This is a genomic window from Rhodosalinus sp. 5P4 (assembly GCF_041365695.1).
Classification (GTDB): Bacteria; Pseudomonadota; Alphaproteobacteria; order Rhodobacterales; family Rhodobacteraceae; genus Rhodosalinus.
The window spans coordinates 162,913-208,435 of record NZ_JBGFSJ010000006.1; the positions used below are offsets into that span (position 1 = coordinate 162,913).

Annotated in this window: 47 protein-coding genes, 2 tRNA genes and 2 pseudogenes; 33 read left to right on the forward strand and 18 right to left on the reverse strand. The window is 68.7% G+C overall.

The features are described 5' to 3' along the window. Positions 1 to 52 precede the first annotated feature (52 nt). The 5 genes from AB6A69_RS13125 to rsfS form a co-directional block, all read right to left on the reverse strand. Positions 53 to 1,393 carry a S41 family peptidase gene (locus AB6A69_RS13125; protein WP_371055252.1) on the reverse strand — a complete coding sequence of 447 codons (1,341 nt, stop codon included), beginning with the start codon at positions 1,391 to 1,393 and terminating at the stop codon, positions 53 to 55. 4 nt (positions 1,394 to 1,397) lie between these two features. Then, a complete protein-coding gene (locus AB6A69_RS13130) occupies positions 1,398 to 2,528 on the reverse strand; it encodes a murein hydrolase activator EnvC (RefSeq protein ID WP_371061103.1) in 1,131 nt (376 codons plus the stop codon). Further along, positions 2,525 to 4,048, reverse strand: a complete 1,524-nt coding sequence (gene gpmI / locus AB6A69_RS13135) for a 2,3-bisphosphoglycerate-independent phosphoglycerate mutase (RefSeq protein ID WP_371061104.1) — start codon at positions 4,046 to 4,048, stop codon at positions 2,525 to 2,527. Before gpmI ends, AB6A69_RS13130 begins: the two co-directional genes overlap by 4 nt. A gap of 105 nt (positions 4,049 to 4,153) precedes the next feature. Further along, positions 4,154 to 4,624 (reverse strand): 23S rRNA (pseudouridine(1915)-N(3))-methyltransferase RlmH, encoded by a 471-nt coding sequence (gene rlmH, locus AB6A69_RS13140; protein WP_371061105.1) that lies wholly within the window; start codon positions 4,622 to 4,624, stop codon positions 4,154 to 4,156. Between the two features lie 4 nt (positions 4,625 to 4,628). After that, complete coding sequence (rsfS, locus tag AB6A69_RS13145; protein ID WP_371055256.1) at positions 4,629 to 4,994, reverse strand: ribosome silencing factor; 366 nt, start codon at positions 4,992 to 4,994, stop codon at positions 4,629 to 4,631. Between the two features lie 410 nt (positions 4,995 to 5,404). Here rsfS and leuC point away from each other — a divergent pair, with 410 nt between their 5' ends. From leuC to AB6A69_RS13165, 4 genes are all read left to right on the forward strand, one after another. Then, positions 5,405 to 6,808 (forward strand): 3-isopropylmalate dehydratase large subunit, encoded by a 1,404-nt coding sequence (gene leuC, locus AB6A69_RS13150; protein WP_371061106.1) that lies wholly within the window; start codon positions 5,405 to 5,407, stop codon positions 6,806 to 6,808. Between the two features lie 167 nt (positions 6,809 to 6,975). Next, entirely contained in the window at positions 6,976 to 7,515 is a 540-nt protein-coding gene (locus tag AB6A69_RS13155; RefSeq protein WP_371038141.1) for a class I SAM-dependent methyltransferase, read from the forward strand. A 225-nt stretch (positions 7,516 to 7,740) separates the two neighbouring features. Further along, on the forward strand, positions 7,741 to 8,346 hold the full coding sequence (leuD, locus tag AB6A69_RS13160) for a 3-isopropylmalate dehydratase small subunit (protein WP_371038140.1): 606 nt from the start codon (positions 7,741 to 7,743) through the stop codon (positions 8,344 to 8,346). Between the two features lie 290 nt (positions 8,347 to 8,636). After that, on the forward strand, positions 8,637 to 9,458 hold the full coding sequence (locus AB6A69_RS13165) for a hypothetical protein (RefSeq protein WP_371061107.1): 822 nt from the start codon (positions 8,637 to 8,639) through the stop codon (positions 9,456 to 9,458). Here the strand turns inward: AB6A69_RS13165 and AB6A69_RS13170 are convergent. Continuing rightward, a complete protein-coding gene (locus AB6A69_RS13170) occupies positions 9,434 to 9,640 on the reverse strand; it encodes a hypothetical protein (protein ID WP_371061108.1) in 207 nt (68 codons plus the stop codon). The genes AB6A69_RS13165 and AB6A69_RS13170 overlap by 25 nt on opposite strands. On the opposite strand from AB6A69_RS13170, the gene AB6A69_RS13175 reads away from it, so the two are divergent. From AB6A69_RS13175 to AB6A69_RS13185, 3 genes are all read left to right on the forward strand, one after another. After that, positions 9,629 to 10,549 carry an endonuclease/exonuclease/phosphatase family protein gene (locus tag AB6A69_RS13175; protein WP_371061109.1) on the forward strand — a complete coding sequence of 307 codons (921 nt, stop codon included), beginning with the start codon at positions 9,629 to 9,631 and terminating at the stop codon, positions 10,547 to 10,549. The genes AB6A69_RS13170 and AB6A69_RS13175 overlap by 12 nt on opposite strands. A 35-nt stretch (positions 10,550 to 10,584) precedes the next feature. Then, positions 10,585 to 11,691: a 3-isopropylmalate dehydrogenase gene (leuB, locus tag AB6A69_RS13180; RefSeq protein ID WP_371061110.1), complete on the forward strand. Its 1,107-nt coding sequence runs from the start codon at positions 10,585 to 10,587 to the stop codon at positions 11,689 to 11,691. Positions 11,692 to 11,746: 55 nt separating this feature from the next. After that, positions 11,747 to 11,823: transfer RNA gene (locus AB6A69_RS13185), tRNA-Pro, on the forward strand. 288 nt (positions 11,824 to 12,111) lie between these two features. Here the strand turns inward: AB6A69_RS13185 and AB6A69_RS13190 are convergent. Together AB6A69_RS13190 and AB6A69_RS13195 are read right to left on the reverse strand one after the other, a co-directional pair. Next, entirely contained in the window at positions 12,112 to 12,333 is a 222-nt protein-coding gene (locus AB6A69_RS13190) for a DUF1127 domain-containing protein (RefSeq protein ID WP_371061111.1), read from the reverse strand. Positions 12,334 to 12,458: 125 nt separating this feature from the next. Then, positions 12,459 to 12,851 carry a hypothetical protein gene (locus AB6A69_RS13195; RefSeq protein ID WP_371061112.1) on the reverse strand — a complete coding sequence of 131 codons (393 nt, stop codon included), beginning with the start codon at positions 12,849 to 12,851 and terminating at the stop codon, positions 12,459 to 12,461. Positions 12,852 to 13,214: 363 nt separating this feature from the next. Between AB6A69_RS13195 and AB6A69_RS13200 the strand changes: the two genes are divergently transcribed. Further along, positions 13,215 to 14,537: an NAD(P)-dependent oxidoreductase gene (locus AB6A69_RS13200; RefSeq protein ID WP_371061113.1), complete on the forward strand. Its 1,323-nt coding sequence runs from the start codon at positions 13,215 to 13,217 to the stop codon at positions 14,535 to 14,537. Between the two features lie 34 nt (positions 14,538 to 14,571). Beyond that, entirely contained in the window at positions 14,572 to 15,864 is a 1,293-nt protein-coding gene (gene preA / locus AB6A69_RS13205) for an NAD-dependent dihydropyrimidine dehydrogenase subunit PreA (protein ID WP_371061114.1), read from the forward strand. An 88-nt stretch (positions 15,865 to 15,952) separates the two neighbouring features. On the opposite strand, the gene AB6A69_RS13210 is transcribed toward preA, so the two are convergent. Beyond that, a complete protein-coding gene (locus AB6A69_RS13210; RefSeq protein WP_371038132.1) occupies positions 15,953 to 16,195 on the reverse strand; it encodes a hypothetical protein in 243 nt (80 codons plus the stop codon). Between the two features lie 36 nt (positions 16,196 to 16,231). Further along, positions 16,232 to 16,855, reverse strand: a complete 624-nt coding sequence (locus AB6A69_RS13215) for a TetR family transcriptional regulator C-terminal domain-containing protein (RefSeq protein ID WP_371038131.1) — start codon at positions 16,853 to 16,855, stop codon at positions 16,232 to 16,234. Positions 16,856 to 17,051: 196 nt separating this feature from the next. Between AB6A69_RS13215 and AB6A69_RS13220 the strand changes: the two genes are divergently transcribed. The 12 genes from AB6A69_RS13220 (at position 17,052) to AB6A69_RS13275 (ending at position 28,655) form a co-directional block, all read left to right on the forward strand. Next, positions 17,052 to 18,302, forward strand: coding sequence for a Zn-dependent hydrolase (locus tag AB6A69_RS13220; protein ID WP_371061115.1), 1,251 nt, complete (start codon positions 17,052 to 17,054; stop codon positions 18,300 to 18,302). 4 nt (positions 18,303 to 18,306) lie between these two features. Further along, complete coding sequence (locus tag AB6A69_RS13225; RefSeq protein WP_371055268.1) at positions 18,307 to 18,621, forward strand: hypothetical protein; 315 nt, start codon at positions 18,307 to 18,309, stop codon at positions 18,619 to 18,621. A gap of 31 nt (positions 18,622 to 18,652) precedes the next feature. After that, on the forward strand, positions 18,653 to 20,104 hold the full coding sequence (hydA, locus tag AB6A69_RS13230; RefSeq protein WP_371061116.1) for a dihydropyrimidinase: 1,452 nt from the start codon (positions 18,653 to 18,655) through the stop codon (positions 20,102 to 20,104). A 44-nt stretch (positions 20,105 to 20,148) separates the two neighbouring features. Further along, positions 20,149 to 20,943, forward strand: coding sequence for an ABC transporter ATP-binding protein (locus AB6A69_RS13235; protein ID WP_371055270.1), 795 nt, complete (start codon positions 20,149 to 20,151; stop codon positions 20,941 to 20,943). A 9-nt stretch (positions 20,944 to 20,952) separates the two neighbouring features. Beyond that, positions 20,953 to 21,894, forward strand: a complete 942-nt coding sequence (locus AB6A69_RS13240) for an ABC transporter permease (RefSeq protein WP_371061117.1) — start codon at positions 20,953 to 20,955, stop codon at positions 21,892 to 21,894. Next, a complete protein-coding gene (locus AB6A69_RS13245) occupies positions 21,891 to 22,739 on the forward strand; it encodes an ABC transporter permease (protein WP_371061118.1) in 849 nt (282 codons plus the stop codon). The genes AB6A69_RS13240 and AB6A69_RS13245 overlap by 4 nt, the downstream gene beginning before the upstream one ends. A 67-nt stretch (positions 22,740 to 22,806) precedes the next feature. Then, entirely contained in the window at positions 22,807 to 23,799 is a 993-nt protein-coding gene (locus tag AB6A69_RS13250) for an ABC transporter substrate-binding protein (protein ID WP_371061119.1), read from the forward strand. Positions 23,800 to 23,952: 153 nt separating this feature from the next. Next, the gene (phnC, locus tag AB6A69_RS13255) at positions 23,953 to 24,777 is read left to right on the forward strand and encodes a phosphonate ABC transporter ATP-binding protein (protein WP_371061120.1); all 825 of its coding nucleotides are present in this window, start codon (positions 23,953 to 23,955) and stop codon (positions 24,775 to 24,777) included. Between the two features lie 64 nt (positions 24,778 to 24,841). Continuing rightward, complete coding sequence (gene phnD, locus AB6A69_RS13260; protein WP_371038122.1) at positions 24,842 to 25,741, forward strand: phosphonate ABC transporter substrate-binding protein; 900 nt, start codon at positions 24,842 to 24,844, stop codon at positions 25,739 to 25,741. 64 nt (positions 25,742 to 25,805) lie between these two features. Next, the gene (phnE, locus tag AB6A69_RS13265) at positions 25,806 to 26,669 is read left to right on the forward strand and encodes a phosphonate ABC transporter, permease protein PhnE (RefSeq protein ID WP_371038121.1); all 864 of its coding nucleotides are present in this window, start codon (positions 25,806 to 25,808) and stop codon (positions 26,667 to 26,669) included. Between the two features lie 2 nt (positions 26,670 to 26,671). Then, the gene (gene phnE / locus AB6A69_RS13270; RefSeq protein WP_371061121.1) at positions 26,672 to 28,021 is read left to right on the forward strand and encodes a phosphonate ABC transporter, permease protein PhnE; all 1,350 of its coding nucleotides are present in this window, start codon (positions 26,672 to 26,674) and stop codon (positions 28,019 to 28,021) included. Positions 28,022 to 28,040: 19 nt separating this feature from the next. Continuing rightward, positions 28,041 to 28,655 (forward strand): chloramphenicol acetyltransferase, encoded by a 615-nt coding sequence (locus tag AB6A69_RS13275; protein ID WP_371061122.1) that lies wholly within the window; start codon positions 28,041 to 28,043, stop codon positions 28,653 to 28,655. Between the two features lie 184 nt (positions 28,656 to 28,839). On the opposite strand, the gene AB6A69_RS13280 is transcribed toward AB6A69_RS13275, so the two are convergent. Continuing rightward, positions 28,840 to 30,021: an alpha-D-ribose 1-methylphosphonate 5-triphosphate diphosphatase gene (locus AB6A69_RS13280; RefSeq protein WP_371061123.1), complete on the reverse strand. Its 1,182-nt coding sequence runs from the start codon at positions 30,019 to 30,021 to the stop codon at positions 28,840 to 28,842. A gap of 113 nt (positions 30,022 to 30,134) precedes the next feature. Next, positions 30,135 to 30,845: a phosphonate metabolism transcriptional regulator PhnF gene (gene phnF / locus AB6A69_RS13285; protein ID WP_371055277.1), complete on the reverse strand. Its 711-nt coding sequence runs from the start codon at positions 30,843 to 30,845 to the stop codon at positions 30,135 to 30,137. A 107-nt stretch (positions 30,846 to 30,952) separates the two neighbouring features. Here phnF and phnG point away from each other — a divergent pair, with 107 nt between their 5' ends. Genes phnG through AB6A69_RS13300 form a run of 3 tightly spaced genes read left to right on the forward strand, consistent with a single transcriptional unit; the run spans position 30,953 to position 33,110 of the window. Then, on the forward strand, positions 30,953 to 31,426 hold the full coding sequence (gene phnG, locus AB6A69_RS13290; RefSeq protein ID WP_371061124.1) for a phosphonate C-P lyase system protein PhnG: 474 nt from the start codon (positions 30,953 to 30,955) through the stop codon (positions 31,424 to 31,426). Continuing rightward, positions 31,426 to 32,001: a phosphonate C-P lyase system protein PhnH gene (gene phnH / locus AB6A69_RS13295; RefSeq protein ID WP_371061125.1), complete on the forward strand. Its 576-nt coding sequence runs from the start codon at positions 31,426 to 31,428 to the stop codon at positions 31,999 to 32,001. The genes phnG and phnH overlap by 1 nt, the downstream gene beginning before the upstream one ends. After that, positions 32,001 to 33,110 (forward strand): carbon-phosphorus lyase complex subunit PhnI, encoded by a 1,110-nt coding sequence (locus AB6A69_RS13300; protein ID WP_371061126.1) that lies wholly within the window; start codon positions 32,001 to 32,003, stop codon positions 33,108 to 33,110. Before phnH ends, AB6A69_RS13300 begins: the two co-directional genes overlap by 1 nt. A 2-nt stretch (positions 33,111 to 33,112) precedes the next feature. Here AB6A69_RS13300 and AB6A69_RS13305 read toward each other — a convergent pair whose 3' ends face one another. Beyond that, positions 33,113 to 33,256, reverse strand: coding sequence for a hypothetical protein (locus AB6A69_RS13305; protein WP_371061127.1), 144 nt, complete (start codon positions 33,254 to 33,256; stop codon positions 33,113 to 33,115). Between the two features lie 101 nt (positions 33,257 to 33,357). Between AB6A69_RS13305 and AB6A69_RS13310 the strand changes: the two genes are divergently transcribed. Genes AB6A69_RS13310 through phnN form a run of 4 tightly spaced genes read left to right on the forward strand, consistent with a single transcriptional unit; the run spans position 33,358 to position 36,290 of the window. Then, on the forward strand, positions 33,358 to 34,206 hold the full coding sequence (locus AB6A69_RS13310) for an alpha-D-ribose 1-methylphosphonate 5-phosphate C-P-lyase PhnJ (RefSeq protein WP_371061128.1): 849 nt from the start codon (positions 33,358 to 33,360) through the stop codon (positions 34,204 to 34,206). Next, positions 34,203 to 35,036, forward strand: a complete 834-nt coding sequence (gene phnK, locus AB6A69_RS13315) for a phosphonate C-P lyase system protein PhnK (RefSeq protein ID WP_371061129.1) — start codon at positions 34,203 to 34,205, stop codon at positions 35,034 to 35,036. Before AB6A69_RS13310 ends, phnK begins: the two co-directional genes overlap by 4 nt. Positions 35,037 to 35,061: 25 nt before the next feature. After that, entirely contained in the window at positions 35,062 to 35,751 is a 690-nt protein-coding gene (gene phnL, locus AB6A69_RS13320) for a phosphonate C-P lyase system protein PhnL (protein ID WP_371061130.1), read from the forward strand. Next, a complete protein-coding gene (gene phnN, locus AB6A69_RS13325) occupies positions 35,748 to 36,290 on the forward strand; it encodes a phosphonate metabolism protein/1,5-bisphosphokinase (PRPP-forming) PhnN (RefSeq protein WP_371061131.1) in 543 nt (180 codons plus the stop codon). Before phnL ends, phnN begins: the two co-directional genes overlap by 4 nt. Here the strand turns inward: phnN and AB6A69_RS13330 are convergent. Beyond that, a complete protein-coding gene (locus tag AB6A69_RS13330) occupies positions 36,272 to 36,955 on the reverse strand; it encodes a DUF1045 domain-containing protein (RefSeq protein WP_371061132.1) in 684 nt (227 codons plus the stop codon). The genes phnN and AB6A69_RS13330 overlap by 19 nt on opposite strands. A gap of 35 nt (positions 36,956 to 36,990) precedes the next feature. Here AB6A69_RS13330 and AB6A69_RS13335 point away from each other — a divergent pair, with 35 nt between their 5' ends. Beyond that, a complete protein-coding gene (locus AB6A69_RS13335) occupies positions 36,991 to 38,133 on the forward strand; it encodes an alpha-D-ribose 1-methylphosphonate 5-triphosphate diphosphatase (protein WP_371061133.1) in 1,143 nt (380 codons plus the stop codon). Between the two features lie 9 nt (positions 38,134 to 38,142). Here the strand turns inward: AB6A69_RS13335 and AB6A69_RS13340 are convergent, their stop codons facing one another. Then, complete coding sequence (locus tag AB6A69_RS13340; RefSeq protein ID WP_371061134.1) at positions 38,143 to 39,366, reverse strand: histidine kinase; 1,224 nt, start codon at positions 39,364 to 39,366, stop codon at positions 38,143 to 38,145. Between the two features lie 91 nt (positions 39,367 to 39,457). Then, positions 39,458 to 40,474 carry a LacI family DNA-binding transcriptional regulator gene (locus AB6A69_RS13345; protein WP_371061135.1) on the reverse strand — a complete coding sequence of 339 codons (1,017 nt, stop codon included), beginning with the start codon at positions 40,472 to 40,474 and terminating at the stop codon, positions 39,458 to 39,460. Between the two features lie 121 nt (positions 40,475 to 40,595). Between AB6A69_RS13345 and AB6A69_RS13350 the strand changes: the two genes are divergently transcribed. Continuing rightward, positions 40,596 to 40,672: transfer RNA gene (locus tag AB6A69_RS13350), tRNA-Arg, on the forward strand. A 316-nt stretch (positions 40,673 to 40,988) separates the two neighbouring features. Here AB6A69_RS13350 and AB6A69_RS13355 read toward each other — a convergent pair. Continuing rightward, entirely contained in the window at positions 40,989 to 41,189 is a 201-nt protein-coding gene (locus AB6A69_RS13355; RefSeq protein WP_371061136.1) for an SEL1-like repeat protein, read from the reverse strand. 158 nt (positions 41,190 to 41,347) lie between these two features. Here AB6A69_RS13355 and AB6A69_RS13360 point away from each other — a divergent pair, with 158 nt between their 5' ends. Next, entirely contained in the window at positions 41,348 to 42,037 is a 690-nt protein-coding gene (locus AB6A69_RS13360; protein WP_371061137.1) for a hypothetical protein, read from the forward strand. 103 nt (positions 42,038 to 42,140) lie between these two features. Here the strand turns inward: AB6A69_RS13360 and AB6A69_RS13365 are convergent. After that, a pseudogene (locus tag AB6A69_RS13365) lies at positions 42,141 to 43,262 on the reverse strand (IS630 family transposase). Between the two features lie 7 nt (positions 43,263 to 43,269). On the opposite strand from AB6A69_RS13365, the pseudogene AB6A69_RS13370 reads away from it, so the two are divergent. Together AB6A69_RS13370 and AB6A69_RS13375 are read left to right on the forward strand one after the other, a co-directional pair. Then, positions 43,270 to 43,590 (forward strand): annotated as a pseudogene (locus tag AB6A69_RS13370) (transposase); the annotation flags it as partial. 551 nt (positions 43,591 to 44,141) lie between these two features. Beyond that, positions 44,142 to 45,377 (forward strand): hypothetical protein, encoded by a 1,236-nt coding sequence (locus tag AB6A69_RS13375; RefSeq protein ID WP_371061138.1) that lies wholly within the window; start codon positions 44,142 to 44,144, stop codon positions 45,375 to 45,377. The last annotated feature ends 146 nt before the right edge of the window (positions 45,378 to 45,523 follow it).

A 45,523-nucleotide genomic window follows, 5' to 3' on the forward strand; every position in this document is an offset into this window, starting at 1 on the left:
CCCCCCCCCCCCCCCCCCCCCCCCCCCCCCCCCCCCCGCCCGGATGCCGGGTTCAGGGCTGATCCGGCCCGAGCGCCTCCATGCCCTTCAGGATGTCGATCGCATAGGCGAGCTGGTAGTCCTCTTCACGCAGCCGCGCCGCGGTCTCGGCCTTGGAACGCTCTTCCTCGATCTGCCGGATTTCGTCCTCCGACAGGGAGTCGTTGTCGAGCCGGCCGCGCAGGTCCGCCTCCGAGCGCGGCGGGCGTGCCCCGTCCTCTGCGTCCTCCTCGGTTTCGGCCCTGCGCCGCGGTTGTTCCACCACGATGTCGGGGGAGACGCCAAGCGCCTGGATCGAGCGGCCCGACGGGGTGTAATAGCGCGCCGTCGTCAGGCGCATGGCCCCGTCGCCGCGCAGCGGCATCACCGTCTGCACCGAGCCCTTGCCGAAGCTCCGCGTGCCCACGACCACCGCGCGGCGATGATCCTGAAGCGCCCCGGCCACGATCTCCGACGCCGAGGCCGAGCCGCCGTTGATCAGGACGACGATGGGCTTGCCCTCTGCCAGGTCGCCGGGCGTGGCGTTGTAGCGATCGCCATCGGTCAGGACGCGCCCGCGGGTCGAGACGATCTCGCCCTTCTCGAGGAACGCGTCCGAGACCCGGATCGCCTGGGTCAGCAGCCCACCGGGATTGTTCCGCAGGTCGAGCACGATGCCGTTGACGCCCTCCATGCCGCCCGCGGCCTCGATCTGCTCGGCCAGCCCTTCCTTCAGGTTGTCGTAGGTCTGGTCGTTGAAGGTCGTGACGCGCAGCACGACCGTTTCGCCCTCGAGCCGGGTGCGCACGGCCGTCAGCGTGATCGTGTCCCGGATGATCGAGACGTCGAAGGGTTCGCCCTCGCCATCCCGCACGACGGTGATGATGATCTCGGAGCCCACCGGCCCGCGCATCAGGTCCACCGCCTCGTCGAGGGTGAGGCCGAGAACCGACTCCCCGTCCACATGGGTGATGAAATCGCCCGCCTCGATTCCGGCCGCGTCCGCCGGCGTGCCGTCGATCGGCGAGACGACCTTCACGAAGCCGTCCTCCTGCGTGACCTCGATCCCGAGCCCGCCGAACTCTCCCCGGGTCTGGACGCGCATGTCCGCCGCGTCCTCGGGCGAAAGATAACTCGAATGCGGATCGAGCGATGTCAGCATGCCGTTGATCGCCGCCTCGATCAGCTCTCCCTCGTCCACTTCCTCGACATACTGCGCGCGGATGCGCTCGAAGATGTCGCCGAAGAGGTCGAGCTGCTCGTAGACGCTGGTCGATCTCTCGCTTTCCTGCGCCAGCAACGGGCCGGCGACCTGCGTCGTCGCGACGATCCCGGCCGCTATGCCGCCCAGCGCGGCGATCACGAATTTCTTCATCTGCTCAGTCCTTCTCGCTGCGGAACCACGCAAGCGGATCCTCGGGCTCCCCGCCCGCTCTGACTTCCATATAGAGCGTCTCGCTCCGGTCTCTTCCAGCCCCATCACCCGACTGTGACACGATCGCCCCGACCTGCGGGTCCTCTCCGCCCATGAGGCCCACCGGGCTTCCCTCTGGCAGCACCTCTCCGACCTCCCCGAAGACGACGTCGAGACCCGCCAGGACGAAGAGTACTCCGGCTTGCGGTTCGAGCATGGAGACCAGACCGTAATCCAGCAAGGGGCCACGGTAACGGAGCGTCGCCGCCGCGGGCGTCGTGACGAGCGCGCGCGGACGCGTCGCCACCACGATGCCGGGCCGCACGATCCCGGCGGCGTCGGCCTCGCCCGCGCGGCGGATGACGGTGCCCTGCACCGGTAGCGGCAGGTCACCCTTGCGCTGCACGACCGGCGGCAGGCGCACGGGCGTCTCGTCCTGCACGATCCCCGAGAGCCCGCTCGCGAAGCCTTCGAGCGTTTCGGTCGCGGCGATCAGGATCTGCATGCCGACCGGGTCGGCCGTGAAGCGGCGCGGCAGATCCTCGCGTTCGGCCACCGCCTGGCTGAGCGCGGTGCGCGCCGTCTGCACGCCGAGAAGGCCCTCCTCCACCCGCCGCGCGGCGCCCTGCTGAAGCGCGCGGAGCGTCGCCACCTCCGTCAGGGTTGCGGACAACGCCTCCGCCCGCCGCTGCAGCGCGGGCGTCACGTCGGCCACGAGCATCCCCGCGCGGGCCGTCCCCAGGGGGCCCGACGGGTGCAGGGTAAGAAGCGGCGCCGGCGCGGCGCTCATCGACTGGAGCGCCCCGAGCAGCCGCGCCACCTCGGCCTCGCGCGCCTCGAGTTCGAGGGTGAGCTGGCGTTCGCGTATCGACACGACGCGCAGCCCCTCGCGCATCGCGGCGAGCCCGGATTCGAAGCCGCGCACCGTCTCGGTCAACGCCGCCACCCGGTCGCGCGCGGTCTCTGCGGCCTCCAGCGCCTGCGCGGCCGCCTCGAGTTCCTCGATCGCCCCGCGCGCCGCCGCGGCCGGGTCCGTCTCCGCCGCGGCGACCGCCGAGGCGAAGAGCACCAGAAGAAGCGCGGCAAGCGATCTCATCGTGCGATCAGGCTCCGGCCGGTCATCTCGGGCGGTGCCTCCAGATCCATGAGTTCGAGCACCGTGGGCGCGAGATCGGCCAGCCGGCCGCCATCGCGCAGCCGCGCGCCGTCCGGCCCGCCCACCAGGATCACCGGCACCGGGTTCGTCGTGTGCGCGGTGTGCGGCGCGCCGGTATCGGGATCGACCATCACCTCGCAATTGCCGTGGTCGGCGGTGACGATCATCGCGCCGCCCGCCGCCGCGAGCGCCGCGCGCACGCGGCCGAGGCCCTCGTCCACCGCCTCGCAGGCCCGGATCGCCGCATCCAGATCGCCGGTATGGCCCACCATGTCGGGATTGGCGTAGTTCACGACGATCAGGTCATAGCCCGCGCCGATCGCCTCCACCAGCTGGTCGGTGACCTCGCCGGCCGACATCTCGGGGGCGAGATCGTAGGTCGCGACCGGCGGCGACGGAGCCATGTACCGCTCTTCGCCGGGCGCCGGGACCTCTTCGCCGCCGCTCAGGAAAAAGGTCACATGCGGGTATTTCTCGGTCTCGGCGAGACGGAACTGCCGCAGGCCCTTCGCGGCCACCCAGGCGCCGAGCGTGTTCGCGATCTCTTCGGTTTCGAAGAGCGTGTCCATGTAGGCGTCGTGCGCGTCGGAATAGGACACCATCCCGAGGCAGGCGGCGAGCGCCGGGCGCGGGCCGGTCTCGAACGCGTCGAACCCCGGCTCGGCCAGGGCGCGCAGGAACTCGCGCGCGCGGTCGGCGCGGAAGTTGAGGCAGAAGACGCCGTCGCCGTCGGCCATGCCGGTGTAGTCGCCGATCTCGGTCGGAAGAAAGAACTCGTCGGTCAGCCCCTGCGCGTAGCCTTCGGCGACGGCATCGGCCGCGCTGCGCGCATGGGGGCCCTTGCCCTGCACGATGGTCTCGAAGGCCAGCGCGATCCGGTCCCAGCGGTTGTCCCGATCCATGGCATAGTAGCGCCCCGTGACGGTCGCGATATAGGCCCCCTGGGGCAGTTGGTCTTCCAGCCGCGCGACATACTCGGCGGCGGATTTCTGCGCCACGTCGCGCCCGTCGGTCAGGGCATGGATGGCCACGGCGACGCCCTCGTCGGTGATCGCGCGCGCCGCCGCGAGCATCTGATCGAGCGAGCCGTGCACGCCCCCGTCCGACACCAGACCCCAGAGATGGGCGATCCCGCCCGTCTGGGTCAGCGCCTCGATGAAGCGCCGGAGCGCGGGGCGTTCGGCGAAGCGACCCTCGGCGATGACGGCATCGATCCGCCCCAGATCCATCGTGACCACGCGGCCCGCGCCGATGTTCATGTGGCCCACCTCGGAGTTGCCCATCTGGCCCTCCGGCAGGCCCACATCCGGGCCGTGGGTCACCAGCGTGGCGTTCGGGCAGGCGGCCATGAGCTGGTCGAAATTGGGCGTGTGCGCGAGAGCGGGCGCATTGGCCTCCGTCTCCGCGCGCAGCCCCCAGCCGTCGAGAATGCACAGCACCACCGGTTTCGGAGCGCCCATCGCCCTGCCCTCGCTTTCCTTGCCACGGGGCCCTTCTAGCGCCCCGGGCGCCGGGATTGAACCTCGCGCGGGGCAAAGACGTGCGGAAAGTCGCGGCGGCCCCGGTCATGCCCGGTGATACGGCGTCCCTGCAAGGATGGTGGCGGCCCGGTAGAGCTGTTCGGCCAGCATCACCCGCGCCAGCGCGTGCGGCCAGACCATCGCGCCGAAGGACAGCAACAGGTCGGCGCGCTGGCGCAGCGGCGGAAAGAGCCCGTCCGCGCCGCCGAGAAGGAAGGCCGTGTCCTGGCGCCCGCCGTCGCGCCAGGCGCCAAGCGCATCGGCGAAGTCGGGTGAGGAGCGTGTTCGCCCCCGCTCGTCGAGGGCGACGACGACGGCGCCGCGGGGCAGGGATTTCTCGAGAAGTGCCGCTTCGGCCTCGGGCCCGCCGCCGCGGCGGGCCTCGACCTCGTGCTCTGCGCCCAGCGTCAGGCCCAGCGCCCGGCCCGCGCGATCGAAGCGCGCGAGGTAGTCGTCGATCAGGGCACGTTCGGGGCCGCCGCGCAGGCGACCCACGGCGCAGATGTGGACGCGCACGCCCTTAGGCGCGGCTGGCCGCCGCCGCGGGCGTCATCCACATCTTCTCGAGCTGGTAGAACTCGCGCACCTCCGGCCGGAAGACGTGAACGATCACGTCGCCGGCGTCGATGAGCACCCAGTCGCCAGCCTCCTTGCCCTCCACCGAGCAGTGAACGCCGCGCTCCTGCTTGAGCGTGTCCACCAGCCGGTCCGAGATCGCCGCCACCTGGCGGGACGACCGGCCCGAGCAGATCACCATGAGATCGGCCATCGCCGACTTGCCGCGCAGGTCGATCTGCACGACGTCTTCGGCCTTGGCGTCCTCGAGAGTGGAAAGGATGAGCGAGGCGAGCGGGATGTCCGAAGCCTCGTTTGCGGGATGGCTCATCATGGGCATCCCGGTGTCTGCGGCAGACGCCGCATCAACGTGAAAAGACAGGACATCGTCCTCCTTGTCTGACGCGCCGCATGAGGGCCCCGGCGCCGGACCTGTCATGAAGGTAGCAAGCGGACGGCCGCATTTCAATGAAACCTCGCATCGCGACCCTTCAGGGCGCGGCGCTGTCGCGACGGGACCACGCAGCTGCCGACAGGCTTGCGAGTCGCGGGCCGCGGTAGTATCTCATGCCCCATGATGCGGGTCTTCGACATGGACGATCGGGCGCGCCTGCCCTGGCGCTTCTTCGGCGCGGCGCGGAGCATTCTCGCCCGGCTATGAGGAGACGCCCCGTGGCGCGCGACGCCGCGGGCCGCCCGACCCGTCCAGCCCCCTGACACCCGAAACCGGGAGAGACCGCAATGTCCCCCAAGACGCTTTACGACAAGATCTGGGATGCCCACCTCGTGCACGAGGACGAGGACGGCACCAGCCTTCTCTACATCGACCGTCACCTGGTCCACGAGGTGACCAGCCCGCAGGCCTTCGAGGGTCTGCGCATGGCCGGCCGCCAGGTCCGCGCGCCGCAACGCACCATCGCGGTGCCCGATCACAACGTGCCCACCACACCGGACCGCGTGAACGGGATCGAGAACGAGGAAAGCCGCATCCAGGTCGAGGCGCTCGACCGCAACGCCCGCGAATTCGGCCTTAACTACTACCCGGTGAACGACATCCGGCAGGGCATCGTGCATATCGTCGGCCCCGAGCAGGGCTGGACGCTGCCGGGCATGACGGTGGTGTGCGGTGACAGCCATACCGCGACCCACGGGGCCTTCGGGGCGCTCGCCCACGGCATCGGCACCTCGGAGGTGGAGCATGTGCTTGCCACGCAGACGCTGATCCAGCGGAAATCGAAGAACATGAAGGTCGAGATCACCGGGCAGCTTCCCCCCGGCGTCACGGCGAAGGACATCACGCTCACCGTGATCGGCCATACCGGCACGGCGGGCGGCACCGGCCATGTCATCGAATACTGCGGCGAGGCGATCCGCGCGCTGTCGATGGAAGGGCGCATGACCGTCTGCAACATGGCGATCGAGGGCGGCGCGCGCGCCGGTCTGATCGCGCCGGACGAGACCACCTTCGAGTACATCAGGGGCCGCCCGCACACGCCGAAGGGCGCCCAGTGGGACCAGGCGATGGAATGGTGGCGGACGCTTCATTCCGACCCGGACGCGGAATGGGACAAGGTGGTGACCATCCGCGGGGAGGACATCGCGCCGGTCGTCACCTGGGGAACGAGCCCCGAGGACGTGCTGCCGATCACCGACGCCGTGCCCGATCCCGACAGCTTCGCGGGCGGCAAGGCCGGCGCGGCGAGGCGCGCGCTCGAGTACATGGGGCTCGAGCCCGGCACGCCGCTGTCGGAAATCGAGATCGACACCGTCTTCATCGGCTCCTGCACCAACGGACGCATCGAGGACCTGCGCGCCGCCGCGGCGGTTCTCAAGGGCCGGAAGATCAAGCCGGGCCTTCGCGCCATGGTGGTGCCGGGCTCCGGCCTCGTGCGGGCGCAGGCCGAGGAGGAGGGCCTTGCCGAGATCTTCACCGAAGCGGGCTTCGAATGGCGCCTTGCGGGCTGTTCCATGTGCCTGGCCATGAACCCCGACCAGCTCGCCCCCGGCGAACGCTGCGCGGCGACGTCCAACCGCAATTTCGAGGGCCGCCAGGGCCGCGGCGGACGGACCCACCTGATGAGCCCGGCGATGGCGGCGGCCGCGGCGGTCACCGGACGGCTGACCGATGTGCGCGAGGTGCTCTGATCCACCGCCATCAGGGCACCTGCCCCGTCTGCAGGACGGATGCCGAGTTCGTCAGCGCGCACGACTGGCTGCGCGACGGGTTGCTGTGTTCCTCCTGCGGGTCCATCCCGCGCGAACGGGCCTTCGCATGGTGCCTCGACGTCCTGTGCCCCGACTGGCGGGGCCTGGTGCTGCACGAGTCGTCGCCGGCCGACCGGTCGATCTCGGCGCGCATGCGGACCGAGTGCCCGGGGTATATCGGCTCGCAGTTCTTCCCCGACGTTCCGCCGGGCGAGACGCGGTCGGGCATGCGCTCGGAGAACCTGGAGGCGCTGACTTTCGCGGACGAGAGCATCGACCTGCATGTGCATCTCGACGTGCTCGAGCATGTGAACGACCCCGCGGCCTGCTTTGCCGAGATGGAGCGTACGCTGAAGCCCGGCGGCCGGATGCTGTTCACGACCCCCGTCTACGAGGGCAAACCGAAAACCGAACGGCGCGCCCATTACGGCCCCGAGGGCGTGCGTCATTTCGCCGAGCCCGAGTATCACGGCAATCCCATCGATTCGCGCGGCGCGCTCGTCACGTTCCATTTCGGCACGGACCTCTCGGACCTGATCCTTGCCTGGGCGCCCTCGTGCGGCGTGCGCATGATCACCCTGAACGACCCGCGCATCGGCGTGCTCGGAGAGTTCCGCGAAGTGTTCCTGGTGGAAAAGCGGGCATGATCCCTCTGCGGGGGATGTGCCGGGCGGCACCGTGGCGCCGCGATCGAACGATGCGTCAGCCCGTGGAAAGGGCGGCGCCGGACCCGCCGGATCGGCGCTTCCTTGGCCGCGCTACGGGCCCTCCACCCCTTGGCGTCGGCGGCGCGGCGCTCTTCGCTGCCGACGGATCCCCTTGACCCACAGCCGCAATCGCCGGCCGTCCGCCGGCCCTGACGGAGACGAGACATGGAAAAATTCACCCCGCTCACCGGCATTGCCGCCCCGCTTCCCCTGATCAATGTCGACACCGACATGATCATCCCCAAGCAGTTCCTGAAGACGATCAAGCGCTCGGGGCTCGGAAAGCATCTTTTCGACGAGATGCGCTACGACGAGAACGGGGAAGAGAACCCGGATTTCGTGTTGAACCGGGCACCCTATCGCGATGCCGAGATCCTGATCGCAGGGGAAAACTTCGGCTGCGGCTCCTCTCGCGAGCACGCGCCCTGGGCGATCAAGGATTTCGGCATCCGTTGCATCATCGCGCCGAGTTACGCCGACATCTTCTACAACAACTGCTTCAAGAACGGGATCCTGCCCGTGGCCCTGCCGCAAGAGGCCGTGGACGCGCTGATGCGCGATGCCGAGAAAGGCGCGAATGCCCGCATCGCGGTGGACCTCGAGGCGCAGACCGTGACCTCGCCCGACGGCACGGTCTACCCGTTCGAGATCGACGCCCACATGAAGCACTGCCTTCTCGAGGGCCTCGACGACATCGGCCTCACGCTGTCGAAATCCGCCGCGATCGATTCCTTCGAATCGCGCGCCTCCGCCGCGCGCCCTTGGGTCTGAGGGGCGTTCGGCGCAGGCCAGCATTGTGGGCCCGCGCCGCTTACCCACAAAATGTTGAAAAAAGGCGAAAAATGTGCTTATCCGACCCCGGATTGGTGCAATGTCGCATCAGTTTTTCCCCGAAAACGCCGCAATCTCCCCGTTAGGTGGCGGGGCAACTTGAGAGTTGGGACGGAAAAGGGCAGAAATCGGGCAAAAATGAGGCAGGCCGTCCGTCCCGGCGGAAAACGGCAAAGAACGCGGGAACGGCATTGCATCGTTCCCCTCGGGTACGAAGGGATAAGTCCTTGATGCGACGGCTCGTCGGCGCAACTCTGCGCGCGCTCTGCGTCCTGGCGCTTGTCATCGCGCCGGCGCTTCTGCTTCCGGGGGTCAGCCCGTCCTCCGGGCTGCTGATCCCGCTCATCGCGTTGATCGCGGCCGCCTTCACCTTCATGGAATACGCCACCGACTACCCCAGCTTCGTGGAATTCCGCGACGCGCCGCCCTTCAACCGGCTGCGCTTCGCAAGCCTCTTCGGGGTCGTCGCACTGACGGCCGTCGTCTGCGCCGACGTCATCGAGCCCACCCTTGTCACCGGGGCGATGTTCTCGCTGGGCCTGTTGATCGGCGACCTGGCGGATTTCCCCTATTCCCCGGTCCGGCTCCTCCTGATCGCGCTGGCCGAGACGGCGCCCGTTTCCTACCTGGACATCGCGCTCAGTGCGGCGGGTCTCGCGCTTCTGGTATCGGCCGCGACGCTCGCCGCTTTCGCGCTGCTCGTGCGCCTCCTGAACTGGCCGTTGCAGTCCGGCGCCTTCAACGTCTGGGTGAACATGCCGCTTTTCGACCCGACGAGCGGCGGGGACGTGTTGCTGCGCCTGCGGCGCGACGCCCGGCTGAACGTCGCGATCGGCTTCCTTGTGCCTTTCATCCTTCCCGCGCTCGTGGCACTTGCGGGCGTGCTGCTCGGACCGCTCCATTTCGGCGATCCGCACACCCTGATCTGGATGATGAGCGTATGGGCTTTCCTGCCCACCAGCATGATCATGCGCGGTATCGCCCTTCACAGGGTCGCCGACCTCGTGGAGGAAAAGCGCCGCCGCACCTACGGAGAGCTGGCCGCCGCCTGAGGCGCGCGGCCGCGCTTGCCGCGCTGGCGCTGCTTGCACTCGTCGCGCCCGCCGCCGCCGATCCGCTTCGCATTGCCACGTTCCACGCGGAACTCACGCGCCGCGGGCCCGGCCTTCTGCTGCGCGACATCCTGCGCGGAGAGGACCCCCAGATCGCCGCGGCCGCGCAGGTGATCGCCCACGCCGCACCGGACGTGCTGTTGCTGACCGGCATCGACTACGATCACGGCCTCGCGGCGCTCGGCGCCTTTCGCGACCGGATCGCGGCGGCGGGCCACGCGTTTCCGCATCTCTTCGCGCGCCGGCCCAATGCCGGCATGGCCACGGGCCTCGACCTCGATGGCGACGGGCGGCTCGGCGGGCCGGGCGATGCGCAGGGCTGGGGACGGTTCGCCGGCGCCGGCGGCATGGCGCTCCTGTCGCGCCACCCGATCGACGGCTCGGCGGCGCGCGACCTGAGCGACCTGCTCTGGGCGGAGGTGCCGGGCGCGCTCGTGCCGGACGCGATGCCCGGGGATCACCGCGCGGTGCGCCGCCTGTCCACGACCGGGCACTGGATCGTGCCGGTGCGTCCGGCGGCCGGCCCCCTGCTCGTGATCATGGCCTTTTCCGCCACGCCCCCCGTCTTCGACGGCCCCGAGGACATGAACGGGCGGCGCAACCACGACGAGATCCTGCTCTGGCGGCACGTGATGGACGGCGCCTTCGGCCCCGCGCCGGACGCGCGCTTCGTGATCCTCGGCAACGCCAATCTCGATCCCGTGGACGGCGAGGGGCGCCACGCCGCGATCCGCGCGCTTCTGGACGACCCGCGCCTGCAGGACGCGCGCCCCGGCAGCGAAGGCGGGCGCGCCGCCGCGAGCCCCGGCCACGCGGGCGACCCGGCGCGCGACACCGCCGACTGGCGCGAACCGGCGCCCGGCAACCTGCGCGTCGACTACGTCCTGCCTTCGGCGGACTGGGAGGTGACCGCCGCGGGCGTGCTCTGGCCCGATGACGGCCCCCTTGCCGAAACCGTGGCGCGCGCCAGCCGTCACCGGCTCGTCTGGGTGGACCTCGCCCCGCTTGACCCCGTGGAAGCCAGTGAGTAGGCGGTCGCGAACCCTGTCGAAGGAGGCCCTCGCCCATGTCCACCCGCTCGCTTCTCATCCTGCCCGGTGACGGGATCGGCCCCGAGGTGATGGCCGAGGTGCGCCGCATCATCGACTGGTTCGGTGAGACGCGCGGGCTGGCCTTCGAGGTGGAGGAGGACCTGGTGGGCGGGGCGGCCTACGACATGCACGGCACGCCCCTCGCCGACGCCACCATGGCCAAGGCGCAGGAAGTGGACGCGGTGCTTCTGGGCGCCGTCGGTGGCCCGAAATACGACGATCTGGATTTCTCGGTGAAGCCCGAGCGCGGGCTTCTGCGCCTGCGCAAGGAGATGGATCTTTTCGCCAACCTGCGGCCGGCGCAGTGCTTCGACGCGCTGGCGGAGTTCTCGTCGCTCAAGACGGAGGTCGTGGCCGGGCTCGATATCATGATCGTGCGCGAGCTGACCTCGGGCGTCTATTTCGGCGAGCCGCGCGGCATCATCGAGGACGGCAACGAGCGCGTGGGCATCAACACCCAGCGCTACACCGAAAGCGAGATCGCGCGCGTCGCGCGCTCGGCCTTCGAACTCGCCCGCCGGCGCTCGAACAGGGTCTGCTCGATGGAGAAGGCCAACGTGATGGAATCCGGCGTGCTCTGGCGGCAGGTGGTCCAAGAGGTGCACGACGCGGAATACCCCGACGTCGAGCTGTCGCACATGTATGCCGACGCGGGCGCAATGCAGCTCACCCGCTGGCCCAGGCAGTTCGACGTGATCGTGACCGACAACCTCTTCGGCGACCTGCTGTCCGACCTCGCGGCGATGCTGACGGGCTCGCTCGGCATGCTGCCCTCGGCCTCGCTCGGCGCGCCGATGGCGAACGGAAGGCCGAAGGCGCTTTACGAGCCGGTCCACGGCTCGGCGCCGGACATCGCGGGAGAGGGCAAGGCCAACCCCTGCGCCTGCATCCTCTCCTTCGCCATGGCGCTGCGCTACTCCTTCGACGAGGGGGCAGAAGCCGACCGGCTGGAGCGCGCCGTGGAATCGGTGCTCGCGAAGGGCGTGCGGACCGCCGACCTGATGAACGCGGAAGGTCGCGCGCCCGCCTCCACGCGGGAGATGGGAGACGCCGTTCTCGCCGCGCTCGACGCGAGCGTCTGAGCCGCGATCCGCTCTTGCCAAGCCCAGCGCGAGGGGCTATGCGGCGCGTCACGGTCGGAGTGTAGCTCAGCCTGGTAGAGCACCGTCTTCGGGAGGCGGGGGTCGTAGGTTCGAATCCTGCCACTCCGACCATTCATCGGACATGAATGACGGCGGGCCGAAGGCCGCAAGTGCGCAGGCGCTGCAAGGCTGTTCGGGCCAGAGATCCGCGCCCGGAAGACGCGCCGTGGCGCGCCGCGTCGGGCCAGGCGTCACACTCCAGGGTACGGCTTGCGCCGCCGACAGCCTCGCCACTCGCGGCGGCGGGATGCAGCCCTGGGCCTGTCCCGTCCCTGCGTCGAAAGACCGATGCGGCGTCCCGCCCTCGACCTTGTGCGGTCCGGCACGCCGGAGTGGGGCGGGCCCTGCCCGGGCCCGGCCTCAGATGTAGTAGAGATCGCGGAAGACGTGCTGGACGATTTCGTCGCGCTTCAGTCCGCGCGCGGCGAGTTCATCGTCGGTCATGTCGTTCAGCGTGTCGACGCGGTGCACGCGCCGGCCCACGTCGCTGGCCATCGCGAGCGCGTCGCCGATCGCCACGAGAAAGGCCATGAAGCCGCTGCGCCGGGTTGGCGCGAAGTCTGTTGCTGTCGAGTCCGTCATCTGGAAACCTCGCCTCGGTTTGCGTGTTTCCTCCCTGCCCGGATAGATAGACAGCGCCCGCCCGCATGACCACGGGCGGCGCTGCATAGCCGGATGACGCCTGGCGCAAGCCTGGCGGCCGCGCGTCAGCCTTCGTCGGTGCCGGTGGAGGCGCGCTCCGGCATCGGCGGCGGCGGCGACGGTGCGCGCTTGGGCTTCGGACGGGGCGGGTCGGCCGGCGTGTCGGTGGACGCGACGATCCGCGGCGTCGCCGGCCGCGCCGCAATCGTCGCGGTCGGCGTCGCGGGCTTGGCGGCGGGCCGCTTGCGCGCGGGCGCTTTCGCCTTGCGGGCGCTTGGCGTGGGCCGCGCGGGCCGCGGCGCGGCCGGTTGCGCGCCGTGCATCCAGGGCGAGGCGAACATCACGTCGAAGCAACTGCGCGCGATGAGTGTGCCGATGCGCATCTGCGCCTCGATCGTGTGGCTGCAAAGACGGAAGGCGGCGACCGACATGGCGACCGGGTCTGCGGCGGTTTTCATGCATCTCTCCCTTGTCGAGGCGTTGCGGCCCGGTCCGGGACCGCCGACGCCTTTCGTGCGCGGGCCGGGCGTCGGACCGCTGCGCGGGCATCGGACAGCCACCGTTTGAAGCGGTGACGACGGTAGCACCCGCATGTTTCCTACATATGACACTGGCCCCCGGCATGTGAGTCCACTCGGCCGCTGATGCGCCACGCTTCGCGGAAACGCGCCGAAAGAGGCAGTCATTGCCCCGATCGGCGTTTTCTTCGGCAAGACCGGACGCAAGAGGTCGGCGAAAGGGCCGCAAATCTTTTACCGCTTGATAAAAATTTTTGGCTGTGAGACGTTTTCTTCAAGAAAAGACCGACAGAGAGGTGGACGATGACCCCGAACGCGCTGGCCGAGGGCATCAGGCCCGGCCGACTGGACGAGGAGAGCCTTCTGGAAGGATTCTGCGACGTCCACCCCCGGCTCGATCCGCACGAGGCGATGGTCGCCGCGGACCGCTGCTATTTCTGCCATGACGCGCCCTGCATCGCCGCCTGCCCGACCGAGATCGACATCCCGCTCTTCATCCGCCAGATCGCCACGGGCACCCCCGAGGCGGCGGCGAAGACGATCTTCGAGCAGAACATCCTCGGCGGCATGTGCGCGCGGGTCTGCCCGGTCGAGACCCTGTGCGAGGGCGCCTGCGTCCGCGAGACGGCGGAACGCAACCCGGTCGAGATCGGGCGTCTTCAGCGCTACGCGACGGACACGCTGATGGCGGCCGGCAGTCACCCCTTCCGGCGCGACGCGCCGACGGGAAAGCGCATCGCCGTCGTCGGCGCGGGACCGGCCGGCCTTGCCTGCGCGCACCGGCTGGCGATGAAGGGACATGACGTCGTGATCCACGACGCGAGGCCGAAGCCCGGCGGCCTCAACGAATACGGCATCGCCGCCTACAAGACCGTCGACGGCTTCGCCGAGCGCGAGGTCGACTGGCTGATGCGGATCGGCGGCATCACCCTCGAACAGGGCCGGACGCTGGGCGCCGAAATGACCCTCGACGCGCTGCGCGACGCCTACGACGCGGTGTTCCTCGGCATCGGTCTCGGCGGGGTCAACGCGCTCGGACTCGACGGCGAGGACCGGGAGGGCGTCGACGACGCCGTCGATTTCATCGCCGAGCTCCGGCAGGCCGAAGACCTGGCCGCCCTGCCGATCGGGCGCGACGTGGTGGTGATCGGTGGCGGGATGACCGCGGTGGACGCCGCGGTGCAGGCGAAACTCCTCGGCGCGCTCAACGTCACCATGGTCTATCGCCGCGCGCGCGACCGGATGAACGCGAGCCGCAAGGAACAGGACCACGCGGCACGGCGCGGTGTGAAGATCGTCACCAACGCGGTCCCGGTCGCCGTGCACGGCAACGGCGCAGTGCGCGAGGTGGAGTTCGAGTTCGTGGAGGATGACCTGGCCCCGACCGGCGCGCGCTTCCGCCTTCCCGCCGATCAGGTCTTCAAGGCGATCGGCCAGCGGCTCGACGGTGCGGCGCTCCCGGAGCTCGACCGCGGCAAGATCGCGGTGACCGGCGCGGGACGTACCAGCGTCGAGGGCGTCTGGGCGGGCGGCGACTGCGCGGCGGGGGGCGACGACCTCACCGTGACGGCCGTGGCCCAGGGTCGCGACGCGGCCGAGGACATCCACCGCGCGCTCGCGGGCTGACCGCCGGGCCGCCACCAGCCAGGGAACACCGATCATGGCCAATCTCGCCTCCGACTTCGTGGGGATCAGATCCCCCAACCCCTTCTGGCTGGCCTCCGCGCCGCCCACGGACAAGGAATACAACGTCCGCCGCGCCTTCGAGGCGGGCTGGGGCGGGGTGGTCTGGAAGACGCTCGGCCTCGACCCGGCCATCGTGAACGTCAACGGCCCGCGCTACGGCGCGATCTGGGGGGCGGACCGGCGCCTTCTGGGCATGAACAACATCGAGCTCATCACCGACCGCCCGCTGGAGGTGAACCTTCGCGAAATCAAGGCCGTCAAGCGCGACTGGCCCGACCGGGCGATGGTCGTCTCGCTCATGGTTCCCTGCGAGGAGGAGCCTTGGGCCTGGATACTGAAACAGGTGGAAGACACCGGCGCCGACGGGGTGGAGCTGAATTTCGGCTGTCCCCACGGCATGAGCGAGCGGGGCATGGGCTCGGCCGTGGGCCAGGTGCCCGAGTACATCGAGATGGTGACCCGCTGGTGCAAGGCGAACACCCGGATGCCGGTCATCGTGAAACTCACGCCCAACATCACCGACGTCCGCAAACCCGCCGCGGCCGCGCTCGCCGGAGGTGCGGATGCGGTGAGCCTGATCAACACGATCAACTCGATCACCGCGGTCGATCTCGACCTGTTCGCGCCCGAACCGACCATCGACGGCAAGGGCGCGCATGGCGGCTATTGCGGCCCCGCGGTGAAGCCCATCGCGCTCAACATGGTGGCCGAGATCGCCCGGACGCCGGAACTCGCACAGCTGCCCATCAGCGGCATCGGCGGCGTCACCACATGGCGCGACGCCGCCGAGTTCCTGGCTCTCGGCGCGGGCAATGTGCAGGTCTGCACGGCCGCCATGACCTACGGCTTCAAGATCGTGCAGGAGATGATCTCGGGCCTCTCGCAGTATCTCGACGAAAAGGAGATCGCGCTGCCCGACCTGATCGGACGCGCGGTGCCCAACGTGGTGGACTGGAACGCGCTCAACCTCAACTACGTGACGAAAGCGCGGATCGACCAGGACATGTGCATCAAGTGCGGGCGCTGCTTCGCCGCCTGCGAGGACACGTCCCACCAGGCGATCACCATGTCGCCGGAGCGCGTGTTCGAGGTGGACGACAGCGAATGCGTGGCCTGCAACCTCTGCGTCAACGTCTGCCCGGTGCAGGACTGCATCACAATGGTGCGCATGGAGGCGGGCGCAGTGGACCCGCGCACCGGGGAGGTGGTGCGGGAGGCGTATGCCAACTGGACGACGCATCCGAACAACCCGGCCGCGGCGGAGTGAGCCGGAGCCCGCCATCTTTCGATCGAAAGATGGCGGGCGACCCGGGTGAGAGACGGAAGATTTTTCGATCGAAAAATCTTCGGACCCGTCAGCAGATCACGCGCATGTCGCCGGCGTTGCAGATGATGATGAACTGTCCGCCGCATTCGATCAGGTGAAAGCCCCGCGCGCGCACCTCCTCGATCAGCGCCTCGCGCCCGATCTCGCGCTCGACATCGCGGACCGAGCGGCGCAGCACGCCCCCGCGCGCCGCCGCCTTGGCGTGGAAGATGCGCCGGCCCCAGGAGGGGTGCCGGACCGGCAGGGCGGGCGGGGCGAGATCGTGGGCCATGGCCCCGACCCTTGCCCGATCAGCGTAAACGGCGCCTTAATCCTGCTGCGGCGTCAGCAGCTTGCGGAACAGCGTCTCGACATGCGCCCCGGCCCGATCCCACACGTCTCCCTCGGGCATCAGCACCGCGATCTGGGCCTCGAAATCGGCGTAGTGCTGCGTCGTCGCCCAGATCGAGAAAATGAGGTGCCGCGGATCCACGGGCGCGAGCCGCCCCTCGGCCACCCAGCGCGCGATCAGCGCCGCCTTCTCGTCCACCAGCGGTTTCAGTTCCGATTTCAGATGCGGGCGCATGCGCGGCGCGCCCTGCACGATCTCGTTCGCGAAAAGACGGCTTTCGGACGGAAATTGCCGGCTCATCTCGAGCTTTCGGCGGATATAGCCCATGAGTTCCTCCAGCGGCTCGCCCTTCGGGTCGAGCCGCCGCAACGGCTCCAGCCAGGTTTGCATGAGCTGGGCCAGAAGCGTGACGTGGATCTCTTCCTTGCCGTCGAAGTAGTAGAGGATGTTGGGTTTCGACAGCCCGGCCGCCGCGGCGATCTGGTCCAGCGTCGCGCCGCGGTACCCTTCCGTCGAGAACACCTCGAGCGCGGCCTCGAGGATACGAGCGCGGTTCCGGCGCTGGATGCGGGTCTGCTTTTGCGGCGGGCTCTGATCCAATGCCGGGGTCCTGATGATTTTCGCGGCAGCGTCACCGGTCGTGCGCCTGCCGGCAAGAGTGCCACCTGTCAAACCTTGACAGGCCATGGGGCGGTTGCAATGCTCGATTGACCAAACGGTAAAAAGTTGCGGCGCGCGACGCAAGCCCGGACACAGGCTGCGCCCGCGCGACCGCGACCACGACAGGGAGCGCGGGATGGCGGCACCGGCCGAGAATCTCAGGATCGACGGTGACAGGCTCTGGGACGGCCTGATGGACATGGCAAGGATCGGCCCCGGCGTCGCGGGCGGCAACAATCGCCAGACGCTGACCGATGCCGATGCGGAGGGCCGCGCGCTTTTCCGGGAATGGTGCGAGGCGGCGGGGCTTTCGATGGGCCTCGACTCTATGGGCAACATGTTCGCCCACCGCGACGGCGCGGATCCCGCGGCTCTGCCGGTCTATGTCGGCAGCCATCTCGACACCCAGCCCACCGGCGGCAAGTACGACGGGGTTCTGGGCGTGCTCGGCGGGCTGGAGATCATCCGCACGATGAACGATCTCGGGATCCGCACGAAGCACCCGATCGTGGTGACGAACTGGACCAACGAGGAAGGCACGCGCTTCGCCCCGGCGATGCTTTCGTCCGGCGTCTTCGCCGGTATGCATGACGAGAGCTGGGCGAAGGACCGCACCGATGCCGAAGGCAAACGCTTCGGCGACGAGCTGGAGCGCATCGGCTGGAAGGGCGACGAGCCGGTGGGCGCGCGCAAGATGCACGCCTTCTTCGAGCTGCACATCGAGCAGGGCCCGATCCTCGAGGCCGAGGGCAAGGACGTGGGCGTCGTCACCCACGGGCAGGGGCTCTCCTGGACGCAGGTCACGATCACCGGAAAGGACGCGCATACGGGCTCGACCCCGATGCCCATGCGCCGGAACGCGGGCCTCGGCATGGCGCGGGTGCTGGAATTGGTGGACGAGATCGCGCTTTCGCACGCACCCGACGCGGTGGGCGCCGCGGGCCACATCGACGTCTACCCGAACTCGCGCAACGTGATCCCGGGCAAGGTGGTCTTCACCGTGGATTTCCGCTCGCCCGAACTGGCGGTCATCAAGGACATGGAGGCGCGCCTGCGCGCCGGCGCCGGGAAGATCTGCGCCGACATGGGGCTCGAGGTCGCCTTCGAGAAGGTGGGCGGCTTCGACCCGGTGGAATTCGACCCCGACTGCGTGAAGGCCGTGCGCCACGCCGCCGAGCGGCTGGGCTACTCGCACCGCGACATCGTCTCGGGGGCGGGGCACGACGCGTGCTGGATCAACCGCGTGGCGCCCACGGCGATGGTGATGTGCCCCTGCGTGGACGGGCTCTCGCACAACGAGGCCGAGGAGATCAGCAAGGACTGGGCCCGGGCAGGCGTCGACGTGCTGATGCACGCGGTGCTCGAGACGGCGGAGATCGTGGAGTGACGGCGTGAGCGACAGCGCCATGGCGGCGCGCATCGACGCGATGCTGGACGCCGAGGAAGCGGCGTGGGACGGCGCCGGGCCACCCCGTGCGGGCACGCTGCACGAGTTCCGCCGGCACCGCCGCCCGCCGCGTCCCGTCACGGTCAACTTCTCCGGCGGGATCACGCAGACCTGCTGGTCGGTGACGCGCACGAACGGATCCTACCGGGTCATCTATCTGCCGACGGCGGGGTATTTCTCGCTCTGCGTGGAAAGCGATTTCGGCCCGCTGGACATCGGGGTGCACGGCCCCGCCATCGACTGCTTCGGCTCGGTCTGAACGGACAGAGGACAACAGGGAGACGACGCCAATGAGCAAGGTCATCAAGGGCGGCACCATCGTCACGGCCGATCTGGTCTACAAGGCCGACGTGCTGGTCGAGCGGGGGCGCATCGCGAAGATCGGCGCGGAGCTGACAGGCGACGAGGTGCTCGACGCCACGGGCTGCTACGTCATGCCGGGCGGGATCGACCCGCACACCCATCTGGAGATGCCCTTCATGGGCACCTATTCCGCCGATGACTTCGAAAGCGGCACGCGCGCCGCTCTGGCGGGCGGCACCACCATGGTCGTCGATTTCGCGCTGCCCCAGCCCGGGCAGGGGCTGATGGACGCCATACAGATGTGGGACAACAAGTCGACGCGGGCGAACTGCGACTACTCGTTCCACATGGCGATCACCTGGTGGGGCGAGCAGGTGTTCGACGAGATGAAGCAGGCGACGGAGCGCGGCATCAACACGTTCAAGCATTTCATGGCCTACAAGGGCGCGCTGATGGTCAACGACGACGAGCTTTTCGCCTCGTTCCGGCGCTGCGCCGAACTGGGCGGCATCCCCCTCGTCCACGCCGAGAACGGCGACGTGGTGGCCGATCTCCAGCAGAGGCTTCTCGCCGAAGGCAACGACGGGCCGGAAGGCCACGCCTACTCCCGCCCGCCAGAGGTGGAGGGCGAGGCGACCAACCGCGCCATCATGATCGCCGACATGGCGGGCGTCCCGCTCTACGTCGTGCACGTGTCGTCGGAGGACGCGCACGAGGCGGTGCGGCGGGCGCGCATGCAGGGCAAGCGCGTCTGGGGCGAGCCTCTGATCCAGCACCTCACCCTCGACGAGAGCGAGTATTTCGACAAGGACTGGGACCACGCGGCGCGGCGCGTGATGTCGCCCCCCTTCCGCGACAGGAAGCATCAGGACAGCCTATGGAACGGGCTGGCGAGCGGGAGCCTCTCGGTCGTCGCCACCGACCATTGCGCCTTCACCACCGAGCAGAAACGCTACGGGGTGGGCGACTTTACCAAGATCCCGAACGGCACCGGCGGGCTCGAGGACCGCATGCCGATGCTGTGGACCCACGGGGTCAACACCGGCCGGCTCACCATGCAGGAATTCGTGGCGGTGACCTCGACCAACATCGCCAAGATCCTGAACGTCTATCCCCGGAAGGGCGCGATCCTCGAAGGCGCGGACGCCGATATCGTGGTCTGGGATCCGGCGAAGGAAAAGACGATCTCGGCCGACACGCAGCAATCCGCCATCGACTACAGCGTCTTCGAGGGAAAGCATGTGAAAGGGCTGCCGCGCTTCACGCTCACCCGGGGCAAGGTGGCCATGCATGACGGCGAGATCCGCACCGAGGAGGGTCACGGCCAGTTCGTGGAACGCCCGCCGATGGGGCCGGTGAACACCGCGCTGTCCACCTGGAAGGAGCTCACCGCGCCCCGCAAGGTGGAGCGGACCGGCATTCCGGCGAGCGGCGTGTGAACGCACCGGCCAAGGGATTGGCGGCGAGGGGAGAGACCGGCGGCATGAAGGACACGCGCGCGAGCGAGGCGGTAATCGAGGCCCGGGATCTAGACCTTGTCTTCGAGACGGGCGACGGCCCGGTGCAGGCGCTGAAGGATGTGAACCTTGCCATCGGCAAGGGCGACTTCGTGAGCTTCATCGGCCCGTCGGGCTGCGGCAAGACCACGCTTCTCCGCGTGATCGCGGCGCTGGAGCACCCGACCGCGGGTTCCATGACCGTCAACGGCATGACGCCCGACGCGGCGCGGCAGGCCCGCGCCTACGGCTACGTCTTCCAGGCGGCGGGGCTTTACCCCTGGCGCACCATCGGGCGCAACGTACGCCTGCCGCTTGAGATCATGGGGTATTCCCGGGCCGAGCAGGCCGAACGCACCCGCCGCGTGCTGGAGCTCGTCGATCTCGCGGGGTTCGAGAACAAGTTCCCGTGGCAGCTTTCTGGGGGGATGCAGCAGCGCGCCTCGATCGCCCGCGCGCTCGCCTTCGACGCCGACATCCTCTTGATGGACGAACCCTTCGGCGCGCTCGACGAGATCGTGCGCGACCATCTGAACGAGCAGCTTCTCGCGCTCTGGGCGCGGACGGGCAAGACCATCGCCTTCGTCACCCATTCGATCCCCGAGGCCGTCTATCTTTCGACGAGGATCGTCGTGATGTCCCCGCGACCGGGCCGTATCACGGACGTGATCGAAAGCCCCCTGCCCGCCGAACGCCCGCTCGACATCCGCGACACGCCGGAATTCATCGAGATCGCCCACCGCGTGCGCGAGGGGCTTCGGGCGGGGCACGGCCATGACTGAGAGCGGCCGATGAGCAGCGCCGCCGAGATCGCCGCGCCGGGCGCGGGCACCGGGCGCAGCGCGCCCTGGCTCGGCCGGCTGGGCGACCGGGTGCTGCCGGTCCTGACAGTCGTCGCGGCGATCGTCGCGATCTGGTATGTCGCGGCGGTCTTCCTCAACGCGCAATGGGCCGAGGACCAGGCCCGGCGCGCGGGCGTCGAGCTTTCGACGATCGAACTCGTCGCCGACACCTGGAGCCAGGACAAGCCCAAGCTCCCGGCCCCGCACCAGGTGGCGATCGAACTCTGGGAGACGACGGCCGAGAAGGCCGTCACCTCCAAGCGTTCGCTGGTGTATCACAGCTGGGTCACGCTCAGCTCCACGCTTCTGGGCTTTCTCATGGGCACCGCGCTCGGCATCGCGCTGGCCGTGGGGATCGTCCACAACCGCGTGATGGACATGAGCGTGATGCCCTGGGTCATCGCGAGCCAGACGATCCCGATCCTCGCCCTCGCGCCGATGATCATCGTGGTGCTGAACGCCGTCGGCATCTCCGGGCTCCTGCCCAAGGCGGTGATCTCGATGTATCTTTCCTTCTTCCCCGTGGTGGTGGGCATGGTGAAGGGCCTGCGAAGTCCGGACGTGATGCTGCTGGACCAGATGCACACCTGGAACGCGTCGGAGTCCCAGATCTTCTGGAAGCTCCGGCTGCCCGCCTCGGCGCCCTACTTCTTCGCCTCGATGAAGGTCGCGGTGGCCGCGAGCCTCGTCGGCGCGATCGTGGGCGAACTGCCCACGGGCGCGGTGGCGGGGCTGGGGGCGCGCCTTCTCGCCGGCAGCTATTACGGCCAGACGATCCAGATCTGGTCGGCGCTGATCATGGCGGCGATCATGGCGGCCCTCTTGGTGGGGTTGATCGGCGTCCTGCAGAAGATTGTGCTCCGGCGCATGGGCATGGAGGCGCAGGGATGACCGGCTGGCTCGCGCTCGGCCTCCTCGCATGGGGGCTGGGGTGGTGGACGAATGTCCGCCTCGCGCGGTTGCCGAGGAGCCGTGTCACCTCCCTCGCCGTGCCCGCCGTCTTCGGGCTGACGCTCGTGGTGATCTGGGAGAGCGTCGTTCGCGGCCTCGAGATCCCCGCCGTTCTCCTGCCCCCGCCCTCGGCCATCGCGGCGCGCTTCGCCGCCTCCACCGGCATCCTGTGGGAGGACTTCGTGCAGACGGTGATCCGCGGCGCGCTCACCGGCTATGTCCTCGGCTGCGGCGCCGCGGTGCTGACCGCCATCGCCGTGGACCGCGTCCCCTTCCTGCAGCGCGGGCTCCTGCCCGTGGGCAACTTCGTCGCGGCGCTGCCGATCATCGGCATGGCGCCGATCCTCGTGATGTGGTTCGGCTTCGACTGGCAATCGAAGGCCGCCGTGGTCGTGGTCATGGTGTTCTTCCCGATGCTGGTGAACACCGTGCAGGGGCTGCGCGAAAGCGCGCCGATGCAGCGCGACCTCATGCGCACCTACGGCGCGGGCTACTGGCAGACGCTTTTCAAGCTGCGCCTGCCGGCCGCCATGCCCTTCATCTTCAACGGGCTCAAGATTTGCACCACGCTCGCCCTGATCGGCGCCATCGTCGCCGAATTCTTCGGCTCTCCGGTGAAAGGCATGGGCTTTCGCATCTCCACCAGCGTCGGCCAGCTTGCGCTGGACCTGGTCTGGGCGGAAATCGTGGTGGCAGCGCTCGCCGGATCGGCCTTCTACGGCGCGGTCGCATTGATCGAGCGGGCGGTGACCTTCTGGCATCCTTCGCAGCGAAGCCGGGCGTGAGGCGGAAAAGACGGCAGGCAAGACCGTGGAGCATCGAAAGATCAAAAGGTCCAACAAGGAGAGAGCCATGAAACATCTGAAGACTTCCGTGATCGCGGGCGCGATGATGGCGGCGGGCACGATCGCCCAGGCCGCCGACGAGGTGACGCTGCAGCTGAAGTGGGTCACCCAGGCCCAGTTCGCGGGCTACTACGTCGCCCAGGAAAAGGGCTTCTACGAGGAGGAAAACCTCGACGTCACGATCAAGCCCGGCGGGCCGGACATCGCGCCCACCCAGGTGATCGCGGGCGGCGGCGCCGACGTCACGGTGGAATGGATGCCCGCCGCGCTCGCCGCGCGCGAGAAGGGCCTGCCGCTCGTCAACATCGCGCAGCCCTTCAAGAGCTCGGGCATGATGCTCACCTGCCTCGAGGAAACAGGCGTCACCGGCCCCGAGGATTTCCCGGGCCGCACGCTCGGCGTCTGGTTCTTCGGCAACGAGTTTCCCTTCCTGAGCTGGATGAGCCAGCTCGGCATCCCGACCGAGGGCGGCGAGGACGGCGTGACGGTGCTCAAGCAGGGCTTCAACGTCGATCCGCTGCTCCAGGGCCAGGCCGACTGCATCTCGACCATGACCTACAACGAGTACTGGCAGGTGATCGACGCGGGCATCACGCCCGAGCAGCTGGTGACCTTCAAGTACGAGGACCAGGGCGTCGCCACTCTGGAGGACGGCCTTTACGTGCGTGAGGACCGGCTCGAGGATCCGGAGTTCGCGGACAAGATGGTCCGCTTCGTGCGCGCCTCGATGAAGGGCTGGAAATACGCCGAGGAGAACCCGGACGAGGCGGCGATGATCGTGCTCGAGAACGACGCCACCGGCGCGCAGACCGAAAAGCACCAGAAGCGGATGATGGGCGAGGTGGCCAAGCTGACCGCGGGCTCGAACGGCGCTCTCGACCCCGCGGACTTCGAGCGCACGGTGGAAAGCCTGCTCTCCGGCGGCTCGGACCCGGTGATCAGCGCGCATCCGGGCAACGGCGCCTGGACCCACGCGATCACCGATGCCGCGCTGAACTGAGCGCACGGAAACCGGGCAAGGGGCCGGCGTTCGCGCCGGCCCCTTTTCGTTGCCCGGCGGGCGGGCAGGGCCGTCACAAAACTTTTGCGGAACTGACATGAAGCGGTTGTCGCGCGCCCGTACTGCGGCGGCAACCGCTCTGGAGGTCGCTGCTTGCTACGTATCGAGAAACTGACCAGGCGTTTCGGCGTGAACACGGCCGTGGACGCCGCCGACATCACCATCGACAAGCCCACGATGGTGGGCATCATCGGCCGATCGGGCGCGGGCAAGTCGACGCTTCTGCGCATGCTGAACCGGCTGACCGACGCCTCCGAAGGGCGCGTGTTCTACGAGGATCTCGAGATCACCGCCCTGACCGGAGCCGCCAAGCGCCGCTGGCAATCCGACTGCGCGATGATCTTTCAGCAGTTCAACCTCGTGCCGCGGATGGACGTCGTCTCGAACGTGTTGCACGGCACGCTGAACCAGCGCTCCGTCCTCGCGACGATGTTCAACCTCTTCCCCGCGGACGACATCCACCGCGCGATCGACATCCTCGACCGGCTCGGCATCGCCGAGCACGCGCCGAAGCGCGCCGAGGCGCTGTCGGGCGGCCAGCAGCAGCGCGTGGCCATCGCCCGGGCGCTGATGCAGGACCCGCGGATCATCCTCGCCGACGAGCCCATCGCCAGCCTGGACCCGATGAACGCGCAGATCGTGATGGACGCGCTTCGCCGCATCCACGACGAGGACGGGCGCATGGTGATCTGCAACCTGCACACGCTCGATACCGCGCGGCGCTACTGCGAGCGCGTCATCGGCATGCGCGACGGGCGCGTGGTGTTCGACGGCACGCCGGACCAGCTGACCACCGGCGTGGCGCGCGACATCTATGGCGCCGACGCGAGCTTCTCGGAGGCGGCCACCTCGACGTCGCTCCAGGCTCTCGAGGCGCGGCAGGAACGCGCCCTGCGCGAGGCCGAGGCCACCGTCTGACCGACACCCCGTTTCAACCCCGGCCCCGCACAGCCGGGGCCCATCCACAGGAGAGTGCAAGACCATGAAACACTTCGTTGCCGCCGCACTGGCGACCACCATGCTCGCGGGCCCGCTGGCCGCGCAGGAGATCACGGAATTCCGCATCGGCATCCTTGGCGGCGAGAACGCCCAGGACCGCATGACCTCCAACGAGTGCTTCCGCGCCAAGACCGAGGAGCTCTTGGGCGTCGAGACGAAGCTCTTCACGCCCGCCGACTACGACGGCGTGATCCAGGGCCTTCTGGGCGGCACCATCGACATGGCGTGGCTTGGCGCCTCGGCCTACGCCAAGACCCATCTGACCGACCCCGACGCGGTCGAGCCCGTTCTGGTCAAGGTCAACGTGGACGGCTCCTACGGCTACCATTCGGTCGGCTTCGCCCGCAAGGACAGCGGCATCGCCTCGCTCGAGGACATGCAGGGCAAGGTCTTCGGCTTCGGCGACCCGAACTCGACCTCGGGCTACCTCATTCCCTCGATCGAGATCCCCGAGATGACCGGCGCATCGATGGAGTCGGGCGACTACTTCGGCGAGGTCAAGTTCACCGGCGGACACGAGCAGACCATCGTCGCGGTCTTCAACGGCGACATCGATGCCGGCGTGACCTGGGCCGACGGCCTGGGAGAGTGGGAAGACGGCTACAATTCCGGCGCGCTGCGCAAGGCGTCGGACGCGGGTCTGGTCGACATGAACGAGCTCGTCGAGATCTGGAAGTCGAAGCCGATCCCGGAAGGTCCGATCGTGCTGCGCACCGACCTGCCCGAGCGCGTGAAGCTCGACATGATCGCGCTGATGGCGTCGCTGCCCTACATGGACCCGGACTGCGCCTACAACTTCATGGCCGGCGAGGCTCTGGGCATGCAGCCCATCAACCACGACGCCTACATCTCGATCATCGAGGCGCGCAAGTCGAAGATGTAAGCGCAACCGCGCTCTCCGGCCGGGTCCCTTGCGGGCCCGGCCGTTTCATTACCGGGGACATGGCATGGCAGAGGTAGCGTTCGGCGCGGGCGGCACGGCGGATGTCCGCACCGCCTACATGGAGATGACGCGCCGCAAGCGGATGTATGGCGGCATCCTGATGGCGATCTTCGTGGCGCTGATGGCCTCGGGCTTCATGCTGGCGAACGACCGCAACGCGGGCGGGTTCTGGCGCGGCATCACCAGCATCTTCGACTTCCCGGGCGAGGTGCTGTCCGAGGCCGCCGAGAAAGCGGCCAACCTGCCCGGGCTGATGTGGAAATTCCTGCCCTCGCTGATCGAGACCGTGAACATCGCCGCCGCGGCGACGCTTCTGGGCGCATTCGCCGGGATTGTGCTGTCGCTGCTCTCGACCCGGGGCCTGGCGCGCTGGCCGCGGCTGATCGGCGTCTTCCGCCGGATCATGGACATCGCGCGCGCGATCCCGGAAATCGTCATCGCGCTCGTGCTGATCTTCATCCTCGGCGGCGGACCGGTGCCCGCCATGATCGCCATCGCGATCCACACCTCCGGCGCGCTGGGCAAGCTTTTCTCCGAGGTGAACGAGAACGCCTCGCTCAAGCCGGTCGAGGGGTTGCACTCCGTGGGCGCGAGCTGGGGGCAGCGCATGTGGCTGGGCGTGCTGCCGCAGGTGGCGCCGAACTACCTCAGCTACGGGCTCCTGCGCTTCGAGATCAACATCCGCGCCTCGGCGATCCTGGGCTTCGTGGGCTCGGGCGGCATCGGCTACGACCTGAAGAACGCCTTCAGCTGGGGGCAGGGCCGTTACGACGAGGTGGCCGCGATCTTCATCCTGCTGTTCCTGACGATCGTGACCTTCGACCAGGTGTCGAGCCATTACCGCAACAAGCTGACCAGGGGGCACTGAGCATGTCCGTGACCGATATCCCCCAGGCCGACCGCATGCGCGGCGAGGTTGCGCGGCTCTTCGCGCGCAAGCGGCGGATCGCCTTCGGCCTGCCCGCCGCGATCCTGATCTACTTCGTCTACATCTTCTTCGCCTTCGACCTTCCCGGCCTCGCGGAACGCGCGCGGATGGACAACGCCCGCGTGCTGATCGCCGACAGCTACAGCTACAAGACCCACGTCACCCACGACAACCGGAACGGCGGACTGAGCTTCGCCGTGGAAGGAGAGAACAAGGGCACCTATCCCCCCGGCATGGTGCCAGATTTCGTGACGCTGACCGGCGAGGACCGGGCCGAGATCGCCCTGCCGCACGATCATTCGGCGGTGATCGACGGGTCCACGCTGGTCTTCTCGGTCCCCGGATACGGCGACGTGACGGTCACGGTGGACGGGCGCGACATCGTGCTCGACCTGCCCTCGGACGAGATGCCGGACTGGATCAGCGCAAGCGGCGCGCGCGTGGATATCAGAACCGATGGCGGGCGGGCCATCGTCACCCGGGCCAGGACCGAGGTCTATCGCTACGCCTTCGGGTGGGAGCTGTTCTGGTTCACGCTGGACAGCCCGTTCCACGGCAAGTCCTTCGGCGAACTTGCCGCGCTGGCCGTCTCGGGCGAGCGTCTCGTCGAGGGGCAGAGCAACCTGGCCGCGATGGCGGGGGATTTCTGGAACAATGCCATGTGGCGGCACAAGGACGTCATGTGGGCGATTTTCGAGACGATCCTCATGGCGTTCCTAGGCACGATGGGCGCGGCGCTGGTGGCGCTGCCGCTGGCCTTCCTCGCGGCGAAGAACTTCACCCCGCTGCAATCGCTGCGCTTTGCCGCGCGGCGCGTCTTCGACTTCGTGCGCGGCGTGGACGCGCTGATCTGGACGATCATCCTGGCGCGCGCCTTCGGACCGGGCCCGCTCACGGGCGCGCTCGCGATCCTGGTCACCGATACCGGCAGCTTCGGCAAGATGTTCTCGGAGGCGCTCGAGAACGTGGACGACAAGCAGATCGAGGGCGTGTCCTCCACCGGCGCGAAGCCGTTGCAGCGCTATCGCTTCGGCGTGATCCCGCAGGTGACGCCGATCTTCCTGAGCCAGATCCTGTACTACCTCGAATCCAACACGCGCAGCGCCACCGTGATCGGCGCCATCACGGGCGGCGGGATCGGCCTGCTGCTGACGCAGGCGATCATCACCCAGAAGGACTGGGAAGAGGTCAGCTACTACATCGTGCTGATCGTGCTCATGGTGATCTTCATGGACTGGGTGTCGGGGCTTCTTCGCAGCCGCCTCATCAAGGGCGGCGAGGGCGGACAGTAAGGGTGGCTTTCGGAACCGCATGGCCCGCCTGAGCGAAACGCCCGTCGTCCATCCCGACTGCGACCTGACGGACGCAAGGCTGGGCGCTTACACCGAGATCGGGCGCGGCACCCGCCTGACGCATGTCGGTTTCGGCGATTACTCCTACTGCGATCGCGGCTGCGACATCGCCAATGCCGAGATCGGCCGCTTCTCCAACATCGCGAGCCAGGTGCGCATCGGCGCCACGGATCACCCGCTCGACAAGGCCAGCCTGCATCACTTCCTCTATCGCTCGGCGAGCTATTGGGACGACGCGGAGGACGACGCGGCGTGGTTCGCGCGCCGCCGCGCCCGGCGCACCCGGATCGGGCACGACACCTGGCTCGGACACAACGCGCAGGTGAAGCCCGATGTGCGCGTGGGCCATGGCGCGGTCGTGGCCGCGGGGGCCGTCGTCGTGCGCGACGTGGACCCCTACACCATCGTCGCCGGGGTGCCCGCGCGCCCGGTCCGGCCGCGCCAGCCCCCGGAGATCGCCGAGCGCCTCATGGCTCTGGCCTGGTGGGACTGGAGCCATGACGCGCTGCGCGCCGCGCTGGAGGATTTCCGCACGCTCCCGGCCGAGGCGTTTCTCGAAAGATACGGGGGCTGATGCGGTGCAGCCCCCGCACACGCGAAAACGGGCGGCCCGCAAGCCGCCCGCCCCGCAATCGCACCCGGAAAAGATAGCACAGGAACCGAAAATCGACTGGCATCACATTCGGGCGATCCGCCCAGTGGCAGGCGATACACGCGCTCCGTGACACGACAGTGAAGCGCGGATGACGGCGGCGCGTCTATTCCGCGGCGAGTGCGAGCGGGGCCCCCGCCGCGAAGAAGCGATGCGCCGCCTCGCCCGCGAGATAGCCGACGCGCCCGCCCGCGATGGTGGCTTCCACCACGCGGGTTCTTTCGTTGACGACGGCAAGATCGGCGCGCTTGCCGTAGTCGATCACCCCGCGGTCGGCGAGCCGCAGGATCTCCGCCGGCCGTGCCGAGATGAGCGACCAGGCCTGCGGCAGGCTCATCGTCCCGTCGTCGACCAGCCGGAAGGCCGCCGCCGCGAGGGCGGGGTAATAGTAATCCGACACCAGCGCGTCGCACTGCCCCTTGCGCAGCAGGTCCGCGGCCGAGACGTTGCCCGCCTGAGAGCCGCCGCGCATCACGTTGGGCGCGCCCATGACGACGGGGTCGCCCACCGCGCGGGCAAGCGCCGCGGCCGATCGGCGGGTGGGAAACTCGCAGATCTTCGCCCCGATCATCGAGAACATCTCGCGGGTCTCTCCGTCGGCGTCGTCGTGGCTGCCGTAACTCACGCCCAGCGTGTCGAACGCTTCCGCCAGTCGGCACAGGTAGCGCGGCACGGTCCTCGCCTGCGCCCGCGCCGCCTTCAGCGCCTCGAGATGATCCTCGAGGCTGCGCCCGGCCTGCCGCGCCCAGAGGGCGAAGTCCGGGCCGGACCGCTCGGCCTCGATCAGCGCCTCGTCGAGGTGGTTGTTGAACACGACGTAATCGACACCGTGCCGGCGCACCGCGGCGAGCAGGCGGTCCGCGGTCTCGACGGTATGCGTCTCGCAACGCAGCTGCACCCGCAGGTCCACCAGCGCCTGCGGCCGGTAGGCGTCGAGCGCGGCGAGGAAGACCTCGGCATGGTCCGGGCCGCGCCGCCCGCCTTCCCAGGACCAGCCATGCGCCAGCCAGGCGGTCGTCACGCCGTTCGCGGCGGCGTCGCGGTCGGTGGCGCGCAGGGCGATGTCGAGCCGGAACGGGGCCGAGGGCCGCGGCGCGAGATGCCGTTCGAACGCGTCCCCGTGCAGATCGACGATGCCCGGCAGGATCAGGTAGCCCGTCAGGTCCACGGCGGGCAGCGGTCCCTTGGTGATCCGTCCCTCGGCCACGGCCACGGAGCGGCGCTGCAACGCGCCGTCCCGCAGGACGGTGGCGCCGGTGAGGCGGAAGGAAGGAAGCGATGCGCTCATGGCACGGTGTCCCGCGGGGTCAATGCTTGGCCTGTGGATAGTTCCCGAATTGATATCAGGGGTTTGTGTCGCACCCGTGACAAATCCCGCCGCGCCGGCAGGCCGGCACGGGGTCAAGGCCCCGCCACGGTGAGCGTGACCCTGTCGGCCGCGAACCAGGCGGTGCCGAACTCCACCGGCCGGCCCTCGGGACAGGCGTTCAGACCGACGGTGCGCAGGATCGGCGCGCCCTCAGGCATCCGCAGCTTGTGTGCCTGCGCGGCCGTCGCCGGGCGCGCCGAAATCCGGGTCGAGACGCGGACGTAATCGGGCAAACCGCACGCCGCGAGCGCCTGCGTCACCGATCCCGTCCGCCGCAAGGCCCCGGGCAGGGCGGGCAGCCATTCGGCCGGAAAGACGCTGCGGAAGAGCGCGATCGGATGATCGTCGGCCAGCGAGATCCCCTCGCAGACATGCACCGGCGCGCCCTCGGACAGGTCGAGCGCGCGGGCCTCGCGCGCGTCCGCCATGCGCGTTTCCAGAAGCTGGATGTCCCGGCCCGGGATCCTGCCCGCGGCCTGCAGGGAGCGGTGGAACCTGACCCGCTGCCCGATGGGATAGTCGGTGGGGGAATGGGTGACGAACACGCCCGAGCCGCGGCGCGAATGCACGAGCCCGTCATCGGCCAGCGCGGCGAGCGCGCGTCGGACGGTGTGCCGGTTCACCCCGAAGCGCACCGAGAGTTCGGCCTCCGTCGGAAGCTTGTCACCGGGACCGTAGCGCCCCGCGCCGATGTCCGCGGTCAGCGCCTCCGCGATCGAGGTCCAGATGGCGGTGCGGGGCATGGCGTCAAGAAACCTTCACAGTCGCGCGGGCCGAGAGCGGTTGCGTTCGCGCCGGCCGCGATGTATTGATTTGTATAGTTGTATAGGAACTTGGACAAACCCGCAAGATGTCAGCAATGCCGCACGACACCGCAACCCCGGCGCCGCCGACGGACCGGCAAGGCTGGATGGGGCTTCTGGCGCGCGCCCCGGAGCAGGCGCTCGCAGAGCTTTGGGCGGCGACGGGGCAAGAGCCCGGGCACGCCTGGCTCCGCGCGCCGGAAACCGGATCGGTCATGGTGCGCGGCCGCGCGGGCGGCACCGGGGCGCCGTTCAACCTCGGCGAGATGACGGTGACGCGCTGCGCCCTGCAGCTGGACAGCGGCGAGACGGGCCACGCCTACGTGCAGGGCCGCGACCGCGAGAAGGCGCGGATCGCCGCGCTCGTCGATGCGCTGATGCAGACCGCCGCGGCCCCGACGATCCGCGCGCAACTGCTGGACCCGCTCGCCGAGGCGGAAGCCCGCCGCCGCCGGGACACCGCCGCGCGGGCCGCCGCCACGAAGGTGGAGTTCTTCACCGTGGCGCGGGGAGAGGACTGATGGGCGCCGCGGCCTTGTCCAGCGGCTTCGCCGACCCGGCGGTGGACGCCGCGCGCGCGTTTCGCGCTGCGCTCAACGCCATGGCGCGACCGGGCCGGATCGAGCGCGTGGCCGGGCCCACGCCGCCCGGCCCGCTTTCCCCGGCGGCGGCGGCACTCGTCCTGACGCTTTGCGACGGCGAGACGCCGCTGCACCTTGCCGGTCGCCACGACACCGCCGAGACGCGCGACTGGATCCGCTTTCACACCGGCGCGCCGCTGGTCCCCGCGGAGGCGGCAGTCTTCGCGCTGGGATCCTGGGACGCGCTCGTCCCGGTGGAGCGTTTCGCGGTCGGAACGCCGGAATATCCCGATCGCTCGGCGACCCTGATCGTGGAGCTGGACGGGCTCGAGCCCCGCGGCACGCCCCTCACCGGGCCGGGCATCCGCGAGCGCGCGGCCCTGCCGCTGCCCGATCCGGCGGCGTTCCGCGCCAACGCCGCGCTCTACCCGCTGGGCCGGGACGTCTTCCTGACGGCGGATCACCACCTCGCGGCGGTGCCACGCTCCACCCGCATCCACGGGGAGGAGGGCTGATGTACGTCGCGGTGAAGGGCGGCGAGCGCGCGATCGACGCGGCTCATGACTGGCTCGGCGCGGCGCGCCGCGGGGATCCGGCGGTGCCGGAACTGTCGCTCGCGCAAATCCGCGAGCAGCTCGCGCTTTCGGTCAACCGGGTGATGGCGGAAGGGTCGCTTTACGATCCCGACCTCGCCGCTCTCGCGATCAAGCAGGCGCGCGGCGACCTGATCGAGGCGATCTTCCTCATTCGCGCCTACCGCACCACCCTGCCCCGCTTCGGGGCGAGCCGACCCGTGGAGACGGCGGCGATGCGGATCGCGCGCCGGATCTCGGCCACCTTCAAGGACCTGCCCGGGGGGCAGATCCTCGGCCCCACCTTCGACTACACGCATCGCCTGCTGGATTTCACGCTCGCCGCCGAAGGCACGGCACCGCCGGCCCGATCCGAGGACGGCGGCGCGGCCGCCGACGCGGCGCCGGCGGAGCTTCCCCACGTCTCGGGCTTTCTCGGGCGCGAAGGGCTCTTGCAGAAGGAACACCCGGGCCCGGACGACCCGCCGGACCTGACCCGCGAGCCGCTCGAACTGCCCGCCGGGCGCGCGCTTCGGCTGCAGGCCCTCGCGCGCGGCGACGAAGGTTTCCTGCTCGGGCTGGCCTATTCCAGCCAGCGCGGCTACGGGCGCACGCACCCCTTCGTCGGCGAGCTGCGCGTCGGCACGGTCCCGGTCAGCCTCGACATTCCCGAACTGGGCTTCGCCATCGAGATCGGCGAGGTGGAGCTGACCGAGTGCGAAACCGTGAACCAGTTCACCGGCTCCCGGACCGAGCCCGCCCAGTTCACCCGCGGCTACGGCCTGGCCTTCGGTCATGCCGAACGCAAGGCGATCTCCATGGCGCTCGTGGACCGGAGCCTGCGCTGGGAGGAGCTGGACGAGGAGAACAGCGGCGCGCCGGCGCAGGACGCGGAGTTCGTCCTCTACCACGCCGACAACATCCAGGCGACGGGCTTCCTAGAGCACATCAAGCTGCCGCACTACGTGGATTTCCAGTCCGAACTGGAACTCGTGCGGCGGCTGCGGGCAGAGGCGCAGAGCGCGGCCCGCGACGGGGAGGCCGCGGAATGACCTCAATCGCCGCCGTCGCAATCGCCGTCGCCGCCGCCGGTGTCCGCCGGGCCGCCGAAGAGAATGGCGCGGGCCACCAGCGCGACACCCACGAGCATCAGGACCGTTCCCGCGGGCGTGCCGAGCAGAAAGGCGAAGAGATCCATGACGGGCTCCCTGGTGGCGTCGTCCCGATCCTCGCCGCCGGGCGGGGCGAATCCTTGACCGTGAGAGGGCCCTGCTCGGCCGATTCCGGGGAAGCTGCGCCATGAAGGACTACAATTTCGCCTATCTCGACGAGCAGACGAAGCGCATGATCCGCCGCGCGCTCCTCAAGGCGCTCGCGGTGCCGGGCTACCAGGTGCCCTTCGCCAGCCGGGAAATGCCGATGCCCTACGGCTGGGGCACCGGCGGCGTGCAGGTCACGGCGGCGACGCTCACGCCTGAGGACCGGCTCAAGGTGATCGACCAGGGCGCCGACGACACCACGAACGCGGTCTCGATCCGGCGCTTCTTCCAGCGCGTCGCCGGCGTCGAGACGACCGAGGAGACGGCGCGCGCCACGGTGATCCAGACCCGCCACCGCGTGCCCGAAACGCCGCTCGGCGAGGACCAGATCCTCGTCTACCAGGTGCCGATTCCAGAGCCTTTGCGCTTCCTGGAACCATCCGAGGCGGAGACGCGGAAGATGCACGCGCTGGAGGAATACGGGCTCATGCACGTGAAACTTTACGAGGACATCGCCCGCCACGGTGCGATCGCCACCTCCTACGCCTATCCGGTGAAGGTGGAGGGGCGCTACGTGATGGATCCCTCGCCGATCCCGAAATTCGACAACCCGAAGCTCGAAAGCGCGGCGATCCAGCTTTTCGGCGCCGGGCGCGAGCAGCGGATCTACGCGCTGCCCCCCTGGACGCGGGTCGAAAGCCTCGACTTCGAAGACCACCCCTTCGATCCCTCGAAGGCGGATCACCCCTGCGCGCTTTGCGGGGCGGCCGACAGCTACCTCGACGAGGTCATCACCGACGATACGGGGGGACGGATGTTCGTCTGTTCGGACACGGACTACTGCCGCGCGCGCCGCGCGTCGGGTCATCGCGGGGAGGCCGCGGCATGAGCGGCGCAAGCGTCTTGCAAGACGCTTGCCAAGGGTCTTCCAAGACCCTTGGCCCCGCCCCGGACACGCCGCTTCTGCGGGTCGACAGGCTCACGAAGCGCTACGGCGCGCGGATCGGCTGCGCCGAGGTGTCCTTCGAGCTCTGGCCGGGCGAGGTCATGGGCGTCGTCGGCGAGAGCGGGTCGGGCAAGTCCACGCTGCTCGGCTGCCTCGCGGGTCATCTCGCGCCCGACGCGGGGCGCGTGCTCTTCGAGATGGAGGGACGGCTTGCCGACACGCTCGCCCTGCCCGAGCCCGCGCGCCGCCGCCTCGCCCGGACCGACTGGGCGTTCGTGCACCAGCACGCGCGCGACGGGCTGCGCATGAACGTGAGCGCGGGCGGCAATGTGGGCGAGCGGCTGATGGGCGTGGGCGCGCGGCATTACGGGCGCATCCGTGACGCCGCGCTCGACTGGCTGGGTCGCGTCGAAATCGGCGCCGACCGGATTGACGACCGGCCGGCGCAGTTCTCCGGCGGCATGCAGCAGCGGCTCCAGATCGCGCGGAACCTCGTGACCGGCCCGCGCCTTGTCTTCATGGACGAACCCACCGGCGGGCTCGACGTGAGCGTGCAGGCGCGGCTTCTCGACCTTCTCCGCGGCCTCGTGCGCGAAATGGGTCTCTCGGCGGTGATCGTGACCCACGACCTCGCCGTGGTGCGGCTGCTCGCGGACCGGCTCATGGTGATGAAGGACGGGCGCGTGGTGGAGCAGGGGCTCACAGACCAGGTACTCGACGACCCGCAGCACGGCTACACGCAGCTTCTGGTCAGCTCGGTGCTGCAGGCATGACGGACGGGGGCAGGGACGGCGCGGGATGACGGCGATTATCGAGATCGAGGACGTCCACAAGGCGTTCACGCTTCACAACCAGGGCGGCGCGGTGATCCCGGTGATGGCCGGCGCACGGCTTTCGGTCGCGGCGGGCGAATGCGTGGCGCTCACCGGCGCCTCGGGGGCGGGCAAGTCGACGCTGATGCGGATGATCCACGGCAACTACCTCGCCGGGTCCGGCCGGATTTCGGTCTGCGGGGTGGATGTGGCGCGCGCCGCGCCGCGCGAGATCCTCGCGCTCCGCCACGACCGTCTCGGCTATGTCAGCCAGTTCCTCCGCGTCGTGCCGCGGGTGCCCACCCTGGACGTGGTGGCCGAGCCGCTGCTTGCCACGGGACTGCGGCGGGAGGCCGCGCGCGACCGGGCCGCGGCGCTTCTCGCGCGGCTCAACCTGCCCCAGCGGCTCTGGGGCCTCTCGCCCACCACCTTCTCGGGGGGCGAGCAGCAGCGCGTGAACATCGCCCGCGGCTTCGCCCACCCCTACCCCGCGCTTCTGCTCGACGAGCCCACGGCGAGCCTCGACGCAAGGAACCGCGCGGTGGTGCTGGCCATGATCGACGAGGCGAAGGCGCGGGGCGCGGCGATCCTCGGAATCTTCCACGACGCCGAGGCCCGCGCGCAGGTGGCCGACCGGGAGGTGGACGTTTCGGCCTTCACGCCGGAGGCCGCATGAGCGGGCGGCTCGTCGCGGTGGTCGGCCCCTCGGGCGTGGGCAAGGACACGGTGATCGCGGCGCTCGCGGCGCGGCGCGCGGGGCTTCATGCCGTGCGGCGGGTGATCACGCGGCCCGCGCTTCCCGGCGCGGAGCGCCACGAACCGGTGAGCGAGGCCGAGTTCGACCGCCGCGAGGCGGCCGGCGATTTCGCCCTCGCCTGGCGCGCCCACGGGCTCGCCTACGCCATCCCCACGGCCGAGATCGCCTGTCTCGCCGATGGCCGCGACGCGCTTGCCAACCTTTCGCGCGGGGCGCTGCCCGCCGCGCGGGCGCGGTTTCCCGGGTTCGTCGTGCTGCACCTGACCGCGCCGCCCGAGGTTCTGGCCGCGCGCCTTGCCGGTCGCGGGCGCGAGTCGGAAACCGAGATCGCCGCGCGGCTCGCGCGGGCCGACCGGACCTTGCCCGACGGGATCGAGGCCGTCGAAATCGACAATTCCGGGCCCGTCGGGCAGGCGGCCGACGCCGCCCTCGCGCGGCTCTACCCAGTGAGGGCGTAGCGATGGAGGTGATGGAAGCGGCCGGCGTCGTCCTCGGCCAGAAGCGTCACCGCGTCCGCGACGAAGGGCGCCGGCAGCACCGGCGCGAAATGCCGAGCGAGGACCGTCTCGGTTTGCGCAAGCTCGTCCGGCCCGAGCGAACCGGTGAGGGTCATGTGAAAGCGGAACTCCTCCATCACGTAAGGATACCCCCAGCGCGCCAGCAGCGCCTCCTGCCGCGGCGTGAGGCGCGCGGCGCGGCGGCGCGCGATCTCCTCGTCGGCGGGGGGCGCGCGGAAGGGATCGAGACCTTCCACCACGGCGGCGGCGAGCGCGCTCAGCGCGGCCGCGTCCCCGGCAGGCCGAAGCGCCAGGAAGCGCCCCAGCCGCGCGACCTCGAGCCCGTCGAGGACGACGGCCGGACGGCCCGCGGCGAAGGCTTCGAGCGCGGCGCCGAGATCGGCCTCGCTGCGCCCCGCGGCCAGCCGGAAGGGCGGCTTCAGCGTGGCGTGGAAGCCGTATGCGCGCGGCCGCGCGGTGATCTCGTCCACCGGCCGCGGCAGGCCGGAGAGGCCCGGATGCGCCCGCGCCGCGCCCGCCGCGGCGTCCCAGCCGAGCCACGCGGCGCCCCGTTCGGCGAGCGCGCCTTCCGGCGTGAAGTAGATCGCGTAGCGTCGCCAGCCCATCACCACCCCTTTCCCCCGAGACCGCGAGGCGCGTCATGACACAGGATACCGTGCTCGCCAACGCCACGCTCGTGCTGACGGACGAGACGGTGCGCGGAAGCCTGCGCCTCTCGGGCGGCGAGATCGCCGCGATCGACAGCGGGGCCACCGTGCCGCCCGGCGCGGTGGACTGCGAGGGCGATTTCGTCGCGCCGGGGCTCGTCGAGCTTCACACCGACAACCTGGAGCGCCACATCCAGCCGCGCCCGGGCGTGGACTGGCCCCACGCCGCGGCGATCCTCGCCCACGACGCCGAACTCGCCGGATGCGGAATCACCACCGTCTTCGACGCCATGCGCGTGGGCTCCATCCCCGGGGGCAAGGCGCGCTACGACGCCTATGCCCGGGGCCTCGCCTCGGAACTCTGGGCGCTGCGCGAGACGGGCGGGCTGCGCATCAGCCACTTCCTGCACCTTCGCGCCGAGGTCTGCTCGGAAACGCTGCCCGAGGAGATGGCGGCCTTCGGCCCCGAGGACCGGGTCGGGATCGTGAGCCTGATGGACCACACGCCGGGGCAGCGCCAGTTCCGCGACCTCGAGAAACTGAAGGGCTACGTGATGGGCAAGCAGGGTCTTTCCGAACGCGAGTTCGAAGAGCATGTGGACCGGCTGGCCGCGCTCCAGGCACGCCACGGGGCGGCGCACGAGGCGCGGGCCGTCGCCGAGGCGCGCCGCTACGGCGCCGTTCTGGCGAGCCACGACGACACGACCACGGCACATGTCGCGATCTCGGCCGGCCACGGCGCGCGCCTCGCCGAGTTCCCCACGACCGAAGAGGCCGCGGCGGCGTGCCGACGCCACGACATCGCGGTGATGATGGGCGCGCCGAACCTCATCCGCGGCGGCTCCCATTCCGGCAACGTCGCGGCGGCATCGCTGGCCGAGGCCGGGCTTCTCGATATCCTGTCCTCGGACTACGTGCCCGCGGCGCTTCTGCTCGCCGCGGTCCGGCTCGGCGCGCTCTGGGGCGACATGGCCCGCGGCCTAGCGACGGTGACGGCGGCGCCGGCGCGGGCCGTGGGCCTCGGGGACCGGGGGCGCCTTGCACCCGGGCAGCGGGCGGACGTGATCCGGTTCGCGCTGGACGGCGACACGCCGCGCCTCGGCGGGGTCTGGTGCAGGGGCGTGCGCGTGGCCTGAGCGCGCGGGTCACTCGGCAGCAGCGCCCGTCCCCGGACGGATGCGGCGTACGAGCCCGCCGCAGGTCTCCACGATGCTTTTCATGCGCTCCTCGAGCCGGGTCATCTCCGCCATCGCGCCCTTCAGACGCTCACTTTCATCGCCAAGCTCGGCGAGACCCTCGAAAACCTTTTCGCTGGTGGCGATCTGCGCCTCGGCGTTGGCGACGACCGCCCGCAGATCCTCCAGCAGTGCGCCGGCACCGGGGCGCCCGTCGGCCTCCTGAAGCGCGGCCTCGAGGTCGCTCACCGTGCCGCGCATGGCGTCGAACCAGGCGTTGGAGAGGCGCGGCTCGCGCTTGGCCGCGAGCATCGCCTCGCGCTCGAGCCGCCTGACACGTCCCACGACCCCGTCGATCCGGTCGCGCAGATCGCCCTGGACCTTAAGGATATCGTCGTTCACTGCCGAGACGCGCTGCAGCACCGCATCGAGCTCGGCCACGAGGCGGGTCACGCGGTCGAGGAAGAGATTGAGGTCGCGGGCCAGCGCGCCGAACTCGTCCGCCGTGCGGATTTCGGCGCGGTGGTCGAGCCCGCCATAGGCGCGCGCGAGATTGCTCACGACCGAGCGCAGCCCCATGAGAGGTTCGAGCCGCGCGCGCAGGATCAGGAAAAGAAGGACCGAGTGCAGAACGATCTTGCCCACCGCGAAGCCGGCCGTCAGCTGCACGTCCTCGAACCAGAGCGCGAAATCCCGGGCGAGGTAGTTGCGTACCGTGACCGTTCCCAGCACTTCGCCCACCCGTGCCTCCGTGTGGCAGGCGAGGCAGAAGCTTTCCGCCTCGATGTCTAGGCTCACGGAGCGGGCGGCGCCCTCGGGCCAGTCGCCCGCCGGTATGCCCTTCGGCGTGAAGCCGAAGCCCGCCTCGATGGAGCGCACGGTGACCGGCGACGGCTCTATGGCGATGAGGTAGCCCAGATCGTCCCAGTTGCGCTCGAGGATCGGATAGACGGTGCGGGCGGCGACCGGCCCGCCTTCGTTGCGCATGATCTCGCGCACGTTCTCGGCAAGATCGTCGGCCACGGCGCGCGCCTCGTCCTCGCCGTTCGTCATGTAGTTCGTCCAGACGAGGCCCGCCTTGATCACGAACTCCATCACCGTGACGAGCAGGAGGATCACGAAGAAGTCGCGGATCATGTGGATGAGAAAGGACTTGTCGAACCGGCCGATCGCCGCGCTGTTCTGGTCGAGCATCGGACTGCCCCCGGATTGACGCCGCGTCAGGAGATAGCGCGCCCGTGCCGCCGGGGAAGTCGCCCCGGCGGTTTTCCGGATCCCGCGCGGCTCAGCCGCGACGGAGCGTGTCGCCCGGGTCGATACGGGGCTCCAGCGCGACGATGCGCTCGATCGCGCGGCCCTCCATCCGCGCCAGCACGATCTCGGCGGCGCGGCGGCCGATCTCGCGGCGGCAGGAATCCATCGTCGCGATCCGCCGTGGCAGCCCGTCCAGAAGATCGACGCGGTTGAACCCCGCAAGGCCGATGCGGCCGGGGACGTCGATGCCCTCGCCCAGCAGCCAGAGCAGCCCGCCCGCCGCGATCATGTCATTCGAGTAATACAGGAAATCCAGGTCCGGCGTGCGTGCGAGCATGGCCCGCGTCATATCCTGCCCCTTGGCGAGCGCCGAGCCGCCCGAGTAGAACTCGTGGTCGGCCAGTTCGACGCCGCCCTTGGCCAGGGCCTCGACGAACCCCTCGAAGCGTTTGCGCGCGCGGTGGTCGAGCGGCATCTTCGTCCCGAGAAAGCCGATCCGCCGATAGCCCTCCGACAGGATGGCGCGGCCCATCTCGCGGCCCGCGCGACGATGCGAGATGCCCACCATCGCATCCACCGGCGTACCGTCGAGATCCATGATCTCGACCACCGGGATGCCGGCGGCACGCAGCATCGCGCGGGACGCGTCGGAGTGTTCGAGCCCCGCCACGATCGCCCCGGACGGCCGCCACGAGAGCATCTCGTAAAGCACCCGCTCTTCCTTTTCGGGAAGATACTCGGTCACGCCCACCACGGGCTGAAGCCCGGCCCCGTCGAGCACGGAAGAGATGCCCGAAAGCACCTCGGGAAAGACCATGTTGCCGAGGCTCGGAATGATCACGGCGACGAGGTTCACCTGCTGGCTGGCCAGTGCGCCGGCGATCTTGTTGGGCACGTAGCCAAGCCGCTTCGCCGCGCGCAGCACCTTCTCGCGCGTGGCCTCGGACACGTCGCCGCGGTTGCGCAGGACCCGGCTCACCGTCATTTCGGACACGCCCGCGGCCTCGGACACGTCGCGCAGCGTGAGCGGTCGGGGCTGGTCGGTCATGCGGGTCGGCGCCCTCGCGTCGCGGTTCGGAACCAGCGCAGGGTATCCCCATTCGCCGGGGGCTGGAAGGGGTGGCGCGAGGCGGTGACAAAGCCCGACGGGCGCGCTAAACAGACGCCACGGCCCCGTGGCTCAACCGGATAGAGCAGCCCCCTCCTAAGGGGCAGGTTGCAGGTTCGAATCCTGCCGGGGTCGCCAAGGATTTCTGATAAAAATTTGTTTTTTATAATAAAATATATATTTCTTAGATACTCATCCCCCACCCAATCCCCCACCGTGACGGCGACTGCCCCGGAATTTGCCAGAAGCTCAGGTCAGCGGCGAGCCGTCGCAGCGTTGCTCGAGCGCCAGCGCGGCCGTCTCTGCGCGCGTCGTGAAGTGGGACAACTGGGGGACAGCTACAATGGCGCCAAGTCCGCGCCATCGGAGGGCAGATTGCAGGCGATTGCATCAAGAGGCGCGTCAGGATGCACCGGTCTCTGTTCGGCCGCGGGTGTGTCTGCGCTACCGAGGCTTACCAGCCGCAGTCCTGATAGCCGGAATCAACACAAACGCGCGCGCGGCGCTGCGCCTCGGACACGTCTGCGGGCGTCATATTTTGAGCCAGGGAATCCCGCAGTTCGCGGGAGCGGGTGTGGCCGTTTGCTGCCGCAATGTTGAAGCTCATGTGCGCGGTAATGAAGTTCTGCACAACGCCGTCGCCCGCCTCATACATCAGGCCGAGGTTGTGTTGCGCCGGGGCACCACCTTGCTCCTGACCTGCCCCAATGAAGTGGTCCAGGTCGAATTTGTGGTAGTGGCCGGCATGTGCATGGTGATATACGGCTTGGACCAGTAATGGCTAGCGATGTCGAGACAAAGAATCGCCACGGCATGGTCATTCAGGCCGCAAGTTGGCTTTCTCGCCTACCAGAAGAAAATCCGGATGTTTATGGAATTGAACATCTGCGAGCTTGGTATGATCAATCAAGAAAAGCATTGGTAGAAAATTCCCCATCTCAACACATGCCTGGTGCGTCCGAAACGACCAGGGACGCGGCCGGAATTGCGGCGCAGACCGTGATCGACTGCTCGTATATTGCTCGACATGAGCAATTAGAGGGAATCATTGCTAATCGCGTGACCGGCAGTGAAGAAGCGGCAAGATACCACTGCGAACGTGCTCTCAGATGCGCGAGGGGTGCATACATTAATGAAAATACGGATTATCTAGCGATTGCCGCCGACACAGCCTCAAGCCGGCTATGTTCTGTCGATGCTCCAGACGAGCTCGGCGGCTTGTTGAATGAGGAATTGCCCCATTGGCGAATCGATGAAATTCTTCGCTCTATGGAGTTCTCTTCGCTTCTGTTCGCGGATGAAGAACACGCATTTTCGACATCAGAAATTTTTTCCTATTTGGATTTCTTTGATGATGCGAGGCTCCCTGCAATTTCTGGACTGTCGATCCCAGCTAACGAGCGCGAAAGGATCGCCGTTGGGGCCACCCTCGACCTGCTTTTGAGAAACTATGGCTTGAGTCTTGGTGAAATTAATGAAGCTATGCAGGATTTTGGTCCCTAGATTTTGGTCGAAAGAGGTTGCCTTTCCGGCAGAGTACGCGGAGCGCTGGATGCCGGGGCTTTTCCCTGAGGTCTGAATCCTAGTGTTCCGAGTCTGACACTTGCTACCGGTTCCCCCGAATTTCATCGAGTGCGTTCAGCGCGCGGCTCTCTCGGGCGAGGATGTCGTCGGCCGATTTGGTCCAGGTGAAGGGCTTCGGGCTGGCGTTGTGCTTGAGGAGGTAGTAGTAGATGGCGGCATCGAGGTCGCCGACGCTGGAATAGCTGCCGTGCCTGATGCGCCTCGATGTGATCTTGGCGAAGAACCGCTCCACGAGGTTGAGCCACGACGCGCTGGTCGGCGTGAAATGCATGTGGAAGCGCGGGTGCCTCGAAAGTCAGGCCATCACCTCCGGGGTCTTGTGGGTCGCGTAGTTGTCGAGCACGAGGTGCACCGCGCGCGACTTGGGCACAGAACGGTCGATGCAGCGCAGAAACCGCAGGAATTCCTTCGCCCGGTGGCGGGGCAGGCATTCGCCGATCACCTGGCCCGACTTCACGTCGAGCGCCGCGCACAGCGTGGTCGTGCCGTGGCGCTTGTAATCGTGGGTCATCGTGGCCGCGCGACCCTTCTTGAGCGGCAGCCCCGGTTGGGTCCGGTTCAGCGCCTGGATCTGCGACTTCTCGTCGACGCAGAGCACCACCGCCCGTTCCGGGGGGTCGAGGTAGAGGCCCACGAAGCCGGTGGCCTTCTCCTCGAACAGCGGGTCGTTCGAGACTTTGAAACTCCGCGTCTGATGGGGCTTGAGCCCGGCCTCCGACCAGATCCTCCCCACGCTCGACGGCGAGATGCCGACCGCCGCAGCCATCAGGCTGCGGCTCCAGTGCGTGGAATTGGCCGGGCTCTCCTGCACCGTCTTGGCGATCACCTTCATGCGCGTCTCCCGCGGCAGCGGCGGTACCCGCGACGGCCGGGTCTTGTCGCGCTTCAGGCCGTCCACGCATTCGTCGAAGTACCGCTCCTGCCAGCGCCAGACGGTGGGCTTCGACGTGTCCGCGCGCCGCATGATCTCGCCCGTGCCGTGACCATCCGCCGTTGCCAGCACGATCTCCGCTCGCCAGACGAGCTTGCGCGGGGTGTTCCGGTCGGCGAGCAAGGATTGGAGTTCAGCTCGGTCGTCAGCGCTCAGGTACAGGCAGATGTTGACCTGAGACCCGCAATCAGCGAAGCCGAAGCGGTAGTTCAGACGATCCTTCCATAACCAGCGCGGCACCGCCGAGCAGCATATCAAGGGAGGCAAGCACGCCTTCCACTGGACGCGGCTGTCGTGCAGGTGGTTCCGCGACAACGAAGTCCGGCTGCAATTGGACGCGCTGGCCTACAATCTGGCCACCTTCCTGCGCTGCATCGATCTGCCCGAGGAAATGGCCGACTGGTCGCTGACCAGCCTGCAAGTCAAACTGATCAAGATAGGGGCGCGCATGGTGCGTCACGCCCGTGCAATCGCCTTCCAACTGGCTGAGGTCGCGGCGTTCGGTCCCATGGTGCGCGACATCCTCGCTGTCATTCACTGACTTTAAGCGTCACCGTCATGTACGTGAGCGCGACCCCGCCCCAAACGCCACGAAACCGGCTCGACAGGTCCGCCCGGTGGGATGAAGAACGCCTCCATGGGCCAAGGATGACCCCGCCGTCTGACCTCCGGCGCCCGAAATAGCGCGCTTGCGCGAGGCCAAGGGCCATCCGGAGCGAAAAATGCTTGCCCTAACGGCATCGTCAGGCGATTTTGAACCCAAACGGTTGGCCCGTCGGGGAATGTCGGCAATAGAACTTCGTGAAGACGTCCGGAACGGATCTCATGCAGCCTTGCCGGAAAACCGACGGCACGCACATTTCCGCATGCAAGCGGTCAGGAAGAGCCGTCTCGTTTCCCGACATCCGGAGTTTCCGTATGACCGCCCTCAGGATCACGTATTCGAGTTTCCGAAACGCCGGGATGGCGTTGATCGTCTCGTCTTTCGTTTCGCCCAATGCAGGTATCTCACAGGAGATCCCGGATCGCATCGGAGATATGCTCGGATGCGACGAGAGCCCCGAGGCAAGCCCGTATTGCACGTCGCCCGAGATGCGCCTGCTTCTCCAGGAGCAGCACCTCCTGAGGGAGGAAATATCCGGGCTTTCGGAGATCGCGATCACACCGGAGATGCAGCTGTCCATGACCGGCGCGATGCCGGGTTACATGATGGCGCGCAACCTGGAGTCGAACCTAGCTCTCGAGATGCGCCGGTGTCGCGGAGACGAGGACTGCCTGCTGACGACCATGCAGGAGGGCACGCGCCTCTTGCGGGTCGCAGCGGGGCGACCAGAGAGTGAGCGCCTCATCTCCGCCGAAGAAGCTGCCGCCCTTGAGGCGGAGCAGCAGGCCGGGTTGGAACGGCTGAGGCAGGAAGCCGAGGAGATCGCGGCCGCCTACCCGGTCGAATGGGAGCGGGCGCGGTCCATGCTTGCGCCGCCTGAGGATCCGGATGCCGTTCAGCCGCTCTTTTTGTGGCGCAATCCCGAACCTGAGGCCTGGATGGCCGAGCGGGAACGGCGATGCGGGAAGGATCTCGAATGCCTCGCCGATCGCACGGACCTCGAGCGCCTTCTCGAGGTGCAGCGGCGCGTCGAGGCGGAGCGGATGGAAGCGTTCGCGGAGGAAGAACGTCGCGCGCAGGAAGAACGCGCCGCCGCCGAGCGCCAGGCCGAGGAAGCCCGCCGACGCGAGGAGCAGCGCATGGCGCTTGTCGAGCGATTGTCGAGCTACAATGTCGATGGCCTTCTCCCCGAGGGCAGCCATCTTCGCCCGATCCTTTTCGGCCGCTTCACGATCTTCGATCGCCGCACCGCGCGGCCCTTCGCGGAGGCCCTCGGCGCAAGCGCGCGGGACTCGGCCGCCTTCTACGGGATGGAAGGCCTTGGGATGGGGCTTGAAAGCGGGGCCATCGAGAACCGGCGGAACCTGATAGTGGCCGCTTATGCGCTGACACGGAAGGAGGAGCTGGGGTTCTGCGGGGACCCTTCGGTCGATGTCTATCGTAGGACCGTTCCTGGAAGCGAGTTCACGATCGGCGGCGCCGTGGTCCAGAGATACGCGCCGGCCGAGGTCTACGTGTCCGTTCCCGCGCCCTTCGCGCGTTTCGTGGAAGCCTCGCCCTTCGAGGCGGGAGACGATCTTCTGCGTCGGGACGTCCGCCGCCTCGCCACCTGCCGAAGTCCCGTGCGACAGGTGCTCGAGCACAATCTCATCGCCTATGCCCTGGACCGGGAGCCGATCCCCTGGGACCCGGAAGATCCGCGGATGCATGCCATCTTGCGGTAGTGCCCCGTGCCACCGGCAAAGCCTGCGGCTGCATGCACCTGGATGACCTGCTTTGCCCGATCGACTTCGTGACCTGCCCCAATGAAGTGGTCCGGTTTCAGTCTTAGTGCATAACGGGTCTGGTAGCTACGGTTGGGGTGGCCGGC

Bases quoted from the DNA above. Each gene is read 5' to 3' on its own strand.
- AB6A69_RS13195 (WP_371061112.1), bottom strand. From the start codon at position 12,851: ATGAAAACCGCCGCAGACCCGGTCGCCATGTCGGTCGCCGCCTTCCGT.
- AB6A69_RS13345 (WP_371061135.1), bottom strand. From the start codon at position 40,474: ATGACCGACCAGCCCCGACCGCTCACGCTGCGCGACGTGTCCGAGGCC.
- phnK (WP_371061129.1), top strand. From the start codon at position 34,203: ATGAGCGGCGCAAGCGTCTTGCAAGACGCTTGCCAAGGGTCTTCCAAG.
- AB6A69_RS13310 (WP_371061128.1), top strand. From the start codon at position 33,358: ATGAAGGACTACAATTTCGCCTATCTCGACGAGCAGACGAAGCGCATG.
- AB6A69_RS13335 (WP_371061133.1), top strand. From the start codon at position 36,991: ATGACACAGGATACCGTGCTCGCCAACGCCACGCTCGTGCTGACGGAC.
- AB6A69_RS13125 (WP_371055252.1), bottom strand. From the start codon at position 1,393: ATGAAGAAATTCGTGATCGCCGCGCTGGGCGGCATAGCGGCCGGGATC.
- AB6A69_RS13305 (WP_371061127.1), bottom strand. From the start codon at position 33,256: ATGGATCTCTTCGCCTTTCTGCTCGGCACGCCCGCGGGAACGGTCCTG.
- leuC (WP_371061106.1), top strand. From the start codon at position 5,405: ATGTCCCCCAAGACGCTTTACGACAAGATCTGGGATGCCCACCTCGTG.
- AB6A69_RS13300 (WP_371061126.1), top strand. From the start codon at position 32,001: ATGTACGTCGCGGTGAAGGGCGGCGAGCGCGCGATCGACGCGGCTCAT.
- phnN (WP_371061131.1), top strand. From the start codon at position 35,748: ATGAGCGGGCGGCTCGTCGCGGTGGTCGGCCCCTCGGGCGTGGGCAAG.
- AB6A69_RS13240 (WP_371061117.1), top strand. From the start codon at position 20,953: ATGAGCAGCGCCGCCGAGATCGCCGCGCCGGGCGCGGGCACCGGGCGC.
- AB6A69_RS13250 (WP_371061119.1), top strand. From the start codon at position 22,807: ATGAAACATCTGAAGACTTCCGTGATCGCGGGCGCGATGATGGCGGCG.
- phnE (WP_371038121.1), top strand. From the start codon at position 25,806: ATGGCAGAGGTAGCGTTCGGCGCGGGCGGCACGGCGGATGTCCGCACC.
- AB6A69_RS13220 (WP_371061115.1), top strand. From the start codon at position 17,052: ATGGCGGCACCGGCCGAGAATCTCAGGATCGACGGTGACAGGCTCTGG.
- phnG (WP_371061124.1), top strand. From the start codon at position 30,953: ATGTCAGCAATGCCGCACGACACCGCAACCCCGGCGCCGCCGACGGAC.
- AB6A69_RS13355 (WP_371061136.1), bottom strand. From the start codon at position 41,189: ATGTATGAGGCGGGCGACGGCGTTGTGCAGAACTTCATTACCGCGCAC.
- AB6A69_RS13375 (WP_371061138.1), top strand. From the start codon at position 44,142: ATGCGCCTGCTTCTCCAGGAGCAGCACCTCCTGAGGGAGGAAATATCC.
- gpmI (WP_371061104.1), bottom strand. From the start codon at position 4,048: ATGGGCGCTCCGAAACCGGTGGTGCTGTGCATTCTCGACGGCTGGGGG.
- AB6A69_RS13280 (WP_371061123.1), bottom strand. From the start codon at position 30,021: ATGAGCGCATCGCTTCCTTCCTTCCGCCTCACCGGCGCCACCGTCCTG.
- AB6A69_RS13275 (WP_371061122.1), top strand. From the start codon at position 28,041: ATGGCCCGCCTGAGCGAAACGCCCGTCGTCCATCCCGACTGCGACCTG.
- AB6A69_RS13235 (WP_371055270.1), top strand. From the start codon at position 20,149: ATGAAGGACACGCGCGCGAGCGAGGCGGTAATCGAGGCCCGGGATCTA.
- preA (WP_371061114.1), top strand. From the start codon at position 14,572: ATGGCCAATCTCGCCTCCGACTTCGTGGGGATCAGATCCCCCAACCCC.
- phnH (WP_371061125.1), top strand. From the start codon at position 31,426: ATGGGCGCCGCGGCCTTGTCCAGCGGCTTCGCCGACCCGGCGGTGGAC.
- phnL (WP_371061130.1), top strand. From the start codon at position 35,062: ATGACGGCGATTATCGAGATCGAGGACGTCCACAAGGCGTTCACGCTT.
- phnF (WP_371055277.1), bottom strand. From the start codon at position 30,845: ATGCCCCGCACCGCCATCTGGACCTCGATCGCGGAGGCGCTGACCGCG.
- AB6A69_RS13200 (WP_371061113.1), top strand. From the start codon at position 13,215: ATGACCCCGAACGCGCTGGCCGAGGGCATCAGGCCCGGCCGACTGGAC.
- hydA (WP_371061116.1), top strand. From the start codon at position 18,653: ATGAGCAAGGTCATCAAGGGCGGCACCATCGTCACGGCCGATCTGGTC.
- leuB (WP_371061110.1), top strand. From the start codon at position 10,585: ATGTCCACCCGCTCGCTTCTCATCCTGCCCGGTGACGGGATCGGCCCC.
- AB6A69_RS13340 (WP_371061134.1), bottom strand. From the start codon at position 39,366: ATGCTCGACCAGAACAGCGCGGCGATCGGCCGGTTCGACAAGTCCTTT.
- AB6A69_RS13190 (WP_371061111.1), bottom strand. From the start codon at position 12,333: ATGACGGACTCGACAGCAACAGACTTCGCGCCAACCCGGCGCAGCGGC.
- AB6A69_RS13360 (WP_371061137.1), top strand. From the start codon at position 41,348: ATGGTCATTCAGGCCGCAAGTTGGCTTTCTCGCCTACCAGAAGAAAAT.
- AB6A69_RS13130 (WP_371061103.1), bottom strand. From the start codon at position 2,528: ATGAGATCGCTTGCCGCGCTTCTTCTGGTGCTCTTCGCCTCGGCGGTC.
- phnE (WP_371061121.1), top strand. From the start codon at position 26,672: ATGTCCGTGACCGATATCCCCCAGGCCGACCGCATGCGCGGCGAGGTT.
- rsfS (WP_371055256.1), bottom strand. From the start codon at position 4,994: ATGAGCCATCCCGCAAACGAGGCTTCGGACATCCCGCTCGCCTCGCTC.
- AB6A69_RS13165 (WP_371061107.1), top strand. From the start codon at position 8,637: ATGCGACGGCTCGTCGGCGCAACTCTGCGCGCGCTCTGCGTCCTGGCG.
- leuD (WP_371038140.1), top strand. From the start codon at position 7,741: ATGGAAAAATTCACCCCGCTCACCGGCATTGCCGCCCCGCTTCCCCTG.
- AB6A69_RS13330 (WP_371061132.1), bottom strand. From the start codon at position 36,955: ATGGGCTGGCGACGCTACGCGATCTACTTCACGCCGGAAGGCGCGCTC.
- AB6A69_RS13245 (WP_371061118.1), top strand. From the start codon at position 21,891: ATGACCGGCTGGCTCGCGCTCGGCCTCCTCGCATGGGGGCTGGGGTGG.
- phnD (WP_371038122.1), top strand. From the start codon at position 24,842: ATGAAACACTTCGTTGCCGCCGCACTGGCGACCACCATGCTCGCGGGC.
- AB6A69_RS13210 (WP_371038132.1), bottom strand. From the start codon at position 16,195: ATGGCCCACGATCTCGCCCCGCCCGCCCTGCCGGTCCGGCACCCCTCC.